The organism is Mesorhizobium sp. WSM4808 (assembly GCF_055811675.1).
In genome coordinates this window covers 112272-153802 of record NZ_JBVVQX010000005.1, presented here as the reverse complement: position 1 = coordinate 153802, position 41531 = coordinate 112272, and the positions used below count along the sequence as shown (strand labels likewise).

Here is a 41531-nt window from a genome sequence, read left to right as displayed (position 1 = left end):
CCGGCAGGACAGAGGGGGGCCGCTACGGATCGCTACATCCGAGGTTTGCAGCAAATCCGCTCCGCCTAGACCCGTCTCTCCACCATCATCTTCTTGATCTCGGCGATCGCCTTGGCCGGGTTGAGGCCTTTCGGGCAGGTCTGCGCGCAGTTCATGATGGTGTGGCAGCGATAGAGCCGGAACGGGTCTTCGAGGTTGTCGAGCCGCTCACCGGTGGCCTCGTCGCGGCTATCGATCAGCCAGCGATAGGCCTGCAGAAGCGTTGCCGGGCCGAGATAGCGGTCGCCGTTCCACCAGTAGCTCGGGCACGAGGTCGAGCAGCAGGCGCACAATATGCATTCGTAGAGCCCGTCGAGTTTCTCGCGGTCCTCGTGGCTCTGCAGCCACTCCTTGGCCGGCTCCGGCGATACCGTCTTCAGCCAGGGCTGGATCGACGCGTGCTGGGCATAGAAATTGGTGAGGTCGGGCACAAGATCCTTGACCACCTGCATATGCGGCAGCGGGTAGACTTTTACCGCGCCGGAAATGTCGTCGCAGCCCTTGGTGCAGGCGAGCGTGTTGGAACCGTCGATGTTCATGGCGCAGGAGCCGCAAATGCCTTCGCGGCAGGAACGCCGCAAGGTCAGCGTCGGGTCGATCTTGTTCTTGATCCACAGCAGCGCGTCGAGCACCATCGGGCCGCAATCGTCCATGTCGACGAAATAGGTGTCGATGCGCGGGTTCTCGTCATCGTCCGGCGACCAGCGATAGATGCGGTATTCCCGCAGATTGGTGGCGCCCTCCGGCTTCGGCCAGGTCTTGCCCTGCTGGATCTTCGAGTTCTTGGGGAGCGTGAGTTCAACCATGTTCGATCCTCAATACACCCGGGCCTTGGGCGCGATCTTGGCGAGGCTGATGCCGCCGTCCTTTTCAGCCAACTGCGGCTCGGTGTGCACCGGCCGGTAGGAGAGCGTCACCTTGCCGTCTTCGCTCAGCCTGGCCAGCGTGTGCTTGCGCCAGACCGCGTCGTCGCGCGCCGAAAAGTCCTCGCGTGCGTGTGCGCCGCGGCTCTCCTTGCGCGCCTCGGCGCTGTAGACCGTGGTGATGGCATTGGCCATCAGGTTTTCCAGCTCCAGCGTCTCGACCAGATCGGAGTTCCAGATCATCGAGCGGTCGGACACTTTGATGTCCTTCAACTCGCCCCAGATCTGCGAAACGCGCTTGCAGCCGCTTTCGAGGGACTCCTGCGTGCGGAATACGGCCGCGTCTTCCTGCATCGCCTTCTGCATCTTTTCACGCAAGCTGGCCGTCGGCGTCGAGCCATTGGCGTGGCGCAGCCGGTCGAAGCGGTCCATGATCTTTTCGACCGAGGCTTCGTTGGGCGAAGGGATCGCCGACTTGCGGTCGATGACCTGGCCGGCGCGGATCGCGGCCGCGCGGCCGAACACCACAAGATCGATCAGCGAATTCGAACCGAGCCGATTGGCACCATGCACTGAGGCGCAGCCGGCTTCGCCGACAGCCATCAATCCGGGCGACACCTGGTCTGGATTGAGCGCCGTCGGATTGAGCACCTCGCCCCAGTAATTGGTCGGCACGCCGCCCATATTGTAGTGGACCGTGGGCAGCACCGGAATCGGCTCCTTGGTCAGGTCGACACCGGCAAAGATCTTGGCCGATTCCGAAATGCCCGGCAGCCGCTCATGCAGGACGGCGGGATCGAGATGGTCGAGATGCAGGAAGATGTGGTCCTTGTTCTTGCCGACGCCGCGACCCTCGCGGATTTCCAGCGTCATGCAGCGCGAGACAACGTCGCGCGAGGCAAGGTCCTTGGCTGACGGCGCATAGCGCTCCATGAAGCGCTCACCCTCGGAATTGACGAGATAGCCACCCTCGCCGCGCGCACCCTCGGTGATCAGGCAGCCGGCGCCATAGATGCCGGTCGGGTGGAATTGCACGAACTCCATGTCCTGCAGCGGAAAGCCGGCACGCGCGGCCATGCCGCCGCCGTCGCCGGTGCAGGTGTGCGCCGAGGTGGCCGAAAAATAGGTGCGTCCATAGCCGCCGGTCGCCAGCACCACCATCTTGGCCGAGAAGCGGTGGATGGTGCCGTCATCCAGGTTCCAGGCAAGAACGCCGGTGCAGGTGCCGTCCGGCTCCATGATCAGGTCGAGCGCGAAATACTCGATGAAGAACTGCGCGTTGTTCTTCAGCGACTGGCCGTACAGCGTGTGCAGGATGGCATGGCCGGTGCGGTCGGCGGCGGCACAGGTGCGCTGCACCGGCGGGCCTTCGCCATAGTTCATCATGTGGCCGCCGAACGGCCGCTGGTAGATCTTGCCCTCTTCGGTGCGCGAAAACGGCACGCCGTAATGTTCGAGCTCGTAGACCGCGGCCGGCGCTTCGCGCACCAGATATTCCATGGCGTCGACATCGCCCAGCCAGTCCGAGCCCTTGACGGTGTCGTACATGTGCCACTGCCAGGAATCGGGACCCATGTTGGACAGCGAGGCGGCAATGCCGCCTTGCGCCGCCACCGTGTGCGAGCGGGTCGGGAACACCTTGCTGATGCAGGCGGTGCGCAGGCCCTGTTCGGCCATGCCGAGCGTGGCGCGCAGGCCGGCGCCGCCGGCGCCAACGACCACCACGTCGAACTTGTGGTCGACAAAGGTATAGCCTGCCGTGTTGGCTTGTTTCGCGTCCTTGGCCAACTCAGCCTCCGAATGCCAGCTTGAGCAGGGCGAAGATCGAGGCGACGCCGACCGCTATGGTGAAAAATGTATTGAGCGCGATCAGCGCCAGCTTCATGCCTTCGCCATGCACGTAATCCTCGATGATCACCTGCATGCCGAGCCGCATATGGGTAAGCCCGGAAATGAGCACCAGGGCCATCACCAGCGCGACGAACGGGTTGGCAAGAGCTGCCCGCACATGTGCGTAGTCGGCGCCGTTGAGCGCGATCAGGAAGCCGACGAAGAACAGGATCAGCGGGATGTTGGCGATCGCGGTCAGGCGCTGGCGCCAGAAATGCCCGGTGCCCTCGCGGGCGGAGCCGAGGCCGCGGACCTTCGCCAGCGGCGTGCGCATGTCGGTGTTTTTGCCGCTCATGGTCAGGCTCCCCGCGCCATATAGCCGGCGATCCAGATCAGCAGCGTGAGCAGGATCGAGCCGGCCAGCGTCGCCCAGGCGATCTTCGAGGCGGTATGCTTCTCGAGGCCGGCGCCGGTGTCCCAGACCAGATGGCGCACGCCACCCAGCATATGGTGCATCAGCGCCCAGGTGTAGCCGAACAGGATGAGCCGGCCGAGCCAGGTGCCGAAGGCCCAATTGGCCCAATCGAAGGTCGCCTGCGAGCTTGCCGCCGCCATCAGCCACAGGGCGACCAGCAGCGTGCCGAAATACAGCGCGCCACCGGTGATGCGGTGAATGATCGACATCGTCATGGTGATCGGCGGCCGGTACACGGTGAGGTGCGGCGAAATCGGCCGTTCACGTCTGGCAAATTCGCGGGTGGCTGGTGATTTGCTCATGGCTCCCCCAGTTCGGCGTCTCTCTGGAGCCTCAGGTGGAAATGCGGCATTGCCGCTTCCGGTTGCGACTTCGGACAGCCGGTTTCTAATGCTCTTTTTGCACCGCGTCAAAGCCAGAAAACCGTTTCGAAAACGTAATTTAGTCTGACTAAAAGGCCGGCCTAGGCTTCAATCGATTAGGCCGGGAGGCCCGAAGCCGGCTCGATATCGCTGCAGTGCAACATGTCTGGCCCAAGGGCCCAGCGGTGTTGAGATTAGCCCTAGCGGTTGCAGGTCTGCGGCGTCGACCCCTTCTTCATCACCAGCGCCTCGCGTCCGTCGATCACGATTGCGTCATGCGTGGCCGCCTGGTAGCGGCTGCTCTGGTTGGCGGGCGACGCCGCAAACTCCTCGGTCGCGCCATCGGACCCGACCACACGCAACGACGTGCCTAGATTTTGGATGGAGATCATACCGTTGTTGCCGCATCTGTAAGTGGCCGTGCCTATGCCGGATCGCGGCGCGGTAAGGTTGGTGATGATCTTGGTTGCAGCTGCCGGAGGCGCCGCGGCTGCGACGGACTGCTGAGCCGGCGCAGGTGAGACGACGACGGTATTGGCCGCCTTCGGCCCACCGTCCTGTGGCACACAGCCAGCGACGACCCCGAGCAACGGGAAAACGGACGCCCAAATCGGCCGGCGTAGCGCCATATGCTGTCCTCCCGCGCGGCAAACCAGCCGCGATGCTTTGCCAAGATCAAGGTCATCCCGACGCCGAGACGGACACCAGCCGCGATGGTGCGGCCAAGCATGGCCGAATGATGACCACCGGGTTTTCCATCCAGTCGGATATTAACGGATATTAACCATGTTTACCGAGACATCGCCGCCAAACGCGCCGGCCTCTTAACAAAGGTTAAGAAAACGTTAATTTCTGATTCGAGGAGGCTTTCCCTCAAGACACGGAGGACGCCATGCGTTCGAATTCAGGCAGATCGCGCCTTGCGGCGCTCATCGTGGCGGCATCGGTCGTTGCCCTTGCAGCGCCAGCGCTCGCCGGCGCCCGGCATCAGGATCGCGTCTACGCGGATTCCTTCGGCAATCTCGTTATCGACAGCGCCGCCGGCTACAAGCGTATCATCGTCGGCGAAGGCAAGCTGGCCAAGCAGCTATCCGACTACACCAGCGCCGGCCAGCCCAAGGTGATCTACGAGAACGAAGCCGACGAAATCAGCGGATACAGCGATTGCTACCGGCCGCCTGTGCTGGTGAAGGGCCGCTCCTATATGTACGGTCTCTCCGACGGCGAGATGCCCGAACTCAGCCCCTGCCGCTAGCCTCGATACCGGCTGACGACCAGTTGCCAGCCGGTCCGGCGGAGACGCGCACACAATCGCGCCCGGCATTCTTCGCCTGATAGAGCGCCTGGTCGGCGCGCCGCATCAGATCGGCAAAGTCTTCGCTCGGATGAAGTTCGGCGACGCCGAAGCTCGCGGTGCAGCGGTTGTCAGCCGGCAGCCCGTCGATGGGCAGCCCGCCAAAGGCGCTGCGCGTCCCCTCGGCGAACAGCCGCGCCGCGGCAAGGTTGGTTCCCGGCAGGATGATGGCGAACTCCTCGCCGCCAATGCGACCCGCAACGTGATGCGCGGCTGCAGCTTCGCGCAGGAAGCCTGCAAAAGTCTCGATCACCCGGTCGCCTGACGCATGGCCGAAGCTGTCGTTGACGCTCTTGAAATGATCGAGATCGGCGATGACCAGCGCGACCGGCACGCCTTGCCGCATCGCGCCAAGCACCGCCAGCTCGGCATGCCGGGTGAAGCCGCCGCGGTTGAGCAGGCGCGACAGCGTGTCCGTTTCCGATTTCGACGTCACTTCGGCGAGCACGTCGCGAACCAGGATGGCCAGCATCAGCAGCGCCAGCGCCAGCGCAAAGACAGTGCCGAGCGATTGCGACACCAGCGCGTAGTTGCTTTGCAGATAGGCCTGCGGATTGGCGCCCCAGCCGCCAAGCGCATGCGCGATGAACGGTTTGGAGGCAAACTGCAGACCGCTCGCCGCCAGCACCGCCATCAACATGCGATCGAGACGGGCAAGCTTTTGCCTCGATGACCAGACAATGGCCAGCCCGACAAACTGCATGACCGCATAGGGAAGCTGGTAAGCCATGATGCGGATCAGCGATTGGCGGGGCAGATCCTGCACGAAATACACAGCTATGGTGGTGGTCAACAGGAACAACAGCATCGGCTTCCAGGGCAGTGCCACGCCGTATTTGCGGGCAAGCCCGCCATTGAACGCAATGGTGGCGGCAAGGAAAACCGCGAAGGCGGCCACGACCGGGAGCCGCGCGTCGGTGAAAGCGGGAATGGAGAATTCGATGGCCGAATAGGCCATGCCCAGCAGATAGCCAAATGCCAGCCAGCGCGCCGGCGCGCGGCCGACATCGTGGAAGGCGACCGCCATGAAGGATGCCGCCAGCAGGCCGGCAACCGACAGATTGATCAACAGGATGAAGTTGGCGCCGCTCATGTTCTCCCGCACCCGCGCCGACAGCTAATCATCGACGGGCGAAGAAGACGTTAACGCCGTCCCGTCCGGGCAGATTCAGCCGGTCTTGAGCGGCTCCGGCAGGAACGCCGTTTCCGGCCGCTCATAGGACAGGCGTACACTGTCGCGGCCGTTCTTCTTGGCTTTGTAGAGCGCATCGTCGGCACGGCGCATCAGCGGCTCCAGCGCCTCGCCACCGCTGCGGGCCGCCACGCCGAAGCTTGCCGTCACCCTCGTTCCCTGGGGAAGTCCGTCGACATGGCCGGCCGAATAGACGGTGCGCACCGCCTCGGCGAACAGCCGGGCCGCGGCAAGATCGCTGAGTGGCAGCAGCACCGCGAATTCCTCGCCGCCGATACGCCCGGCAACACCGCGCGCGCCGGCCGCCGACCGAAGCTTGGCGGCGAAGTCGGCGATCACCCGATCGCCCGCGCCATGTCCATGCACATCGTTGAGCGCCTTGAAGTGATCGAGGTCGGCCAACACCAGCGCGACCGGGAACCGGGCCGAGGCGCAGTGCTGCAAGAGCCGCATGCCGCGTTCCTCGAAGCCACGCCGGTTGAGCAGGCCCGACAGGGGGTCGGTATAGGTCTCGGTCTTCAATGCCTTCAACACGTCGAGTGCCGCGGCGGAAAACAGGCACAACGCAATGAGCAGCGAGAGCAGCGCGTGCGACAGCAGCGCCGTCGTCCAGTAGGACGAGCCATAGAACCCGTTATAGCTGGCGAAGGGCCCATGCGCGATGACGACGGCAAGGGTGCGCACGAAGAAATTGACGCCCGACAGCAGCGACAGCACGAACAGGATTTTTTCGGTCGGGCCGTTGTTGCGCACCGGGCGCAGTTCGGCAGCAACCAGAAGGCTGATGCCGCCGAATGCGAAATTCATCGCCAGGATGCGCCAGGTGAGATCCGGCGCGACGAACAGGAACCAGCACAACGACGCCAGGCCGCCGCCGGCCAGCACGGCGATCCCCACATAGGGCACCTTGCGGCCATAGCGGTGGATGACAGCGCTGGCCAGGCAGCACGCGGCGATGGTGAAGCAGATGTTCGACGTAAGCTTGGTCAGCGGCATCCCGATGGGCAAGGTGAAATACTGCAGCAGGAAGCCAGCCGCCGAGAGACTGTAGCTGATCGCCAAAACGGCCAGATAGGGGCGGTGGCGCTGATAGGACCATAGCACAAGGAAGGCCGCGCCGAGCGCCAGCGCGATCGTCGGGTTGAGCAGCGCAATGAGCAGACCCGTGTCCAACCGACTGTGACTTCCCCTGGCTTACGTCAGGGAAGAGCTTAGAGGGCAAGCCCAAACAAGCGGTTAAGCGAAAGCGGTAAGCAGGACCGCCGTCTCAAAATAATGTCAGGGAACCGCAGTCCCCAGTCAGCGTTCCTCCGTTCACAATCTGGAGCGACCCATGGCCGACACAATCACACTGACCGACCACGATGCGATCCGCTCATGGGCTGCCGGGCGCGCCGGCTTTCCCGCAATCGTCGACATATCGCCCGAAGCGGGGACGCAGCCCATGTTGAGGCTGGTCTTCGGCCAGCACGCCTATCAGGATCAGGACCAGCCTGAACGGCCGCTCAATGCGGGAGGCTATGAACTCGTCGAATGGGACGAATGGTTCAAGCTCTTCGAGGAACAACAGCTTGCGCTTGTGGTCGCGGCCGAACAGCCGGGACGCCGCGAGGAGTTCCACGAGCTCGTCCGCCGCGACGGAAAGAGCTGACCCGAGCCGGGCGCGGCTCGGGTTCTGTTCAAATCCGGGTTACTTCCACTCGCGGATGTCGACGAAGTGGCCGGCGATCGCCGCCGCGGCCGCCATCGCCGGCGACACGAGATGGGTGCGGCCCTTGAAGCCTTGCCGGCCCTCGAAATTGCGGTTCGAGGTCGAGGCGCAGCGTTCATGCGGCTTCAGCCGGTCGTCGTTCATGGCCAGGCACATCGAACAGCCCGGCTCGCGCCAGTCGAAACCGGCGGCGACAAAGATCTTGTCGAGCCCTTCGGCTTCCGCCTGTTCCTTGACCAGGCCGGAGCCGGGCACGATCATCGCATCGACATGCGGGCTGACCGTCTTGCCTTCGACCACCTTGGCGACGGCGCGCAGATCCTCGATGCGGCCGTTGGTGCAGGAGCCGATGAAGACGCGGTCGAGCGTGATGTCGGTGATCTTGGTGCCCGGCGTCAGACCCATATAGTCGAGCGCGCGCTGCTTGGAGGTGCGCTTGTTTTCATCGGCGATGTCGGCCGGGTTCGGAACGATGCCTTGCACCGACACGACATCCTCGGGCGACGAGCCCCAGGAGACGATCGGCGGCAGCTTGGCCGCGTCGAGCACGATCACCTTGTCGAAATGCGCGCCTTCGTCGGACTGCAGCGTCTTCCAGTATTCGAGTGCCGCATCCCAGGACGCGCCCTTCGGCGCGCGCGGCTTGTCCTTGACATAGGCGAAGGTCGTCTCGTCGGCGGCGATCAGGCCGGCGCGCGCGCCGCCTTCGATCGACATGTTGCAGATCGTCATGCGGCCTTCCATCGACAGCGCACGGATCGCCTCGCCGGCATATTCGATGACATAGCCGGTGCCGCCGGCAGTGCCGATCTCGCCGATAATGGCCAGGATGATGTCCTTGGCGGTGACGCCTTCCGGCAACTGGCCGTCGACACGCACCAGCATGTTCTTGGCCTTGCGCTGGATCAGCGTCTGTGTCGCCAGAACATGCTCGACCTCGGATGTGCCGATGCCGTGCGCCAGCGCACCGAAAGCGCCGTGCGTCGAGGTGTGGCTGTCGCCGCAGACGATGGTCATGCCGGGCAGTGTAAAGCCTTGCTCGGGACCGATGATGTGGACGATACCCTGGCGGATATCGTTCTCGGAATAATATTCGACGCCGAAATCCCTGGCGTTCGTGGCCAACGCCTCGACCTGGATGCGGCTTTCCTCGTTCTTGATGCCGAACTTGCGCTCGGGCGAGGTCGAGACATTGTGATCGACCACGGCCAGCGTCTTTTCCGGATGCCGGACTTTACGGCCGGTCATGCGCAGGCCTTCGAAGGCCTGCGGGCTGGTCACTTCATGGACCAGGTGGCGGTCGATGTAGAGCAGGCAGGTGCCGTCGTCCTGGCGATCGACGACATGGTCGTCGAAAATCTTGTCGTAGAGGGTGCGCGGTGCGCTCATGTGCGTAAATCCGTCGATATGAGAATGGGAAAGAGCAGGTACCGGACCTCAGGCCCGGCGAAAGGGACCCGAACAGGTCGGCCTAGGGTAGTCGGCTGGTCAGCGCCCCGGACACGCGCGCGGAAAAACGCGACGGCAGGCGTTTCCTGTCCTGCAGCACGAACCCCTTGTAGGCCGGATCGCCAAAAAGCTCTTCCATGGCGTGGCTCATACCAATGTTTTGGGTTTTCGGCAATTGCGGCGTTCAGCGCCTTTACCTTCTCCCGCAAGGGGAGAAGGTAAGTGGAGTCACAACACTTCAAACACAAACGTCTTCACCAGCGCGTCAGGCTCGGCGATCGCATAGCAGCGGAACCACGGGCTTTCCTCGATCGGCCGCCATTTCCCAGCTAGCTCCAGCTCATCGAACACCGCCTGGAAGCCGCCGCTCTCAAACACCTGGTCGCGCACGGTGAAGATGGCATGGCCGCCCTTGCGGGTGATGCGCACCAGCTCGTGCAGGCCCGACGCCGGCGCATGGCTGATGGTGAACACGCCGGTCGAGAAGAAGGCCCGAAAATACTTGTCAGGCCATGGCAGCGTTTCGCCCAGCATTGCCTGCTTCAGGTCGCTGTAGGCATTGCGGCTGCCGGCGATCTTCAGCATATCGTGCGAGAGGTCGAGCCCCGCAATGTCGCGGTAACCGAGCGCCTTCAGCGAGGGTCCCGACAGGCCAGTGCCGCAGCCGGCATCGAGCAAGGGACCATCGCCCGCCGGCACATGACGCGCCACCCAGGCGGTGATCAGGAAAGGCAGGAGGTAGCCGAGCGAGGCGGTCTCGCTGTCATAGGTCGCAGCCCACGCGGCATAGGCCTCCTCAAGCGCTTCCGGCGTGTCGGCCGTATAGACGGAATCCAGCGCCGCATTGGCTTTGTCGACGATCATGGGGACCTCCTCAAGGGAATGCTCGGGGATCGTAGCGCTGCCTTGGCCGAAAAACTATTCCTCGTGCTGGCGGCGCAGCCGCCGCTCCAGCGCCCTGAGCGCCAGCGACAGGCCGACGGTCAGGATGAGATAGATGTAGGCCGTTATCGAATAGGTCTCGAAGAAGCGAAAGGAGCCGGCGGCGTAGACCTTGCCCATCTGCGTGATGTCGGCAACGCCGAGCACCGAGACCAGCGAGGAATCCTTGACCAAAGCGACGAAATCATTGCCGAGCGGCGGCAGGATGGTGCGGATTGCCTGTGGGAACACGATCAGCCGGAAACGCTGCGCGCGTGTCAGCCCAAGCGCCTTCGCCGCTTCGATCTGACCCTTCTCCACCGCCTGGATGCCGGCCCGGAAAACCTCCGAGATGAAAGCCGAATAGCCGATGGTCAGCGCCATGATGGCGCGCCAGAGCAGCGACACGTCGCGCACCAAAAGCTCGCCGAACAGGCCGGCACTTTGCAGCGGCGCGGTCAGCGCGTTCCAGGCCGCGACGAAGGCCGGCGCGCCGGCAAAGGCGATCCAGAACAACAGCACCAGGATCGGCACGCCGCGGACGATCTCGACATAGAAGCGCGCGATCTGGCGCAGCCAGCGCGAACCGGACATTCCCATCAGCGCGATGCCGAGCCCAATGGCCGACGCCAGCACGAAGGCGATCACGGTGACGAAGATGGTGACGCCGATGCCCTTGGCGACCGTGGCGAACACCTGGGCATAGAGGTTGCTGGTGGCGACGAAGACGGCCACCGCGATGGCGAGGGTTACGGCAACGACGAGCCACCAGGGGAAGTCGGCTTTGGACGAAGAGGAAGGCGTTGCCATCAGGCGATGCCGGCCAAGCAGACGTGGGGGCAGAGGGGGGCGTTCAAGCGCGAAGTCAGCGGGAAATCACTGCCCCATCTTGTAATCAAGAAACCATTTCTTGTTTAGCGCATCGAACGTCCCGTCCGCCTTCAACGCAGCGATTGCCGCGTTGATCGGCTTCACCAGGTCGGAACCCTTGGGGAAAATGAAACCGAAATCCTCGGTGCCGAGCGGCCCGCCGATCAGTTTCAGTTTGCCCTCGGAGGCGTCGACATAGCCTTTGCCAGCGGTGCCATCGGTCAAAACGACATCGACGTCACCGGACTTCAGTGCCTGCACGGTCGCGCCGAAGGTTTCGAACAGTTTGATGCGCGGGTTCTGCTCATTGCCGTCGAGCACGCTATAGACGGCGGTGTAGAAGGGCGTGGTGCCGGCCTGCGCGCCGATCAGCCCGTCCTTGAAGTCGCCGAAGGTCTTGGCGTCAGTGAAGCGGCTCTCATCGCCGCGCACCAGCATGAACTGTTCCGAGCGCATATAGGGGTCGGAGAAATCGACCTTCTCCTTGCGATCGTCCTTGATGGTGATGCCGGTCATGCCAATGTTGTACTGGTTGTCGGAAACCGCCTGGATCATCGCGTCCCAGGAGGTGTTCTGGTATTCGACGGCAAAATTCAGCCGCTTGGCGATCTCGTTCATCGCGTCATACTCCCAGCCGATCTGCTTGCCGGTCTTGGCATCGATGAACTGCAGCGGCGGATAGGCGTTTTCGGTCACAACCACCACCTTTTTGCCGCCGAGGTCGGGCAGCGCCTGCGCAAAGGCGGCAACGGGCGTCAGGACGAGGGCAAGCAGGCCTGCCAGCAGCAGTTTCGATTTGGTCATGACACACTCCCCGGAAATTGACGGACCCGGACATGGCCGGGCTTGCAGGAAAATACGGCGCCGACTTTAGCTTTCCGCAAGCGTCATGCAAGACGGTCCGCTGCGTCAGGATGCGCGAAAGCGGATTCCAGTGCCTTCATTTCCGGGATTCAGGAATGAACGGTGTCGCGGCAGCGATCAGCTCCGCTTCGCGATGCCGGCATCTGCCTTGCGCAAGCCGGAGACGAACCGCGTCAGCGTGCGGTGCAGGGATTTCAACTCGTCGGCATCCAGCGGCAGGTTGCAAAGCATCGCCGCCGGCACGCTTTTAGCCTGCTCACGCAACGCTTGGCCCTTCGCTGTCGGCTCGACCATAACCCGGCGCTCGTCGGCGGGGTCGCGCCGGCGTGTGACCAGTCCGCCAGCCTCCATCCGCTTGAGCAGCGGCGTCAGCGTCGCGGAATCCAGGCCAAGCGCTTCGCCAAGCTCGCCAACCGTGCTTGGAGCTCGTTCCCACAGCGCCAACATGGCCAGATATTGCGGATAGGTCAGGCCGAGCGGATCGAGCAGCGGGCGGTAGAGCTTCGTCATCAGCCCGCTTGCCGAATAGAGCGCGAAGCACAGCTGCTGGTCGAGCCGCGGAACGTGAAACGTCCCGGTGGCCTCCGCCGGGACGTCGCTGGTGCTCTTTGTCGTCTTTTCCGTCATGCCGCCTTTACCGAAAGCGCTACGTCGACATTGCCCCTGATGGCGTTGGAATAGGGGCAGATCTTGTGCGCCTCCGATACAAGCGCTTCCGCCGCCGCCTGATCAAGGCCTTTCGTTTCCGCCGCGAGCGCGACGCCGAGCTTAAAGCCTTCGCCATTGGGAAGCAGGCTGACGGTGGAGGTTACCCCGGCATCCGTCAGCGACAGCTTCTGTTTGCGCGCGACGAAGCGGATGGCGCTTTCGAAGCAGGCGGCATAGCCGATTGCGAACAGTTGCTCAGGATTGGTGGCGCCCCCCGGCCCGCCGAGCTCCTTGGGCATTGCCAGATCGACCTTGAGCAGACCGTCGCTGGTCTCGCCGTGGCCGGCGCGGCCGCCGGTGACGTGAGCCTGTGTGGTGTAGAGTGCCATATCAAATCTCCAATTACCTTGTGCACGATTATTTGGTACACAAGATAATATGCCGTCAACAGCGGATCCCGTTTCTGGCGCTGAAAGCGTTCACAGTCCGGTGAAACGAAAAAGGCGGCCGAAGCCGCCTTTTTGAATGGGATGTCCGAAAACCTTATTCGGCGGGGGTCGCTTCCGCGGCGGCCTTGGCTGCTGCTTCGGCTTCGGCGGCGGCCTTCTTCTCGGCGGCGTCCTGGGCGGCCTTCTCGACGGCCAGGGCCTCGGCTGCTGCCACCTTCTCGGCCTCGATGCGGGCCTTCTCGGCGTTCAGCGCATCGCGCTCCTCATCATTCAGCTTGCGGGCGCGCACGCCGGTGTTTTCCGAAATACGGGCCGATTTGCCGCGACGATCGCGCAGGTAATAGAGCTTGGCGCGACGCACCTTGCCGCGGCGAACGATCTCGACGCCTTCAACCATCGGCGAGTAGACCGGGAACACGCGCTCGACGCCTTCGCCGTAGGAAATCTTGCGAACCGTGAAGTTCTCCTGGAAGCCGGCGCCGGCGCGGGCGATGACGACGCCCTCATAGGCCTGGACGCGGGTGCGGGTGCCTTCGGTCACGCGGACCTGGACGCGCACGGTGTCGCCGGGCTGGAATTCGGGAAGCTTGCGCTTGGCTTCGATCTTGGCGGCCTGTTCGGCCTCGAGCTGACGGAGAATATCCATCTCAAAAGTCCACTTCTTGTTCTTCCGACAGTCAGAGCGTCCGACACTCGCCTTGCAGTTCCATTGACCGCTTGGCTATGCCTTTTGTCTCCAAGACATTTGTCTTTGAAACATCAGGCAGGGGCGACTACACCGTCATTGTTGACGGGTCCGGCAGATTCTTTCTGGCCGGTACGGGCGGGCACATACAGCTATTTCGCCGCTTTGTCACGCCTTGGCAGCGCATTTTCTGCTCGCATGGCACCATCGTAATCCTGCCGTGCCGGGTTGCGCCGGTCGTTCAGGCTTTCTAAGCCTGAAATAACACAGTTTTGAGCGGCCGCAATTCATGTCTGTCTTCGATGCCATCCTGCTGTTTCTGGCGGGCTTTCTGTCAGGCGCCGCCAATGCGGTCGCCGGTGGCGGCACCTTCATCACCTTCGGCGCCATGACGCTGGTCGGCCTGCCGCCGATCGTCGCCAACGCCACCTCCTCGGTGACGCAATTTCCAGGCTACATAACCTCGACCCTCGCCTACTCGGCCGATATCAGGCATTTCTGGCGCGGCGCGCTACTGCTGTGCCTGATTTCGGCCGTGGGTGCACTGGCCGGCGCGCTGATCCTTTTGGCGCTCGACAATCCGTCGTTTCGCGCTCTGGTGCCGTGGCTGCTCTTGGCCGCGACAGCCCTGTTCGCAGCCGGCCCCTGGCTGAAACCAGTGCCGAAGCCCGGTCATGAAGCGGCGGTGGGCTCGCTCGCCGGCTCCCTGGCGCAGTTTCTCACCGCCATCTATGGCGGCTTCTTCGGCGCCGGCATGGGCGTGATGATGCTGGCGACGCTCGGCCTGACGCAAGCCGGCGACTATCACCGGCTGAACGCGTTGAAGAACATGCTGGCCATGGTCATCGCCGCTGTTGCGATCGTCGTCTTCGTCTCGGGCGGCGTCGTCGCCTGGCCGCAGGCGATCATCATGATCCCGGGCGGAGCGCTCGGCGGCTATGCCGGCGTCTGGATCGCCAAGCGCGTGCCGCAAAACGCAGTGCGCGGCTTCGTCGTCGCTGTCGGTCTGTTTCTGGCTTTCTATTACTTTTGGAAAGGGTGAGCGGCGGCGCCCAACAAATCCGGACGCCGCTCTTTCGTCAACGCCTCTGACTCCGCCCGCCGCCATGCGGCGATCTTCTTGTGATTGCCCGAGATCAGCACCTCGGGTATCTCGCGGCCTTCAAACTCCTGCGGCCGCGTATAGTGCGGATGTTCGAGCAGGCCGTTTTCGAAACTCTCCTCCTCGCCCGACACCGCGTTGCCCATCACGCCGGGCAACAGCCGCACCACCGCGTCGAGCAGCACAAGGGCGGCCGGCTCACCACCCGAGAGGATGAAATCACCGATGGAGACCTCCTCCAATCCCCGCGCGTCGATCACCCGCTGGTCGACGCCTTCGAAGCGGCCGCACAGGATGACGGCACCCGGCCCAGCCGCCAGCTCGCGCACACGCGCCTGGGTCAGCGGCTTGCCGCGCGGGCTCATCAGCAGCCGAGGCCGCGCATCGCCTTCCGGCGAAGCATGGTCGATGGCTTTCGCCAGCACGTCGGCGCGCATCACCATGCCGGCGCCGCCGCCGGCGGGCGTGTCGTCGACGGTGCGATGGCGGTCGGGGGCGAAGTCGCGGATCTGGATCGCCTCCAGCGACCACGTCCCGGCCTCCAGCGCCCGGCCGGCCAACGACAGGCCGAGCGCGCCGGGAAACATCTCGGGGTAAAGCGTCAGCACCGAAGCGGAAAAACTCACCGGTTGCCCCCGGCATCGCTCGGTCCGCGCGGCCGGCCCTTCGGATCGAAGTCTTCCTCGCGCGGGCCATCGCCATCCTCGTCGTCGACCAGCCCGGCAGCCGCCGGATCGACACGGACAAAACCCTCGGCGATCGACACTTGCGGCACGGCGGCCTGTGTGAACGGGATCAGCACGCCCTTGCGCCCGCCCAGCGTCACGTCGAGAATATCGCCGCCGCCGAAATTGTGCACCGCGACCACCTTGCCAAGCACGGCAGCCGTGTCGTCGCGGACTTCGAGGCCGACGAGGTCGGCATGGTAGAATTCGTCTTCCTCGCCGTCGTCCGGCAGCATCGAACGGTCGACGAACAGCTCCGTGCCTGCCAGCGCCTCGGCCGCATTGCGGTCGGCAATGCCCTTGAAGCGGACCACGACGACGGTGTTGGCAGGCCTGATGTCGACGATCTGGAAGGCGCGCCCGTCCCTGGCGTAGAGCGGCCCGTAATCGGCCAGCGCCAGCGGCTCACCTGTGAAGGTCTTCACCCGCAACTCGCCCTTGATGCCATGGGCGGCGCCGATCACGGCCATCTGGACAGGGTTTTGGGGCTTGCTCATGGCGCTTTTACCTTCGTCATCCACGGGCGGAGCAGGCGCGAAGCGACTGCGCAGACCCGAGGATCCATTCCGTTACGGCGACCAAAAAGCACGGCAGTTCAGAAAGGGTCACGAGTCTCGTTCCTGCCAACTCTCTATTTGCAAACACTTCGCGCGGTCTCCACCGCAAAGCTATCAGACTTGTAACGCAGCAACGCTCGCAGGTCACGGCATGGATCCCGGGGTCTCCGCGACGTCGCTTCGCTCCTGCTCCGCCCCAGGATGACGAAGGGGGCGGGCATTTCAGCCAATCACCAAGGTAGTCACCTGCCACCAATCGATGGTCTCCTAACCTCAGCCGGCTGTCATTTCAATGACGGCTCTTCACCGCTTCCTAACCCGAATACCCGAAAATGCCGCCATGCAGGAATTCCTGATCCCGGCCAAACCCGATCTCCAGGCGGCGCGCGAAAGCTGGCTGAAGATGCTCGCGCGAGAACGTCGGCTGTCGCCCAAGACCGTGGAAGCCTATGAGCGCGACACGCGCCAGTTCCTGCATTTCCTCACCGGCCATTGCGGCGGCTCGCCCGGCATTTCGGACATCGCCGATCTGCGCCCGGCCGACCTGCGCGGCTTTCTCGCGGCGCGGCGCAATGCCGGTGCCGGTGCCCGCACGCTGGGCCGGGGTCTCGCCGGCATCCGCTCGCTGCTGCGTTTCCTCGAGCGGCGCGGCCTCGCCAATGCGGCCGGGGCGGCAGCACTGCGCTCGCCGCGCCAACCCAAATCGCTGCCCAAGCCGCTGACAGCGAGCGATGCCAAGCATGTTGTTTCCATTGAAGGCCAACTGGCGGAGGAACCCTGGATTGCTGCCCGCAACGCCGCCGTGCTGACACTGCTCTACGGCTCCGGCCTGCGCATTTCCGAGGCGCTTGGCCTCGCCGGCGCCGATCTGGCGTCGGCGGCCGACACGGTGCTTCGCGTCACCGGCAAGGGCGGCAAGACGCGCCTGGTGCCGGTGCTGCCGGTGGCGCTCAGGGCGATCGCCGAATATCGCCGGCTCTGCCCCTACCATCTCGACCCCAAGGGCCTGTTGTTTCGCGGCGCCCGCGGCGGTCCGCTCAACCCGGCCATCGTCCAGCGCGACATGGCCAAGCTGCGCTCGGCGCTCAACCTGCCCGATACCGCGACGCCGCATGCGCTGCGCCATTCCTTCGCTACGCATCTGCTCGGCCGCGGCGGCGATTTGCGCACCATCCAGGAACTGCTCGGCCACGCCAGCCTTTCGACGACGCAGATCTACACCGGCGTCGACACCGCGAGGCTGCTCGAGATTTACGAGCAGGCCCATCCACGGGCATGAACGCCAGTAGCGTCGCATAGTATCGGTGGCCAAACGTTCACCATTGGCCGAAAGCCTCCCCAACGTCGTCATCCCTGGGCGAAGCAGGAGCGAAGCTCCGTCGCGGAGACCCTGGGATCCATGCCGCGACCTTTGCCATGGAGTGCTGCGGAGCGGAATTCTGCACTGTTGCAGCGTTCCAGAGTCCCGGCATGGATCCTCGGGTCTGCGCCGCGTCGCTACGCTCCTTGCTCCGCCCGTGGATGACGAAGAAATGGGCGTTTCCGCTAATCATTGAGTCATGAGCACCATCGACGTCCGCTGAGGGCGATAGCCGGTCGAAGACAATTTCGCAGTACCAATTAACCGTTTTGCCGCTTTTCGGTTCTAGGAATGGGATCATGAAACGCGTCATCGCCATCGCCGACCGTGCAGCTTCCGTGTCGCTGAAGCTGCTCGTCGCGCTCAATGTTCTGTTCTTCCTGTCGTTTCTCGCCGTGCTGCTGTTCGCGGCCGGCAAGGCCCATGCCGAAATCTCGACCTGCACCGGCGCCGACATGCTGTCGGCCTTGCAGAAGAACGATCCGGCGACCTACCGCAAGATCGAAGCGGAAGCCGCCGCGACACCGAACGGCAAGGGCCTGTTGTGGAAGCTGGAAAAGCCCGGCGAGAAGCCGTCCTTCCTGTTCGGCACCATGCATATGACCGACCCGCGCGTCACCACGCTGCCTCCCGACGCGCAGAAAGCCTATGACGCCGCCGGCACCATCATCATCGAAACCACTGACGTGCTCGACAAGCAGAAGATGATGGTCGCGATGCTCAAGGAGCCGGACCTGATGATGTTCACTGATTCGACGACGCTGGCGTCGCTGCTGTCACCCGACGATGCGGCGGCCATGAACGCCGCGCTCGACGCCCGCGGCATTCCTCCGGCAACGGTTGCCAAGATGAAGCCGTGGATGCTCTCGGCCATGATGGCACTGCCGGCCTGCGAACTCGCCCGTCAGTCAGGCGGCGCCCCGGTGCTCGATGTCAGGCTGGCGGAAGGTGCAAAGGCTTCCGGCAAGCCGGTGGAAGGATTGGAGACTGCTGAAAGCCAGTTGCGCGCCATGGCCTCGCTGCCGCTGGCGTTTCACATGAAGGGCCTCGTCGACACGCTGAAGCTCGGCGATAAGATCAACGACATCAACGAAACCATGATCGTGCTCTACCAGCGCGGCGACACCGGAATGTTCTGGCCGCTGTTTCGCGTGGCCATGCCGGAAGGCACGGACGACCCCGCGGGCTATGCGGCGTTCGAGGAAACCATGATCACCAGCCGCAACAAGGGGATGGTCGAGCATGCCGAACCGATCCTTGCCAGGGGCAACGTCTTCATGGCGGTCGGCGCCCTCCACCTTCCCGGCCCCGAAGGCCTCGTCGAGGACTTCCGCAAGGCCGGTTACACCGTCACGCCTGTTGGACTTTAAGCTACTTCAGTTTACTTCGCCAGGATCTGGGCCAGCATCGCCGGAACGACGATCCGGTGAAACGGCATGATGATCGCAAGATAGGCGCGCCCGAGCCAATTGTGCGTCTTGACGATCGTCGTCGCGGCCACCTCTTGCCGGCCCGTGCCGAGATCCCTGACTTCGACCAGGACACGGAAATCGAGATGCCGGTCGTCGAGGCCAAGCACAACCTTGCCGGGAAACTGGCTGATGAGCGGAAATATCCCGATCCGGCCTGACGGCAACACTGTAGTTTCCAGGCCCGTCTTCAGCCGGAACGGCTTGACGGCAAGGTTGCGCAGCGCCATGAGCCTGCCGACCCAGGGCGGCATTCGCCCCAGGGCGCGTTCCGCCGCGCCGAGTGCCGTTAAAGAAAGACCCTGGGTGATCAGCACAAAGCGGTCGGCGAACTGGGCTCCGGCGAGAACATCGCAGTGATTCGGGACAAACTCTGCTATGGGATTCGTCACGACAAAAATCCTCCGGAAAAACCCATAGTAGGCACCAACTTGGCGCGTTGCGTGGCGAAACAACGCCATTCCGGCTCCGGAACGGCGGGATTGTCCTTGTTTTTGGCGTTTTCCAACCCTAGCGTGAAACCAGTTCAATGATTGCGCGTTATATGGTGTTGATTGATATTTTTCATCCACGGAGGACACTTTTATGGCGAACGCACCGAATCCAAACGACCCGTTCAATCCCAACACCACCAACACCACCATCAAGCAGAGCGGTGGCGGCGGTAGTGGCTGGCTGATTGCGCTGGTCGTCGTTATTCTGGCGGTTGTCGCGTATTATGTTTTCGGAAGGAGTGGTGAGCACCCGGCACCAGCCGAGCCGCCGGCGGCCAGCACACCGGCCCCCGCGCCCGCACCGGCGGAACCGATGAAGCCAGCCGAACCTGCACCTGCTCCGGCACCTGCAGAACCGGCCCCAGCCCCGGCACCTGCAGCTCCGGCTCCGGCTCCAGCTCCGGCCAACTGACCGGCTCGATATCAAATACGAACGGCCCGCTGAAAAGCGGGCCGTTTTGTTTGGCGATATCGCTACGTTCGTCATCCTCAGGCTTGACCCGAGGATAACGAAGCGTTGTCGCTTTAGATGTGGATTGGCTTGAAGAACGTCGCCAGCGCCGCCTCCTTCACCGCTTCCGACATCGTCGGATGCGCGTGGCAGGTGCGGGCGAGATCCTCAGACGAGCCGCCGAATTCCATCAGCACCGCCGCCTCGTGGATCATCTCGCCTGCGCCGAAGCCGACAATATGCATGCCGAGCACGCGGTCGCTCGTCTTGTCGGCGAGGATCTTCACAAAACCGTCGGTGTGCAGCATGGCGCGCGCCCGGCCATTGGCGCTGAATGGGAATTTTCCGACCTTGTAGTCGATGCCGGCCTTCTTCAGCTCTTCCTCGGTCTTGCCGACCGAGGCGATTTCCGGGCTGGTGTAGACGACGCTCGGAATGACGTCATAGTTCACGTGGCCGGCCTGGCCGGCAATGGTTTCGGCCACCGCCACGCCCTCGTCCTCGGCCTTGTGCGCCAGCATCGGCCCGGCGATGACATCGCCGATGGCATAGATGCCCGGGACATTGGTCGTGAGATGGGCATCGGTCTTGACCCGGCCGCGCTCGTCGACCTCGACGCCGGCTTCCCCGAGCCCGAGACTGTCGGCATAGGCGCGGCGGCCGGTGGCGATCAGCACGGCATCGGCCTCGATCATCTCGGCGGCGCCGCCCTTGACCGGCTCGAAGGTGACGGTCGCACCCTTCTTGGCCTTGGCGACACCGGTGACCTTGGCGCCGAGCTTGAACTCGAAACCCTGCTTTGAAAGCAAGCGCTGGAACTGCTTGGAAACCTCGCCGTCCATGCCGCCCAGGATGGTGTCGAGGAATTCGACCACGGTGACCTTGGCGCCGAGCCGTGCCCACACCGAGCCGAGCTCGAGCCCGATGACACCGCCGCCGACCACCACCAGATGGCCGGGAACCTTATCAAGCGACAAAGCGCCGGTCGACGACACGATCACCTTCTCGTCGATGTCGACCTTGACGCCGGGAATGCCGGCGACATCCGAGCCGGTGGCGATGACGATGTTCCTGGTCTCGATCTCCTCGACCTTGCCGTCCTCAGCCGTCACCGACACCTTGCCGGCCGCGACCACCTTGCCAGTGCCGCGAAAGCTGTCGATCTTGTTCTTCTTGAACAGGAAGGCGACGCCGTTGACGTTCGACGACACCGTCGCATCCTTGTGCGCCATCATCTTCTTCAGGTTCAATTTCGGCGCCGATATCTCGACGCCGAGCGTGTCGAAGGAGTGACCGGCCTCGGCGAACATCTCGGAGGCATGGAGCAGCGCCTTGGAAGGGATGCAGCCGATGTTGAGGCAGGTACCGCCGAAGGTCGCGTTCTTCTCGACCACCGCCACCCTGAGCCCGAGCTGCGCCGCCTTGATGGCGCAGACATAGCCGCCCGGTCCCGATCCGATGATAACGACGTCATAAGCCATGATACTGTCCTTCTGTTTGAGCATGATGCCGTGTGACGCGGTTTTTGGATAACATCATGCTCGATCTGCTTGAGAGCGCTCAGCGGCCGCCGCTTACATTCAGGATCGCGCCTGTCGTATAGGACGCGGCGTCGGAGAGAAGATAGAGAACCGCGCCCGCGACTTCATCCACTGTACCGGCTCTTTTCATCGGCAGCAGGTCGCGGAACCGCTCCACCCTGTCCGGCTGCCCGCCGGAAGCGTGGATGTCCGTGTCGATGATGCCAGGGCGCACCGCATTGACGCGAATGCCTTCCAGCGCCACCTCGCGGGCGAGCCCGATGGTGAAGGTGTCGATGGCGCCCTTGGAGGCGGCATAATCGACGTACTCGCCCGGCGAGCCCAATGTCGCCGCGGCCGACGAGATGTTGACTATGGATCCGCCCGACCCGCCATGGCGGGTCGACATGCGCTTGACCGCCTCACGGGCGCAGAGGAACGAGCCGACGACATTGATGCGCATCATGCGCTCCAGCCGCGAAACATCCATCTCGTCGACGCGCGCCTTGACGTCGACGATGCCGGCATTGTTGACGAAAGCATCGAGCCGTCCATAGGCGCGGTCGACGGCCTCGAACATGGCCACGATATCGGCCTCGCTGCCGACATCGCCCTTGACCGCAAAAGCCTCGCCGCCGGCAGCCTCGATCTCCGCGACCAGTGCATCGGCGGCGTCCTGATTCGCAGCGTAGTTGACCGCGACCCTGTAGCCGGCCTTCGATCCAAACCGGCAGATCGCCGCGCCGATGCCGCGGCTGCCGCCGGTGACCAGCAGCACCTTTTGCGTCCCGCTCATTCCTGGCATCCCTTCAAGGCAAACACATCCCCCGGCACTTTCGAAAACCCGCTGCCGCCATAGGCACTGGATTGGCGCAACGCTGGCCCGAGATCCGGCAGTATCAGCGTCTTCGGCGCTTCGACACCTTCGGCCGGCAGCAGCCCGATGTTGCCCTTGTCATCCGCCGTGTAGATGACGCTATGCCAGGGCGTGCAGGCGGCAAGCTCCTCGCCGGTGACGTCGCCCTCGGGGCATTTGTACATCAGCGCGCCGTTCGGCCGCGACACGCCCTCGTTCCACATGACGATGCCGTTCAGCACCACATTGTTGTCGAGGATCATCCGGAACGTGTTGGTGACCGTCGCCGAGGTGCCGGTGGGCGTGAAATCGATTTCGCTGCCGCTCTGGGCGTCGCCATAGACAGCGAGCTCGATCGGACAGGCGGCATTTGCGGCAGAGTCGGTGAACAACACGGCCAGCATTCCGGCTGCACATCGGATAGTGGGCGATAGGACGCTTTGCATCAGCGCGACCTACTTGCTCTCGCGGCCATCGGCGTTTTCCAGCACGCCGAAATCGGTCAGCAGCAACAACGGCTCGCCTGCTGCGTCCAGTCCCCAGAATGACGGATAAAATCCATCACCCCAGCCGCTCCAGAACATCGCGATGTTGAGCGGGTTGCCGGCAACCGGATGATGCATGACGAACCTGTCCTGGTTGGGTGCGAATTCGGCGGCCAGCACGTCGTCATAGTAATTCTCGTCGGCCTTGAGCTTGTCCTGTTCGGCCGACATCAGCGCCATCGCCGTCTTGTCCATGAAAGAGCCAAGGCCGGCTTCGACCGGGTAGCCGAACATTTCGTCGTCCTTCAGGGTCGACACGTCCTGGTCTGGCAAGGTCGCCAGTTCCCAGCGGACCGGCGTGCCTGGGCGGAGCCGAAGGAACGCTGCTGCCACACGTCCCTGGGCCTCGAACAGAGAAACCGGATAACTTCCAGGTTTGACCTTGCGGCTCAATGCTGGCCAGTCATCGCCTGTGACCAGAGGATCGCAGGCCATAATCTCGCCCGTCGGCAATTCGAGTTGGCCGATCGGGGTGACCGTTATCTTCCGCTCCGCCAATTGCACGTCACTAAGGGCAAAGATGCCGAGGTTGCTGCTCACCTTTGCCGGATTCCATCCGGCGGCGATTGCCAGCGAAGGAACAGCAGTGGACAAGCCAAGCCAGAAAATACTGCGCCGAAAAGTCCGCTGCGCGCCGCCCGCGGCCCGGCCCAGTTTGAACCCGAACCGTTCCAGCCAGCCGCTCACGGGGCGGTTGGCCTTGCTCACAGATCGAGCACCAGCCGTTCCGGATCCTCCAGGCTTTCCTTGACGCGGACCAGGAAGGTCACCGCTTCCTTGCCGTCGACGATGCGGTGATCGTAGCTGAGCGCCAGATACATCATCGGCCGGATCACGATCTGGCCGCCGACCACCACAGGCCTGTCCTGGATCTTGTGCATGCCCAGAATGCCCGACTGCGGCGCGTTGAGGATCGGCGTCGACATCAGCGACCCGTAAACGCCACCGTTGGAAATCGTAAACGTGCCGCCTTGCATGTCGGCGACCGACAGCTTGCCGTCGCGCGCGGCGATGCCCAGCCGGCCGATATCCTTTTCGATCTCGGCGATCGACATCTGGTCGGCATTGCGCACCACCGGCACGACAAGACCCTTCTCGGTGCCGACGGCGACGCCGATATGGGCATAATTCTTGAAGATGATGTCGGTGGCGTCGATCTCGGCGTTGACCGAGGGGATCTCCTTCAGCGCGTGTGTCACGGCCTTGGTGAAGAAGCCCATGAAGCCGAGCTTCACGCCGTGCTTCTTTTCGAACACATCCTTGTACCTGGTCCGCAGTGCCATCACCGCTGACATGTCGACCTCGTTGAAGGTGGTCAGCATGGCTGCGGTCGACTGCGCTTCCTTGAGGCGGCGGGCGATGGTCTGGCGCAGCTTGGTCATGCGCACGCGCTCCTCGCGCGACGCATCGTCGCCCGAGGACGGCGCGCGCACGGCAACCGGTGCAGGTGCCGCCTTCGGCGTCTCCGCCGGCTGCGACGGCGCACCCTTGGAGATGGCGTCGAGCACGTCGCCTTTCAGCACCTGGCCACGCTTTCCCGAACCGGAGATCTGGTCGACCGAGAGATTGCTTTCGGCGATCAGTTTCGCCGCGGCCGGTGCCGGTGGCATGGTGCGCGGCTCGACCGGGCCGGCATCGCCGGCGATCTTGGCGGTCTCGGCCGCGGCCTGCTTGCCGGTCGATGCCGCATCCGGCGACGAGGCCTGCGACACCGCCTGCGGCTTGGTCGCTGGTGCGGCGGCAGCGCCACCTGCCGAAATCGAACCGAGCAGCGCACCGACACCGACCGTCTCGCCTTCCTTGGCGGTGATTTCGCTTAAGGTTCCAGCGGCGGCGGCAGGCACCTCCACCGTCACCTTGTCGGTCTCGAGCTCGACCAGCGGCTCGTCGGCGACGATCGCGTCGCCGACCTTCTTGAACCATTTGCCGATGGTCGCTTCGGTGACGGATTCGCCGAGAGTGGGAACGCGGATTTCGGTAGCCATTGTGCCTGTCCGTTTTCTTTCGGGTTCTGTTATTCGCCCAGATTTTCTCTATTCACCAAGCGCGTCTTCGAGCAAGGCGGCGAGCTGCGCGAGATGCTTCGACATCAGTCCGGTCGCCGGCGAGGCGGCGGCCGGACGGCCGGTGTAGCGCACCCGCTGATGCTTGGCATCGATATGCGCCAGCACCCATTCCAGATACGGGTCGATGAACGACCAGGCGCCCATGTTCTTGGGCTCCTCCTGGCACCAGACCATCTCGGCATTGCGGAACCGCGACAGTTCGGTGATCAGCGCCTTGGCCGGGAACGGATAGAGCTGTTCGACGCGCAGCAGATAGATGTCGTTGATGCCGCGCTTCTCGCGCTCCTCATAGAGGTCGTAATAGACCTTGCCCGAACACAGCACGACGCGGCGGATCTTGGAATCCTTGGTGAGCTTGATCGCCTGGCCGGAAAGCAGTTGCGCATCGTCCCACAGCAGTCGGTGGAACGAGCTTTCGCCCGAAATTTCCGGCAGCGTCGACACCGCCCGCTTGTGGCGCAGCAGCGACTTCGGCGTCATCAGGATCAGCGGCTTGCGGAAGTCGCGCTTCAGCTGCCGGCGCAATATGTGGAAGTAGTTGGCCGGCGTCGTACAGTTGGCCACTTGCATGTTATCTTCGGCGCAAAGCTGCAGGAAGCGTTCGAGCCGGGCCGAAGAATGTTCCGGACCCTGGCCTTCATAGCCATGCGGCAGCAGGCAGACGAGGCCCGACATTCTGAGCCACTTGCGTTCACCCGAAGAGATGAACTGGTCGAACACCACCTGGGCACCGTTGGCGAAATCGCCGAACTGCGCTTCCCACAAGGTCAGCGCCTTGGGCTCGGCCAGGCTGTAGCCATATTCGAAGCCCAGCACCGCCTCTTCCGACAGCATCGAGTTGATGACTTCGTAGCCGGCTTGAGCCGCCGACAGATTGTTGAGCGGGATGTAGCGGGTCTCGTCGCGCTGGTCGTAAAGGACCGAGTGACGCTGCGAGAAGGTGCCGCGTTCGGAATCTTGTCCCGACAGGCGGATCGGATTGCCGTCGAGCAGGATGGCGCCGAAGGCCAGCGCCTCGGCCGTCGACCAGTCGATGCCTTCGCCGGACTCGATCGCCTGGCGGCGGTTTTCGAGGAAGCGGATGATCGTCTTGTGCGCCTCGAAATCCTTCGGCACCTCGGTCAGCTTCTTGCCGATTTCCTTCAGCGTCTTCACCGGCACGGCGGTCTTGCCGCGCCTTTGTTCGTCCTGGTTGTCGGCCGTGCGCAGGCCAGACCAGGCGCCGTCGAGCCAATCGGCCTTGTTGGGCTTGTAGTGCTGGCCGACTTCCCACTCGGATTCCAGATGCGCCCGCCAGTCGGCCTTGAGCTGGTCGAGCTCGGCCTGGGTGAGGTGACCCTCGGCGATCAGCCGGTCGCCGTAGATCTGCACGGTCGTCTTGTGGGTGCGGATGTTGCGGTACATGATCGGCTGGGTGAAGGCCGGCTCGTCGCCCTCATTGTGGCCGAAGCGGCGGTAGCAGAACATGTCGACCACAACAGGCTTGTGGAACTTCATGCGGAATTCGATCGCCACCTTGGTGGCGTGCACCACGGCTTCCGGATCGTCGCCATTGACGTGGAAGATCGGCGCTTCGATCATCTTGGCGACGTCGGACGGATAGGGCGACGAGCGCGAGAAGCGCGGATTGGTGGTGAAGCCGATCTGGTTGTTGATGATGAAATGCAACGTGCCGGCGACGCGGTGGCCGCGCAGGCCGGACAGGCCGAGGATCTCGGCAATCACGCCCTGGCCGGCGAAGGCGGCGTCGCCATGCAGCAGTAGCGGCAGCACCTTGGCGCGCTCTTCCAGCGGCACGATCTCCTCGCGGCTGCGGCCGAACAGGTAATCCTGCTTGGCGCGCGCCTTGCCCATCACCACCGGATCGACAATTTCCAGATGCGAGGGATTGGCGGTCAAGGACAGGTGCACCTTGTTGCCGTCGAACTCGCGGTCCGACGAGGCGCCGAGATGGTACTTGACGTCGCCCGAGCCCTCGACCTCGTCGGGGGCGGCCGAGCCACCCTTGAACTCGTGGAAGATGGCGCGGTGCGGCTTGGCCATCACCTGCGAGAGCACGTTCAGCCGGCCGCGATGCGCCATGCCGAGCACGATTTCCTTCATGCCGAGCTGGCCGCCGCGCTTGACGATCTGCTCCAGGGCCGGGATCAGCGCTTCACTGCCATCGAGGCCGAAGCGCTTGGTGCCCTTGTACTTGACGTCGATGAACTGCTCGAAGCCTTCGGCCTCGACCAGCTTCTGCAGGATCGCCTTCTTGCCGGTGGCGGTGAAGGTGATCTCCTTGTCGGCGCCCTCGATACGTGCCTGGATCCAGGCCTTTTCCTCGGGATCGGAAATATGCATGAACTCGACGCCGAGCGTCGAGCAATAGGTGCGGGTCAGGATTTCCAGCATCTGCCGGATGCTGCCGAATTCGAGCCCGAGCACATTGTCGAGGAAGATCGGCCGGTCGTAATCGGCTTCGGTGAAGCCGTAATTTTCCGGCGACAGCTCGTTGTAGTCCTCGAGCGGCTTGGCGATGCCGAGCGGGTCGAGATTGGCATGCAGATGGCCGCGCATGCGGTAGGCGCGGATCATCATGATGGCGCGCACCGAATCGCGCGTCGCCTGGTGCACGTCGGCGTCGGACAGGACGACGCCGTTGGTGACCGCCTTGTCCTTGACTTTCTTTTCGATCGTCTTCTCGACGATACCCCAATTGCCGTCGAGCGCCGACACCAGTTCGCCATTGGCCTGCAGCGGCCAGGAGGGCTTGGCCCAGGAGGCGCCCTTGGCATTCCTGCGCACATCGCCGGCGTCGTCCTTCAGCCCGGCGAAGAACTCCTGCCATTCGGGGTTTACCGACTCCGGATCGTCCTCATAAGACGCATAAAGCGAGTCGATGTAATCGGCATTGCCGCCATAGAGGAAAGAGGTGAGTGAAAATTGGTCGTTGGCCTGATCTTGTCTTGCCATTTTTGTCCGCGGAGCCTGGCTCCGTCTCCTGTTTGGAGCGAGTAGGGAGTAGCGAATAGCGAGTAGGGATTCCCCAGTGGTCGCGCCGCTAGTCTGTCTTTCCTATTCGCTATTCACTACTCGCTACTCACTTTAACCCTTGATCGCCTCGACCAAGGTCGTGCCCAGCCTTGCCGGCGAAGGCGAAACTTTTATCCCGGCCGATTCCATCGCCGCGATCTTGTCTTCGGCGCCGCCCTTGCCGCCGGAGATGACCGCGCCCGCATGACCCATGGTGCGGCCGGCCGGCGCCGTGCGTCCGGCGATGAAGCCAGCCATCGGCTTTTTGCGGCCGCGCTTGGCTTCGTCCTTGAGGAACTGCGCGGCGTCTTCCTCGGCCGAACCGCCGATCTCGCCGATCATGATGATCGACTTGGTCTCGTCGTCGGCGAGGAACATCTCGAGCACGTCGATGAACTCGGTGCCCTTGACGGGGTCGCCGCCAATGCCGACGGCGGTGGTCTGGCCGAGGCCGACATTGGTGGTCTGGAACACGGCCTCATAGGTAAGTGTTCCCGAGCGCGAAACAACGCCGACCGAGCCCTTGCGGAAGATGTTTCCGGGCATGATGCCGATCTTGCATTCGTTGGGCGTGAGCACGCCCGGGCAGTTCGGCCCAATCAGGCGCGAGGTCGAGCGGTCGAGCCTGGCCTTGACCCTGATCATGTCCATCACCGGGATGCCTTCGGTGATGCAGATGATCAGCGGGATCTCGGCCTCGATCGCTTCGAGGATGGCTTCGGCGGCACCCGCCGGCGGCACATAGACGACCGAAGCGTTGGCACCGGTCTTTTCCTTGCCCTCGGCGACCGTGGCGAAGATCGGCAGGTTTTCACCCTTTGAGCCGGTCCACGTCTCGCCACCCTTCTTGGGGTGGATGCCGCCGACCATTTTCGTGCCGTGATAAGCCAGCGCCTGTTCGGTGTGAAACGTGCCGGTCTTGCCGGTCAGGCCCTGCACCAGCACCTTGGTGTTCTTGTCGACGAGAATGGACATGGGAGCCCTTTTCTAAAAACCGTTGATCGAGGAAAACATGGTCAGAGCCGCTTCAGGTCAGCGACCGTGAGGTCGCTCTTGGCATTGCCGGTGTTGAGCGTCGTCGCCGGCTCGAACATCAGCACGACCGGTTCCGCGGTGAGCGAACGCGGCCGGTGCTCGACACCGCGCGGTACGACGATGAAGTCGCCCTCGCCGAGCTCGACCGGACCGTCACGGAAATCGATGGCGATACGCCCGCGCAGCACGAGGAAGGCTTCATCCTCATGGTCATGCGCATGCCAGTCGAACATCTCGCCGAACTTGGCGACCTTCGCCTGGCTGTCGTTGACGTCGCCGGCGATATGCGGATCGAAAACCTTGGTGATGGTCCGATCCGCCGCCTCGACGAGGTTTATCTTGCGCGGAGGCATCCGCTCAGCCCTTTACCGCCGCCACGATCTTCTTGGCTGCATCGTCGAGATCGTCGGCCGACACGACGTTGAGGCCGCTGTCGTTGATGATCTTCTTGCCGAGCTCGGCATTGGTGCCTTCCAGACGCACCACCAGCGGCACTTCCAGTCCGACTTCCTTGACCGCGGCAATGACGCCCTCGGCAATGATGTCGCACTTCATGATGCCGCCGAAGATGTTGATCAGGATACCCTTGACCGCCGGATCCCGGGTGATGATCTTGAACGCCGCCGTGACTTTTTCCTTGGATGCGCCGCCACCGACATCGAGGAAGTTGGCGGGCTCGGCACCATAGAGCTTGATGATGTCCATCGTCGCCATGGCGAGGCCGGCGCCGTTGACCATGCAGCCGATATTGCCGTCGAGCGCGACATAGGCGAGGTCGTATTTCGACGCCTCGATCTCCTTCTCGTCCTCTTCGGTGGTGTCGCGCAGTTCGAGCACGTCCGGGTGGCGGAACAGCGCGTTGTTGTCGAACGACACTTTCGCGTCGAGCACGCGCAGCCGGCCGTTTTTCATGACGATCAGCGGGTTGACCTCGAGCAGGCTCATGTCCTTTTCGACGAAGGCTTTGTAGAGGATCGGGAACAGCGTATCGCCGTCCTTGGCAGCATCGCCGTCGAGCTTCAGCGCACCGTTGAGCGCCTTCAGGTCGGCCGATGTGACGCCTTTTTCCGGATCGATGGCGACGGTGATGATCTTTTCCGGCGTGTCATGGGCGACCGCCTCGATGTCCATGCCGCCTTCGGTCGAGACGACGAAGGCAATGCGGCCGACCGAACGGTCGACCAGGATCGACAGATAGAGCTCGCGTTCGATGTCGGCGCCGTCCTCGATGTAGAGACGGTTGACCTGTTTGCCGGCCGGGCCGGTCTGCTTGGTCACCAGCGTGTTGCCCAGCATCTCGTTGGCGTTGGCGACGACGTCGGCCACCGATTTCGCCAGCCGCACCCCGCCCTTGGCGTCCGGGCCGAGCTCGGTGAATTTGCCCTTGCCGCGGCCGCCGGCATGGATCTGGCTCTTCACCACATAGAGCGGGCCCGGCAGCGCCTTGGCGGCGGCTTCCGCTTCGCTCGCCTTGAACACCGGCACGCCTTCGGCCACCGGCGCGCCAAAGCTCTTCAGCAGCGCCTTGCCCTGATACTCATGGATGTTCATCTGGATGGTCTCCGGATCGACTGGGGGTTCACTTGCTGGAGATTCATTTGGAGGCGAGTTGCGGCGCGATTTTGACGCAGGCCTCGGTCAGGCCCTGCACCGTCGCCACCGAGGAGTCGAACATCTTCTGCTCGCTCTTGTTGAGCTCGATCTCAATGATACGCTCGACGCCGCCGGCGCCGATCACCACGGGAACGCCGACATAGGTGTTCTTGACGCCATACTGGCCGGAGAGATACGCCGCGCAGGGCAGCACGCGCTTCTTGTCCTTGAGATAGGCTTCGGCCATCGAGATCGCCGAAGCGGCCGGCGCGTAATAGGCCGAACCGGTCTTGAGCAGGCCGACGATCTCGGCGCCGCCGTCGCGGGTGCGCTGCACGATCTGGTCGAGCTTTTCCTTCGAGGTCCAGCCCATCTTGATGAGATCGGGCAGCGGAATGCCCGATACCGTCGAATAGCGGATCATCGGCACCATGGAATCGCCGTGGCCGCCGAGCACGAAGGCGGTGACGTCCTCGACCGAGACCTTGAATTCCTCGGCCAGGAAATAGCGGAAGCGCGCGCTGTCGAGCACGCCGGCCATGCCGACGACATGGCTGTTGGGCAGTCCTGAGAACTTCTGCAGCGCCCAGACCATGGCGTCGAGCGGGTTGGTGATGCAGATGACGAAGGCCTTCGGCGCATACTTCTTCAGCCCGGCGCCGACCTGTTCCATGACCTTGAGATTGATGCCCAAAAGGTCGTCGCGGCTCATGCCCGGCTTGCGCGGCACGCCGGCGGTGACGATGCAGACGTCGGCGCCTTCGATGCCGGCATAGTCGTTGATGCCGGTGAGCCTGGAGTCGAAGCCATCGACCGGCGACGACTGCGCGATATCGAGCCCCTTGCCCTGCGGGATACCTTCGGCAATATCGAACAGCACCACGTCGCCGAGGTCCTTGAGGCCGATCATGTGAGCGAGCGTGCCGCCGATCATGCCAGAGCCGATGAGCGCTATCTTGTTGCGTGCCATGTGAGGATGTTTTCCCTTTGTCGGTGACGACGTCTCAAATCTCTGGTGACTTGATGCGGCGTCGAAGAAGAGGCCGGAATGCTGCGGGGAACCGCGAATTTTCGCCGCACCCAATAGCCCCGGCACAGAAAAAATTCAAACGATTATTTTGGTGTCAGCATTTTCAATCGGTTAGATCATTTGGGATTTACGTAAACGTCAAAGTTTGTAAGCCGACTTGGGGGAGAAGTAGCCGATGAAGATGGAGATCGTAAGGCCGGATGCGGGCGATGACGCCCTTGTGATGAGGGTAGCCGAGGTCGGCGGGACAGCGTCCCCCTCTGTCTTGCCGACGGGGGGGGCACGAAAGATCGCTATCAACGGATCTCTGGAAATTCAGGCCTGCGCCTGCTGTGCCTCTGGCGCCGGCTTCCCCTTCTGCCGCGCCGCCCAATCCTCCAGCCAGTCGCGGCTTTGCATCTCGATCAGCCGCGATGCGGTGCGCTCGAACTCGAAGACTTCGACGCCGCGCTTGGCTGCATAAAGCGCTTGCGGCGGCGCATCGGCGCTCACCACCATCCGCACATGATGGTCGTAGAGCGTGTCGATCAGAAGGATGAAGCGCTTGGCCTCGTTGCGCTTGCCTTCGCCGAGCACCGGGACGTGGTCGATGAAAATGGTTGAGAAGCGCCCGGCGATCGCCAGGAAATCGCGCGCGCCAAGCGGCTTCTCGCAGAGATCGGCGAAGGAGAACCGCGCCGCATCGCCCGCCGCACGCGGCACGATCACCTGCCGTCCTTTGAGGGCAATCGATGCCTCGGCGGTCGGCGCGCCCCGCGTCATGGCTTGCCAGGCCTCGTCGAGTAGCTGGTCCGCCGCCGCATCGGCCGGCGTGACATAGACCGGTGTCCGGGCGAGCTTTTCCAGCCGGTAGTCTTTGTCGGCATCGAGCGCCAGTACCTGTGTGTGCCGCTCCAGTATGCCGATAAAGGGCAGGAAAAGCTGGCGGTTCAGCCCGTCGCTGTAGAGGTTTTCCGGCGCCACATTCGAGGTGGCGACCAGCACCACGCCGCTGGCAAACAGCGCCGAAAACAACCTGGACAGTATCATCGCGTCGGCAATGTCGGTGACCGAGAACTCGTCGAAGCACAGCACCCAGGCTTGCTCGGCAAGGGCCTTGGCCACCGGCGGGATCGGATCGTCTTCCCTGACGTCGCCATTCTTGCGCGCCTGCCGGTGCTTCTGGATACGGTCCTGCACGTCGGCCATGAAGTCGTTGAAGTGGACGCGGCGCTTGCGCCGCACCGGCAGCAAGTCGAAGAACATGTCCATCAGCATGGTCTTGCCGCGACCGACGCCGCCATGGATGTAGAGGCCTTTGACGGCCTCATGGGTCTCGCGCTTGCGGGCGAACAGCCAGCCCAGCGCGCTCGACTTATGCGCCAGCCGCTTGGCCGAAATCTCATCGGTCAGCCGGTCAAGCGCCGCAACGATCCGTTCCTGCGCCGGATCGCGGTCGATCGTACCGGTTTCCACCAGATGGTCGTAGCGCTGCCTGACGGTCGCATGGGTCTGAAGGCCGTCACGCAGATGCATCGGTCACGTCGTTCTGGAGCAATTCCGGGAACCGGAAATTGCGTAAAACAAAAACTATCTCGTAAGTGAAATCGGCTGGCCGTTGGAAGTCTGGCCGTCGAATTTCGAGCCGCCCGAGGAATAGAGCCGCGCCAGCGCACCGCCGCTCTCGTCATAGAGCGTCAGCTGTTTGCCGGCGACGTTCCACGACTTGATGCCGTCCATCGGCGCCGGGCAATGCAGCGGCCCGGCGCGGAAGCCGGCGCCGAATTTGGTCTGCGGTGTCGCCACCTTGCAGCTCTGGCCCGCAACGCTGGCGTTCCAGACACCGGCGACGCTGGCGGCGGTCACGTCGGAAGCGCCGGCCGGCGCCGAGCCGTCCGAAGGCAGCGCGGCGACCTGGGTGTTCGCCGGCGCGGTCGGGAATTGCGAAGGGTCGGTGGTGCCGGGCGATGCCGGCGGCGGCAGTTGGTTCGCCGTCACCTTGCCGGCGGGCGCGGCCTCCAGCGGTGCCGGCTGCTGGTCATCCATCGAGGAAAAACGTGAGGTCGAACAGCCACTCGCAACGAGGGCCGCCAGCGATACGGCCACCAGACCGGTTTTCGAAAAAGTCATTCCAACCTCCGTCGGATCCGGCTGGGGGGAAGCCGTCCGCACAATCTCACCCCCACCAAGATGGAGAAGGTGGCGAAATTTCAACCCGATATGGTTAAAATACAGTTTGCAGCAAGAATTGTTGCAAATTTATCGCAATCGCCACGGCTGACCGTTTGTCGCGCGTCGCTTGGGAATTCCGGTCAACACTTCGTCGGTGGACGCTTGCGCGAACCGCCTCAGCGCCTATGTCTGGAAAACGAAACCCTGCTGGAGCCGCAAATTGGCCGCGAGAAAGACTGCCGCCAATCGCTATTACAGCGGCCCGCCCAGCGACCATTTCGACGGCGCATGTTCTTCAATCCCGACGGCCAGCCACCCGGCCGTTTCGCCGACCTGCTGAAATGGCAGTTGAATGGCCAGCGCTCGAAATGGCCGGCGAGCGATGCAAGCCCCTTTCCGCAGGCAAAGCCGGCGACAAGGGTCGAGGGCGCCGCGCTGGAAGTGACCATGATTGGTCATTCCACCTTGCTGGTCCAGACGGCAAGTCTGAACATTCTTACCGATCCGGTTTGGTCGCTGCGCGCGTCGCCGCTTTCCTTCGCCGGACCAAAACGCATCAATGCGCCAGGCATCGCCTTTGCCGACCTGCCGCCGATCGACCTCGTGCTGGTCAGCCACAACCATTACGACCATCTCGACCTCGCCACGTTGAAGCGGCTGAAGGCCGGCCACGACCCGCTGGTGCTCACTCCGCTCGGCAACGACGCCATCATCGAAGCCGCCGTGCCCGGCATGCGACTGTCGGCGCATGACTGGGGCGACAGGGTCGAGATCGGCAATGGCGCCGCCGTCCATGTAGAGCCGGTGCATCACTGGTCGGCGCGTGGCGCCCGCGACCGGCGCATGGCGCTGTGGGCCGGCTTCGTCGTCGAAACGCCTGACAGCAAGCTCTATTTCGCCGGCGACACCGGCTTTCACAATGGCATCAACTACCGGCGGATGGCCGAGAAACATGGCGGTTTCCGCTTCGCCATCCTGCCGATCGGCGCCTATGAACCGCGCTGGTTCATGGCGCCGCAGCACCAGAACCCCTGGGAAGCGGTGCAAGGCATGACGCTGTGCAATGCCGCCCATGCCGCCGGCTGTCATTGGGGAACTTTCCAGCTCACTGACGAGCCGATCGACGAGCCGGCGCGCAAATTGACCGAGGCGCTTGACGATCAAGGCATTCCACGGCAGCGCTTTCGCGCCTTGCGGCCGGGCGAGGTATGGAATGTACCGGAGCACATAGTGCCCTGATCCGCATCGGTTTCGACGGAACCCCAGCGCGGCAACAGCGTTTTCATGCGGTTGAAAAATCTGTCGGTTGCGAGGCATCGCCATGCTCAAATGGATCATCATCCTCCTGATCGTCGCCGCGGCGGCGAGCCTGCTCGGCATGCCGGCGCTGGCAGGTGCTGCCGCCACCGGCGCGCGCATCCTTATCGGCATCGTTCTGATCATCTTCCTGCTGGTGGTGCTGGGCATTTTCGCCGTCACGTAAGTCCGGCGCTTTCGCCGTGACCAAGCGGCTGCGCACTGGTAATTCCTGCCCGTTTCCGCCATATAGCGCCAAACGGACACGGAATTTTTCGGAGCAATGGCCAGCACTGCCCCTTTCGCCAAGATGAACGGCATCGGCAACGAGATCATCGTTGCCGATATGCGCGGCCGTGCCGATCGAGTGACGGCGGCGGCGGCGATTGCGCTGAACGCCGATGCCGCGACCAGCTTCGACCAGATCATGGCGATCCACGATGCCAGGACGCCGGGCACCGCTTTTTTCATCGACATATTGAACTCCGACGGAACCGGTGCGCAGGCCTGCGGCAATGGCATGCGCTGCGTCGTCCAGGCGCTCGCCGCCGAGACCGGCCAGAAGATCTTCACCTTCGAAACCGTGGCGGGCATCCTCAATGCGCGCGAACATGCCGACGGTTCGATCTCGGTCGATATGGGCACGCCGCGCTTCGGCTGGCAGGATATCCCGCTGGCCGAGGAATTCCGCGACACCCGCATGATCGAGCTGCAGATCGGCCCGATCGACGCGCCGGTGCTGCATTCACCCTCGGTCGTCTCGATGGGCAATCCGCACGCCATCTTTTGGGTCGACAATAACGTCTGGTCCTATGAGCTCGACCGCTTCGGCCCGCTGCTCGAGAACCACCCGATGTTCCCCGAGCGCGCCAACATAACCATCGCGCAGGTCACTTCGCCCGAAACAATGGTCATCCGCACCTGGGAACGCGGCGCCGGCCTGACCAAGGCCTGCGGCTCGGCCTCCTGTGCGGCCGTGGTGGCCGCGGCCCGTACCAACCGGACCGGCCGCAGCGTCGGTCTGTTGACGCCAGGCGGCGGTACGCTGCATGTCGAATGGCGCGACGATGACCATGTGGTGCTGACCGGCGCCGCCGAATGGGAATTTTCCGGCAGCTTCGACCCGTCGAACGGGACATGGGCCCGCGACACCGAAAGCGCGGCCTGATGTCCGCTCTGCCCAAGAGCCCGATGTCCCAGGGCATCGATGTCGTCACCTTCGGCTGTCGGCTCAACACCTATGAATCGCAGGTGATGCGGCGCGAGGCTGAAAGTGCCGGTCTGGGCGCGCTGGAAGGTGGCGCCGTGATCTTCAACACCTGCGCCGTGACAGGCGAAGCAGTGCGCCAGGCCAAGCAGGCGATCCGCAAGGCCCGCCGCGATAACCCGCGGGCGCGCATCATCGTCACCGGCTGCGCCGCGCAGACCGAGCCTGAAAAATTCGCCGCCATGGACGAGGTCGATCTCGTGCTTGGCAATGAGGAGAAGCTGAAGGCGCATTCCTATCGCGCGCTGCCGGATTTCGGCGTCAACGACACCGAGAAGGCGCGCGTCAACGATATCTTTTCGGTGCGTGAGACCGCAGGCCACATGGTCGACGCCATCGAGGGCCGGGCACGCGCTTTCGTCCAGGTGCAGAACGGCTGCGACCACCGCTGCACCTTTTGCATCATTCCCTACGGCCGCGGCAATTCGCGCTCGGTGCCGATGGGCGCCGTGGTCGAGCAGGTCAAGCGGCTCGCCGGCAACGGCTATGCCGAGATCGTTCTGACCGGCGTCGACATGACCAGTTTTGGGGCCGATCTGCCGGGCGCGCCGAAGCTTGGCAGGCTGGTGAAGACCATCCTCAGGCAGGTGCCCGATGTGAAGCGCCTGCGGCTGTCCTCTATCGATTCGGTCGAAGCTGACGACGATTTGCTCGATGCCATCGCCACCGAGCCCAGGCTGATGCCGCATTTGCATCTGTCGCTGCAATCGGGCGACGACATGATCCTGAAGCGGATGAAGCGAAGGCACCTACGCGATCAGTCGATCCGCTTCTGCGAGGATGTGCGCAAGCTGCGCCCCGGTATCGTCTTTGGCGCCGACATCATCGCCGGCTTCCCGACCGAGACCGACGAAATGTTCGAGAACTCGGAAAAAATTGTCGAGGAGTGTGGCCTGACCCATCTCCACGTCTTCCCCTTCAGCCCACGCGAAGGCACGCCCGCCGCGCGCATGCCGCAGCTCCGCCGCGAGGTCGTCAAGCAGCGCGCCGCCCGGCTGCGTGCCGCCGGTGAAGCTGCCTATTTCAGGCATCTGTCGTCGCTCACCGGAACGCGCCAGTCGATCCTGATCGAGCGCGACGGCCTTGGCCGCACCGAGGGTTTTACGCTTGCCGCACTCGGCACGGGCGCACCGGGTGAGATCGTCGGGGCTGAGATATCAGGCCACGATGGTAGCAGGCTGATCGCGGCGCCCCTTGCCGCCCGCGCCGCCTGAGAAACGCAAAGCATGGCTGGTTTTTTCAAGAAGATATTTTCGTTCGGCAAGAAAGAGGTTGTCGAGGAGCGGATCGACGAGACCGCCCCGCTGCCGCCGATCAAATGGGAAGCACTCGATACGCTGAAGCCGGCGGCCGAACAGGTCGTTCCGGAGTTCTTGAAGCGCGACGAGCCGCGGCCCGAGGCGGGAACGACGCCCGCGCCGGTAGTCGAGCCGGAGGTAATTCCTGCGCCGCAACCGGCGCCTGTCGAGGAACCGGCGCCCGAGCCGGAGCCAACCATCCCGCCAGTACCGGAGCCGGCTGTTCCCTCAGAGCCAGAACCTCTGCCGGAGGCCGAGCCGGCAGAAGAACCAGCGCCCGAGACGCCAGCCGAGCCGCCGGCTCCCGAGGAGATACCAACACCTCCCGCCGTTCCGGAACCCACGCCCGAACCGCAGCCGCAAGAAGTCCCTGCTCCGGCGCCGGCCGAGCCGGAGATCGTCCCGTCGCGGCCGGAAAAGCAGCCGGAGACGGCCCCGGTCGAAGTGCCGACGCCTGTCGAGGTTCCGGCAGAAACACCAGCGCCGATCGAGGTGCCGACACCGGCGCCGTCCCCTCTTCAGCCGTCTTCAGAGGCCGGCACCGCCCCTCATCCGCCTGCCGGCACCTTCTCCCCGTATAGAGACGGGGAGAAGGGGGCTAGCGGTGAAGTTGCGCCTCCTCTTGCAAACATCGAAGACGAAGCCTCAACGCTGACGCCCCCCTCTCCCCGTCCTTCACGGGGAGAGGGTAGGGGTGAGGGGCAGCACGAACTTGCGAAAGATTCGGCGCCACCCGTGGAAGCCATGCCGGCTGCTCTCGTGGCCGAAGCGCCCGCCGCCGAAATCGCACCTCCCATTCGCCAGCCTGCGCCGATCGAATCGCAGCCGGTCATTGCGGAAATCGCGCCCGAGCCGCAGTCTCTTCCACAACCCGCGCCGGAGCCGAAAGCCGCCCCTGGCAAGGTGACCGTCACCAAAAAGGTCGAGCAGAAGGCCGAGCCGCGGAAGGCGCCCGAACCGGCACCGAGGCGCTCCTGGTTCCAGCGCATGAAGGACGGGCTTGCCCGCTCCTCCAAGGAGCTCACCGGCAACATTGCCGGCGTCTTCACCAAGCGCAAGCTGGACGAAGAGACTTTGCAGGACCTTGAGGATGTGCTGATCCGTGCCGATCTCGGCATGGAGACGGCCTTGCGCGTTACCGACGCGCTGGCCGCCAGCCGCTACGGCAAGGACGTCTCCGACACTGAAGTCCGCGCCATCATGGCGGCCGAGGTGGAAAAGGTGCTGACCCATGTCGCCATGCCGCTGGAGCTCGACCTCTCGCACAAGCCCCATGTCATCCTGGTGGTCGGCGTCAACGGCACCGGCAAGACCACGACCATCGGCAAGCTCGCCGCCAAGCTCACCGATGGCGGCCTGTCGGTGATGCTCGCTGCCGGCGACACGTTCCGCGCCGCTGCGATCGAGCAGCTGAAGATCTGGGGCGAGCGGACGAAATCGCCGGTCATCGCCTCCAAGATCGGCGCCGATGCCGCGGGGCTGGCGTATGACGCCTTCGAGAAGGCCAGGGAAGCCGGTTCCGATGTGCTGATCATCGACACCGCCGGCCGCCTGCAGAACAAGACCGAACTGATGGCCGAGCTCGAAAAGATCGTTCGCGTGCTGGGCAAGCTCGATCCGGAAGCGCCGCACACCGTGCTGCAGACAGTCGACGCCACCACCGGCCAGAACGCGCTCAACCAGGTCGAGATCTTCCGCAATATCGCCGGTGTCAACGGCCTGGTGATGACCAAGCTGGACGGCACGGCACGCGGCGGTATTCTGGTGGCGATCGCGGCAAAGCACAAATTGCCGGTTTATTTCATCGGCGTCGGCGAACAGGTCGACGACCTCGAACCGTTCTCAGCAAGCGAATTCGCCAGGGCGATCGCTGGAGTAGCCTAACAAGCATGTCCCAAAAAGGTGCAGACTTTTTGGATCAGATCATGCGCAAGAAAGAGATTCCATGAACCCACCCATTCTCGAACGCGATCCGTCGGACCCGCAGAAGCAGAAGAAGGAAGGCGTCAATCCGCTGCTCAAGCTGGTGCTGGAGCTTGGGCCGTTGATGGTGTTCTTCTTCGCCAATGCGCGCGGCGGATGGCTGGTGCAGAAATTCCCTGTTCTGGCCGAGTTCGGCGGGCCGATCTTCGTTGCCACCGGGCTGTTCATGGCCGCCACGGCAATCGCCCTGATCGCCTCGTGGCTGCTCACCCGCACCTTGCCGATCATGCCGATGGTGTCGGGCGTCGTCGTCTTCATCTTCGGCGCGCTGACGCTCTATCTGCAGGACGACATCTTCATCAAGATGAAGCCGACCATCGTCAACACGCTGTTCGGAGGCGTGCTGCTCGGCGGCCTCTACTTCGGCAAGTCGCTGCTTGGCTATGTCTTCGATTCAGCCTTCAGCCTCGACGCCGAAGGCTGGCGGAAACTGACCTTCCGCTGGGGCCTGTTCTTCCTGTTCCTGGCCATCGTCAATGAGGTGGTGTGGCGCAATTTCTCCACCGACGCCTGGGTTACTTTCAAGGTCTGGGGCATCATGCCGATCACGCTTCTGTTCACCTTCAGCCAGATGCCGCTGATCCTGCGTCATTCACTCGAGGACAAGGCCGGCAAAGAAGAGAAGGCCGGGAAATAGAGCAACTCCAGGAAAAGTGTCCGGAGCTGCGTCAAAACAAAGGGAAACAGCGGTTCTGCGTTCGTGAGACAATGAACCGTTCCGGGGAGAGGGACATGGAATTCATCACCACGCACGACCAGTTGAGGACGATCTACAAGACGCCACGGCCGACCGACGGTTCTATCCGCAAGGAGCTGAAAAAACTTGACGGCCATTGCCGCTCCTTCATCGGCAAGAGCCCGTTCGTGCTGATCGGCTCGTCCGACGGTGCCGGCAACGCCGACGTGACGCCGAAGGGCGACAAGCCGGGCTTTGCCACCGTTCTCGACGACACCACCATCGCCATTCCCGACCGGCCCGGCAACAACCGGCTCGACACGCTGGAGAACATCCTCCTCAATCCCTCGGTCGGGCTGCTCTTCCTCATTCCCGGCATGAACGAGACGCTGCGCGTCAACGGCGATGCCCGCATCACCGTCGACGCAAATTTGCGCGAACGGCTCGCCGTCGACGGCAGGGAGCCGCAAAGCGTCGTCGTGGTCAGCGTCAAGGCCGCCTACATGCACTGCGCAAAAGCCTTCATGCGCTCGGATTTGTGGAAGCCGGAAACCTGGTACGACCGCGCGACGCTGCCGACGCTCGGCCAGATCATGCGCGATCAGCTGGCGGTTGCCGATTCCGCCGAGGCGACCGATCGCTGGCTCGACGAGGAATACAAGAAGACGATGTGGTAGCTTTCCGGACGCGATTCGCGTCTGGACTGATTCCATACTTTGCTGAACATCCTTGCCATTTCCGGCAGCCTGCGCGCGGCCTCCACAAATTCGGCGCTGATCGCCGCACTGGCGCGCGAAGCGCCGTCAGGCTGCCGCGTCACCGTCCGTGACGGGCTCGGCCGTATACCGATCTTCAATCCCGACGATGAAGGCGAGCGGACACCGCTCGAAGCCTCCAAGCTGATCGATGCCGTCAGCCGAGCCGACGGCCTGATCGTTTCCTGTCCGGAATATGCCCATGGCGTGCCGGGCGGGCTGAAGAACGCGCTCGACTGGCTGGTCTCGCGCGATGCCGCTGTCGCCAAGCCCGCCATGCTGGCACACGCCTCGCCGCGCTCGCTGTTCGCCCGCGCCGCACTGGCCGAGATCATGCGCACCATGTCGTTCGCACTTTGCGACGACGTGCTGGAGATTGCCCTGCTCGGCAAGAAGCCGCCGGAGGTGGAGGCCATCCTGGCCGAGCCGGAAAACCGGCTGGCGATGCGCGATGCGCTAGCCGCGTTCGTGGAGTTTATTCGCTCGCGTTGAGCGGCGGCCACCCCAGACCTTCGAGCTAGCCCTTTCGCAGCGTCTCCACATCAGTCTTCCCAACGTACCAATCGCGCGCGTTG

At 63.4% G+C, this 41531-nt stretch carries 42 protein-coding genes and 1 pseudogene (1 of these 43 only partly in view); 13 read left to right on the top strand and 30 right to left on the bottom strand.

The window, feature by feature from the left end; all coding sequences use genetic code 11:
• Positions 1 to 65: 65 nt before the first annotated feature.
• The 5 genes from AC0L2U_RS10765 to AC0L2U_RS10745 form a co-directional block, all read right to left on the bottom strand.
• On the bottom strand, positions 66 to 845 hold the full coding sequence (locus AC0L2U_RS10765; protein ID WP_127382861.1) for a succinate dehydrogenase iron-sulfur subunit: 780 nt from the start codon (positions 843 to 845) through the stop codon (positions 66 to 68).
• 9 nt (positions 846 to 854) lie between these two features.
• Positions 855 to 2690: a succinate dehydrogenase flavoprotein subunit gene (gene sdhA / locus AC0L2U_RS10760; protein ID WP_127322425.1), complete on the bottom strand. Its 1836-nt coding sequence runs from the start codon at positions 2688 to 2690 to the stop codon at positions 855 to 857.
• Between the two features lies 1 nt (position 2691).
• The gene (sdhD, locus tag AC0L2U_RS10755) at positions 2692 to 3087 is read right to left on the bottom strand and encodes a succinate dehydrogenase, hydrophobic membrane anchor protein (protein WP_127330207.1); all 396 of its coding nucleotides are present in this window, start codon (positions 3085 to 3087) and stop codon (positions 2692 to 2694) included.
• A 2-nt stretch (positions 3088 to 3089) separates the two neighbouring features.
• Complete coding sequence (sdhC, locus tag AC0L2U_RS10750) at positions 3090 to 3509, bottom strand: succinate dehydrogenase, cytochrome b556 subunit (RefSeq protein WP_032900823.1); 420 nt, start codon at positions 3507 to 3509, stop codon at positions 3090 to 3092.
• Positions 3510 to 3769: 260 nt separating this feature from the next.
• The gene (locus AC0L2U_RS10745; protein ID WP_473601890.1) at positions 3770 to 4198 is read right to left on the bottom strand and encodes a hypothetical protein; all 429 of its coding nucleotides are present in this window, start codon (positions 4196 to 4198) and stop codon (positions 3770 to 3772) included.
• Between the two features lie 263 nt (positions 4199 to 4461).
• On the opposite strand from AC0L2U_RS10745, the gene AC0L2U_RS10740 reads away from it, so the two are divergent.
• A complete protein-coding gene (locus AC0L2U_RS10740; RefSeq protein WP_127408247.1) occupies positions 4462 to 4824 on the top strand; it encodes a hypothetical protein in 363 nt (120 codons plus the stop codon).
• Here AC0L2U_RS10740 and AC0L2U_RS10735 read toward each other — a convergent pair.
• Both AC0L2U_RS10735 and AC0L2U_RS10730 read right to left on the bottom strand, forming a co-directional pair.
• On the bottom strand, positions 4808 to 6016 hold the full coding sequence (locus tag AC0L2U_RS10735; protein ID WP_473601889.1) for a GGDEF domain-containing protein: 1209 nt from the start codon (positions 6014 to 6016) through the stop codon (positions 4808 to 4810). The two genes, AC0L2U_RS10740 and AC0L2U_RS10735, sit on opposite strands and share 17 nt — an antisense overlap.
• 75 nt (positions 6017 to 6091) lie before the next feature.
• Positions 6092 to 7288 carry a GGDEF domain-containing protein gene (locus AC0L2U_RS10730; RefSeq protein ID WP_473601887.1) on the bottom strand — a complete coding sequence of 399 codons (1197 nt, stop codon included), beginning with the start codon at positions 7286 to 7288 and terminating at the stop codon, positions 6092 to 6094.
• Between the two features lie 160 nt (positions 7289 to 7448).
• Between AC0L2U_RS10730 and AC0L2U_RS10725 the strand changes: the two genes are divergently transcribed.
• Complete coding sequence (locus AC0L2U_RS10725) at positions 7449 to 7766, top strand: hypothetical protein (RefSeq protein ID WP_127267369.1); 318 nt, start codon at positions 7449 to 7451, stop codon at positions 7764 to 7766.
• A 39-nt stretch (positions 7767 to 7805) separates the two neighbouring features.
• On the opposite strand, the gene leuC is transcribed toward AC0L2U_RS10725, so the two are convergent.
• From leuC to rplS, 7 genes are all read right to left on the bottom strand, one after another.
• The gene (gene leuC, locus AC0L2U_RS10720; RefSeq protein ID WP_127808712.1) at positions 7806 to 9215 is read right to left on the bottom strand and encodes a 3-isopropylmalate dehydratase large subunit; all 1410 of its coding nucleotides are present in this window, start codon (positions 9213 to 9215) and stop codon (positions 7806 to 7808) included.
• A 288-nt stretch (positions 9216 to 9503) separates the two neighbouring features.
• Complete coding sequence (locus AC0L2U_RS10715; RefSeq protein ID WP_127808711.1) at positions 9504 to 10139, bottom strand: class I SAM-dependent DNA methyltransferase; 636 nt, start codon at positions 10137 to 10139, stop codon at positions 9504 to 9506.
• A gap of 54 nt (positions 10140 to 10193) precedes the next feature.
• Positions 10194 to 11006 (bottom strand): amino acid ABC transporter permease, encoded by an 813-nt coding sequence (locus tag AC0L2U_RS10710; RefSeq protein ID WP_128288552.1) that lies wholly within the window; start codon positions 11004 to 11006, stop codon positions 10194 to 10196.
• A 66-nt stretch (positions 11007 to 11072) separates the two neighbouring features.
• Complete coding sequence (locus tag AC0L2U_RS10705; protein ID WP_128288553.1) at positions 11073 to 11870, bottom strand: transporter substrate-binding domain-containing protein; 798 nt, start codon at positions 11868 to 11870, stop codon at positions 11073 to 11075.
• Between the two features lie 177 nt (positions 11871 to 12047).
• Positions 12048 to 12557, bottom strand: coding sequence for a MarR family winged helix-turn-helix transcriptional regulator (locus tag AC0L2U_RS10700; RefSeq protein ID WP_127267364.1), 510 nt, complete (start codon positions 12555 to 12557; stop codon positions 12048 to 12050).
• On the bottom strand, positions 12554 to 12967 hold the full coding sequence (locus tag AC0L2U_RS10695) for an organic hydroperoxide resistance protein (protein ID WP_127267363.1): 414 nt from the start codon (positions 12965 to 12967) through the stop codon (positions 12554 to 12556). The genes AC0L2U_RS10700 and AC0L2U_RS10695 overlap by 4 nt, the downstream gene beginning before the upstream one ends.
• A gap of 154 nt (positions 12968 to 13121) precedes the next feature.
• A complete protein-coding gene (gene rplS / locus AC0L2U_RS10690) occupies positions 13122 to 13673 on the bottom strand; it encodes a 50S ribosomal protein L19 (RefSeq protein WP_013528861.1) in 552 nt (183 codons plus the stop codon).
• A gap of 328 nt (positions 13674 to 14001) precedes the next feature.
• On the opposite strand from rplS, the gene AC0L2U_RS10685 reads away from it, so the two are divergent.
• A complete protein-coding gene (locus tag AC0L2U_RS10685; protein WP_127267362.1) occupies positions 14002 to 14754 on the top strand; it encodes a sulfite exporter TauE/SafE family protein in 753 nt (250 codons plus the stop codon).
• On the opposite strand, the gene trmD is transcribed toward AC0L2U_RS10685, so the two are convergent.
• Positions 14736 to 15440 carry a tRNA (guanosine(37)-N1)-methyltransferase TrmD gene (gene trmD / locus AC0L2U_RS10680; protein WP_127330191.1) on the bottom strand — a complete coding sequence of 235 codons (705 nt, stop codon included), beginning with the start codon at positions 15438 to 15440 and terminating at the stop codon, positions 14736 to 14738. The genes AC0L2U_RS10685 and trmD overlap by 19 nt on opposite strands.
• Positions 15437 to 16036: a ribosome maturation factor RimM gene (rimM, locus tag AC0L2U_RS10675; RefSeq protein ID WP_127330189.1), complete on the bottom strand. Its 600-nt coding sequence runs from the start codon at positions 16034 to 16036 to the stop codon at positions 15437 to 15439. The genes trmD and rimM overlap by 4 nt, the downstream gene beginning before the upstream one ends.
• A 400-nt stretch (positions 16037 to 16436) precedes the next feature.
• On the opposite strand from rimM, the gene AC0L2U_RS10670 reads away from it, so the two are divergent.
• Positions 16437 to 17375 carry a tyrosine recombinase XerC gene (locus AC0L2U_RS10670; RefSeq protein ID WP_127808704.1) on the top strand — a complete coding sequence of 313 codons (939 nt, stop codon included), beginning with the start codon at positions 16437 to 16439 and terminating at the stop codon, positions 17373 to 17375.
• A 380-nt stretch (positions 17376 to 17755) separates the two neighbouring features.
• Positions 17756 to 18826: a TraB/GumN family protein gene (locus AC0L2U_RS10665; RefSeq protein WP_473601886.1), complete on the top strand. Its 1071-nt coding sequence runs from the start codon at positions 17756 to 17758 to the stop codon at positions 18824 to 18826.
• Between the two features lie 11 nt (positions 18827 to 18837).
• Here the strand turns inward: AC0L2U_RS10665 and AC0L2U_RS10660 are convergent, their stop codons facing one another.
• The 13 genes from AC0L2U_RS10660 to AC0L2U_RS10600 all read right to left on the bottom strand — a co-directional run bounded on the left by AC0L2U_RS10660 (position 18838) and on the right by AC0L2U_RS10600 (position 33639).
• Positions 18838 to 19569 (bottom strand): DUF2867 domain-containing protein, encoded by a 732-nt coding sequence (locus AC0L2U_RS10660; protein ID WP_348639515.1) that lies wholly within the window; start codon positions 19567 to 19569, stop codon positions 18838 to 18840.
• A gap of 375 nt (positions 19570 to 19944) precedes the next feature.
• Complete coding sequence (lpdA, locus tag AC0L2U_RS10655; RefSeq protein WP_127808702.1) at positions 19945 to 21375, bottom strand: dihydrolipoyl dehydrogenase; 1431 nt, start codon at positions 21373 to 21375, stop codon at positions 19945 to 19947.
• Between the two features lie 55 nt (positions 21376 to 21430).
• The gene (locus tag AC0L2U_RS10650; protein WP_127397752.1) at positions 21431 to 22186 is read right to left on the bottom strand and encodes an SDR family oxidoreductase; all 756 of its coding nucleotides are present in this window, start codon (positions 22184 to 22186) and stop codon (positions 21431 to 21433) included.
• Positions 22183 to 22650 (bottom strand): hypothetical protein, encoded by a 468-nt coding sequence (locus AC0L2U_RS10645; protein WP_245486619.1) that lies wholly within the window; start codon positions 22648 to 22650, stop codon positions 22183 to 22185. The genes AC0L2U_RS10650 and AC0L2U_RS10645 overlap by 4 nt, the downstream gene beginning before the upstream one ends.
• Before the next feature lie 51 nt (positions 22651 to 22701).
• Positions 22702 to 23400, bottom strand: coding sequence for a DUF4241 domain-containing protein (locus AC0L2U_RS10640; RefSeq protein ID WP_164748784.1), 699 nt, complete (start codon positions 23398 to 23400; stop codon positions 22702 to 22704).
• Positions 23401 to 23495: 95 nt separating this feature from the next.
• On the bottom strand, positions 23496 to 24776 hold the full coding sequence (odhB, locus tag AC0L2U_RS10635) for a 2-oxoglutarate dehydrogenase complex dihydrolipoyllysine-residue succinyltransferase (protein ID WP_128288555.1): 1281 nt from the start codon (positions 24774 to 24776) through the stop codon (positions 23496 to 23498).
• Between the two features lie 48 nt (positions 24777 to 24824).
• Positions 24825 to 27812, bottom strand: coding sequence for a 2-oxoglutarate dehydrogenase E1 component (locus AC0L2U_RS10630; RefSeq protein WP_128288556.1), 2988 nt, complete (start codon positions 27810 to 27812; stop codon positions 24825 to 24827).
• A gap of 132 nt (positions 27813 to 27944) precedes the next feature.
• Positions 27945 to 28847 carry a succinate--CoA ligase subunit alpha gene (sucD, locus tag AC0L2U_RS10625; RefSeq protein ID WP_127397251.1) on the bottom strand — a complete coding sequence of 301 codons (903 nt, stop codon included), beginning with the start codon at positions 28845 to 28847 and terminating at the stop codon, positions 27945 to 27947.
• 41 nt (positions 28848 to 28888) lie between these two features.
• Entirely contained in the window at positions 28889 to 29260 is a 372-nt protein-coding gene (locus tag AC0L2U_RS10620) for a cupin domain-containing protein (protein ID WP_127397252.1), read from the bottom strand.
• 4 nt (positions 29261 to 29264) lie between these two features.
• The gene (sucC, locus tag AC0L2U_RS10615; protein ID WP_024504973.1) at positions 29265 to 30458 is read right to left on the bottom strand and encodes an ADP-forming succinate--CoA ligase subunit beta; all 1194 of its coding nucleotides are present in this window, start codon (positions 30456 to 30458) and stop codon (positions 29265 to 29267) included.
• Between the two features lie 43 nt (positions 30459 to 30501).
• The gene (gene mdh / locus AC0L2U_RS10610; RefSeq protein ID WP_013528846.1) at positions 30502 to 31470 is read right to left on the bottom strand and encodes a malate dehydrogenase; all 969 of its coding nucleotides are present in this window, start codon (positions 31468 to 31470) and stop codon (positions 30502 to 30504) included.
• A 375-nt stretch (positions 31471 to 31845) separates the two neighbouring features.
• Positions 31846 to 33045, bottom strand: a complete 1200-nt coding sequence (gene zapE / locus AC0L2U_RS10605; RefSeq protein WP_473601884.1) for a cell division protein ZapE — start codon at positions 33043 to 33045, stop codon at positions 31846 to 31848.
• Positions 33046 to 33099: 54 nt separating this feature from the next.
• Complete coding sequence (locus tag AC0L2U_RS10600) at positions 33100 to 33639, bottom strand: protease inhibitor Inh/omp19 family protein (RefSeq protein ID WP_023811288.1); 540 nt, start codon at positions 33637 to 33639, stop codon at positions 33100 to 33102.
• 262 nt (positions 33640 to 33901) lie between these two features.
• Between AC0L2U_RS10600 and AC0L2U_RS10595 the strand changes: the two are divergent.
• The 8 genes and pseudogenes from AC0L2U_RS10595 to AC0L2U_RS10560 all read left to right on the top strand — a co-directional run bounded on the left by AC0L2U_RS10595 (position 33902) and on the right by AC0L2U_RS10560 (position 41448).
• A pseudogene (locus AC0L2U_RS10595) lies at positions 33902 to 34920 on the top strand (MBL fold metallo-hydrolase).
• An 82-nt stretch (positions 34921 to 35002) separates the two neighbouring features.
• Positions 35003 to 35164, top strand: a complete 162-nt coding sequence (locus AC0L2U_RS10590; RefSeq protein ID WP_013528842.1) for a DUF1328 family protein — start codon at positions 35003 to 35005, stop codon at positions 35162 to 35164.
• A gap of 96 nt (positions 35165 to 35260) precedes the next feature.
• The gene (gene dapF / locus AC0L2U_RS10585; RefSeq protein WP_127808695.1) at positions 35261 to 36145 is read left to right on the top strand and encodes a diaminopimelate epimerase; all 885 of its coding nucleotides are present in this window, start codon (positions 35261 to 35263) and stop codon (positions 36143 to 36145) included.
• The gene (gene mtaB, locus AC0L2U_RS10580; RefSeq protein ID WP_127808694.1) at positions 36145 to 37458 is read left to right on the top strand and encodes a tRNA (N(6)-L-threonylcarbamoyladenosine(37)-C(2))-methylthiotransferase MtaB; all 1314 of its coding nucleotides are present in this window, start codon (positions 36145 to 36147) and stop codon (positions 37456 to 37458) included. The genes dapF and mtaB overlap by 1 nt, the downstream gene beginning before the upstream one ends.
• 480 nt (positions 37459 to 37938) lie before the next feature.
• Complete coding sequence (gene ftsY / locus AC0L2U_RS10575) at positions 37939 to 39426, top strand: signal recognition particle-docking protein FtsY (RefSeq protein ID WP_473601974.1); 1488 nt, start codon at positions 37939 to 37941, stop codon at positions 39424 to 39426.
• 61 nt (positions 39427 to 39487) lie between these two features.
• Positions 39488 to 40162 carry a septation protein A gene (locus AC0L2U_RS10570; RefSeq protein ID WP_027037447.1) on the top strand — a complete coding sequence of 225 codons (675 nt, stop codon included), beginning with the start codon at positions 39488 to 39490 and terminating at the stop codon, positions 40160 to 40162.
• Between the two features lie 95 nt (positions 40163 to 40257).
• On the top strand, positions 40258 to 40878 hold the full coding sequence (locus tag AC0L2U_RS10565; RefSeq protein ID WP_127268189.1) for a pyridoxamine 5'-phosphate oxidase family protein: 621 nt from the start codon (positions 40258 to 40260) through the stop codon (positions 40876 to 40878).
• Positions 40879 to 40917: 39 nt separating this feature from the next.
• Positions 40918 to 41448, top strand: coding sequence for an NADPH-dependent FMN reductase (locus AC0L2U_RS10560; protein WP_127395739.1), 531 nt, complete (start codon positions 40918 to 40920; stop codon positions 41446 to 41448).
• A 25-nt stretch (positions 41449 to 41473) separates the two neighbouring features.
• Here AC0L2U_RS10560 and AC0L2U_RS10555 read toward each other — a convergent pair whose 3' ends face one another.
• A protein-coding gene (locus tag AC0L2U_RS10555; protein WP_127268187.1) for a tautomerase family protein crosses the window boundary here: on the bottom strand, positions 41474 to 41531 show its end. The gene runs 149 nt beyond the window's last position; only the last 58 of its 207 coding nucleotides appear in the window; its start codon lies beyond the right edge, outside the window — the gene reads right to left on this strand; it ends in the stop codon at positions 41474 to 41476.

Excerpts from the sequence above, each read along its gene's own strand:
- AC0L2U_RS10765 (WP_127382861.1), bottom strand. The coding sequence starts at position 845 with ATGGTTGAACTCACGCTCCCCAAGAACTCGAAGATCCAGCAGGGCAAG.
- sdhD (WP_127330207.1), bottom strand. The coding sequence starts at position 3,087 with ATGAGCGGCAAAAACACCGACATGCGCACGCCGCTGGCGAAGGTCCGC.
- sdhC (WP_032900823.1), bottom strand. The coding sequence starts at position 3,509 with ATGAGCAAATCACCAGCCACCCGCGAATTTGCCAGACGTGAACGGCCG.
- AC0L2U_RS10745 (WP_473601890.1), bottom strand. The coding sequence starts at position 4,198 with ATGGCGCTACGCCGGCCGATTTGGGCGTCCGTTTTCCCGTTGCTCGGG.
- AC0L2U_RS10740 (WP_127408247.1), top strand. The coding sequence starts at position 4,462 with ATGCGTTCGAATTCAGGCAGATCGCGCCTTGCGGCGCTCATCGTGGCG.
- AC0L2U_RS10735 (WP_473601889.1), bottom strand. The coding sequence starts at position 6,016 with ATGAGCGGCGCCAACTTCATCCTGTTGATCAATCTGTCGGTTGCCGGC.
- AC0L2U_RS10725 (WP_127267369.1), top strand. The coding sequence starts at position 7,449 with ATGGCCGACACAATCACACTGACCGACCACGATGCGATCCGCTCATGG.
- leuC (WP_127808712.1), bottom strand. The coding sequence starts at position 9,215 with ATGAGCGCACCGCGCACCCTCTACGACAAGATTTTCGACGACCATGTC.
- AC0L2U_RS10715 (WP_127808711.1), bottom strand. The coding sequence starts at position 10,139 with ATGATCGTCGACAAAGCCAATGCGGCGCTGGATTCCGTCTATACGGCC.
- AC0L2U_RS10710 (WP_128288552.1), bottom strand. The coding sequence starts at position 11,006 with ATGGCAACGCCTTCCTCTTCGTCCAAAGCCGACTTCCCCTGGTGGCTC.
- AC0L2U_RS10705 (WP_128288553.1), bottom strand. The coding sequence starts at position 11,870 with ATGACCAAATCGAAACTGCTGCTGGCAGGCCTGCTTGCCCTCGTCCTG.
- AC0L2U_RS10700 (WP_127267364.1), bottom strand. The coding sequence starts at position 12,557 with ATGACGGAAAAGACGACAAAGAGCACCAGCGACGTCCCGGCGGAGGCC.
- AC0L2U_RS10695 (WP_127267363.1), bottom strand. The coding sequence starts at position 12,967 with ATGGCACTCTACACCACACAGGCTCACGTCACCGGCGGCCGCGCCGGC.
- rplS (WP_013528861.1), bottom strand. The coding sequence starts at position 13,673 with ATGGATATTCTCCGTCAGCTCGAGGCCGAACAGGCCGCCAAGATCGAA.
- AC0L2U_RS10685 (WP_127267362.1), top strand. The coding sequence starts at position 14,002 with ATGTCTGTCTTCGATGCCATCCTGCTGTTTCTGGCGGGCTTTCTGTCA.
- rimM (WP_127330189.1), bottom strand. The coding sequence starts at position 16,036 with ATGAGCAAGCCCCAAAACCCTGTCCAGATGGCCGTGATCGGCGCCGCC.
- AC0L2U_RS10670 (WP_127808704.1), top strand. The coding sequence starts at position 16,437 with ATGCAGGAATTCCTGATCCCGGCCAAACCCGATCTCCAGGCGGCGCGC.
- AC0L2U_RS10665 (WP_473601886.1), top strand. The coding sequence starts at position 17,756 with ATGAAACGCGTCATCGCCATCGCCGACCGTGCAGCTTCCGTGTCGCTG.
- AC0L2U_RS10660 (WP_348639515.1), bottom strand. The coding sequence starts at position 19,569 with ATGGTGGTGTTGGTGGTGTTGGGATTGAACGGGTCGTTTGGATTCGGT.
- lpdA (WP_127808702.1), bottom strand. The coding sequence starts at position 21,375 with ATGCTCAAACAGAAGGACAGTATCATGGCTTATGACGTCGTTATCATC.
- AC0L2U_RS10650 (WP_127397752.1), bottom strand. The coding sequence starts at position 22,186 with ATGAGCGGGACGCAAAAGGTGCTGCTGGTCACCGGCGGCAGCCGCGGC.
- AC0L2U_RS10645 (WP_245486619.1), bottom strand. The coding sequence starts at position 22,650 with ATGCTGGCCGTGTTGTTCACCGACTCTGCCGCAAATGCCGCCTGTCCG.
- odhB (WP_128288555.1), bottom strand. The coding sequence starts at position 24,776 with ATGGCTACCGAAATCCGCGTTCCCACTCTCGGCGAATCCGTCACCGAA.
- AC0L2U_RS10630 (WP_128288556.1), bottom strand. The coding sequence starts at position 27,812 with ATGGCAAGACAAGATCAGGCCAACGACCAATTTTCACTCACCTCTTTC.
- sucD (WP_127397251.1), bottom strand. The coding sequence starts at position 28,847 with ATGTCCATTCTCGTCGACAAGAACACCAAGGTGCTGGTGCAGGGCCTG.
- AC0L2U_RS10620 (WP_127397252.1), bottom strand. The coding sequence starts at position 29,260 with ATGCCTCCGCGCAAGATAAACCTCGTCGAGGCGGCGGATCGGACCATC.
- sucC (WP_024504973.1), bottom strand. The coding sequence starts at position 30,458 with ATGAACATCCATGAGTATCAGGGCAAGGCGCTGCTGAAGAGCTTTGGC.
- mdh (WP_013528846.1), bottom strand. The coding sequence starts at position 31,470 with ATGGCACGCAACAAGATAGCGCTCATCGGCTCTGGCATGATCGGCGGC.
- zapE (WP_473601884.1), bottom strand. The coding sequence starts at position 33,045 with ATGCATCTGCGTGACGGCCTTCAGACCCATGCGACCGTCAGGCAGCGC.
- AC0L2U_RS10600 (WP_023811288.1), bottom strand. The coding sequence starts at position 33,639 with ATGACTTTTTCGAAAACCGGTCTGGTGGCCGTATCGCTGGCGGCCCTC.
- AC0L2U_RS10590 (WP_013528842.1), top strand. The coding sequence starts at position 35,003 with ATGCTCAAATGGATCATCATCCTCCTGATCGTCGCCGCGGCGGCGAGC.
- dapF (WP_127808695.1), top strand. The coding sequence starts at position 35,261 with ATGGCCAGCACTGCCCCTTTCGCCAAGATGAACGGCATCGGCAACGAG.
- mtaB (WP_127808694.1), top strand. The coding sequence starts at position 36,145 with ATGTCCGCTCTGCCCAAGAGCCCGATGTCCCAGGGCATCGATGTCGTC.
- AC0L2U_RS10570 (WP_027037447.1), top strand. The coding sequence starts at position 39,488 with ATGAACCCACCCATTCTCGAACGCGATCCGTCGGACCCGCAGAAGCAG.
- AC0L2U_RS10565 (WP_127268189.1), top strand. The coding sequence starts at position 40,258 with ATGGAATTCATCACCACGCACGACCAGTTGAGGACGATCTACAAGACG.